This is a genomic window from Marinactinospora endophytica, from assembly GCF_054780875.1.
On the sequence record NZ_BAAGVM010000001.1, the window covers coordinates 57078 to 113532 of the forward strand.

Below are 56455 nucleotides of genomic sequence, written 5' to 3' on the forward strand. Positions count from 1 at the left end.
CCGCGGCCCGGCTGCGAGTACCCCGCCCTCCCGCTAGCCTGGGAGTCTGCTTTTGACTGTGGCGGCGGCTCCCGGGGCCGCCGGATGAGACGAGGAGTGGCCGTGCTGCTGCGGATGTCGACCCTGTTCCTGCGCACCCTGCGCGAGGACCCGGCGGACGCCGAGGTGCCCAGCCACAAACTGCTCGTCCGCGGTGGCTATGTCCGCCGTGCCGCGCCCGGCGTGTACTCCTGGCTGCCGCTCGGCAAGATCGTGCTGGAGAACGTGGCCGGCGTGGTGCGCGAGGAGATGAACCGTATCGGGGGACAGGAGGTCCTGCTCCCCGCGCTGCTGCCCCGCGAGTACTACGAGGCCACCAACCGCTGGGTCGAGTACGGCGACAACCTGTTCCGTCTGGTCGACCGCAAGGGCGCCGACTACCTGCTCGGGCCGACCCACGAGGAGCTGTTCACGCTCCTGGTGAAGGGCGAGTACTCCTCCTACAAGGACTTCCCGGTCATCCTCTACCAGATCCAGGAGAAGTTCCGGGACGAGGCGCGTCCCCGGGCCGGGATCCTGCGCGGCCGGGAGTTCCACATGAAGGACTCCTACTCCTTCGACATCGACGATGAGGGGCTGCGCCGCTCCTACGAGCTGCACCGCGAGGCCTACATCCGGATCTTCGACCGGCTGGGCCTGCGCTACGCCATCGTGTCGGCCACCTCGGGGGCCATGGGCGGCTCGGCGTCGGAGGAGTTCCTGGCCGAGACCCCCACCGGCGAGGACACCTTCGTCCGCAGCACCGGCTCGGACTACGCGGCCAACGTCGAGGCCGTGCGCACCCCCGTCCCCGCCAGCCTGCCGATCGAGGGCCAGCCCGAGGCGCGGGTGCACCACACGCCGAACACCCCCACCATCGAGTCGCTGGTGGACTTCCTCAACGGGGCCGGCCTGGGCCGGACCTTCACCGCGGCCGACACCCTCAAGAACGTGCTGGTCAAGATCCGCCGTCCCGGCGAGACCGAGTGGGAGATCCTCGGCATTGGCCTGCCCGGCGACCGCGAGGTGGACACCAAGCGCTTGGAGGCCGCGGTCGAGCCGGCCGAGGTCGCGCTCCTCGACGAGGCCGACTTCGCGGCCAACCCCTTCCTGGTCAAGGGCTACATCGGCCCGCGCGCGCTCCTCGACAACAAGGTGCGCTACCTCGTCGACCCCCGGGTCGTTCCGGGCACGCGCTGGGTCACCGGTGCCGACCGTCCCGACCACCACGTCGTCGACCTGGTGTGCGGCCGCGACTTCACCCCCGATGGCACGATCGAGGCCGCCGAGGTGCGCGAGGGCGACCCCTCCCCCGACGGCGAGGGCACGCTCTACGCCGCGCGTGGCATCGAGATCGGCCACATCTTCCAGCTCGGCCGCAAGTACGCCGACGCCTTCGAGGTCGACGCGCTCGGCCCCGACGGCAAGCCGAAGCGGATCACCATGGGCTCCTACGGCATCGGGGTCTCGCGCGTGGTCGCGGCGATCGTCGAGCAGTCCCACGACGACAAGGGCATCCTGTGGCCCCGCGAGGTGGCGCCGGCCGACGTGCACGTCGTCGGCACCGGCAAGGGCGAGCAGATCGAGGTCGCCCTGCGCCTGGCCGGGGAGCTGGAGGCCAGGGGCGTCCGGGTCATCGTCGACGACCGCAAGGGGGTGTCCCCCGGGGTGAAGTTCACCGACGCCGAACTGCTGGGCGTTCCCACCGCGGTCATCGTCGGCAAGGGGCTGGCCTCCGGTGTGGTGGAGCTGCGCGACCGCGCCACCGGCGAACGCGAGGAGGTGCCGGTCGACACCGTGGTCGACCGGGTCGCGGCCATCGTCGCCGAGGGGTAGCCGACGCCGAGCGGACACGACGGCCGCCGCGGGCTTCCCGCGGCGGCCGTCGGCGTCGGGTCAGGCTCCGGGCGCTCCGCCGGGAAAGCCGGGGAAGGCCGCGAGCTGGGCGCCCCAGACCAGCGAGCGCACGGTGGCGGACTGCAGGGAGCGGGCCGCCAGGTCGCGCAGCCGCTGGTCGGGGACCGCGCTCAGTTCGAGGTAGGCCTGCGCGGTCGTCTCCTCCAAGCGGACCGCGAAGGCGGTGAGCGCCCCCGTGTCGTCCTGTTCGGGGAGGGCGTAGGCGGATTCGGCGGCCACCGGTTCGGCGTCGCGTTCGACCAGTTCGGCGCGGAGCCGGTCGCGCAGGCCGCGGTGCGCGTCGAGGTCGACGTGGGCGCGTGCCCGCGTCTCCCTGGAGCGGGCTCCGATGAATCCATAACCGTGGATGGCGGCGTACTCGGCGCGCAGCGCGGCCTGCAACGCCGCGATCGCGGCGTCCTCCTCCGGGGTGGGCGAAGCGCTCATCGGACCTCCATCGCCAGCAGGTGGGCGTGACCGGCCTCGCACGCGCCGACGGAGCTTAAGAGCTGGGCCAGGCTGGAGTCGGCCAGCCCGGCGGCCTGGCGGGCGCGTGCCGCGGCCGCGGCCTCCTCGGCCACCCGCAGGACGGCGGGGTCCGTCGCCTCGTCCTCGCTGACGGGGGCTGAGGAGGCGGTGACCTCGTTCTCCTCGTTCTCCTCGGCGCTGCGCTGGGGAAGCCGTGAACGCAGCTCCGCCAAGTGCTCCTCGTGGTCGGCCAGGAGCCGCTCCAGCAGTCCGCCCGGCCCGGTCCCCGCGGAGATCGCGGCGCGGTAGCGCGCCACCATCGTCTCCTTCTCGGAGACGACCCGGCGCAGCAGGTACTCGTCGGGCGAGACCGAGCTGGGATACCAGCGGGCGCCTTGACAGCCTCCCAGCGTGATCGCGGCCAGTCCCGCGAGCGCGCCGGCGATGACCGTGCGGCGGCCGACCGATTCAGGGCGCAACCGTGCCTCCTCAGCGTGCGAGATGACGACGACAGGGACGCTATCCACGGCCTGGGACCACGGAGACGGGGTACGGGGAAAGGGGCCGCGACCCCCATCTTTCCACGGGGAGGCGGGTCCTCGGCGCGTCCGCGCGGACCACCGGACACGCTCGCCCGGGCGGCCCCACCGCCGTGAGGCGTCGCGACCGGGCCTGGGGATCGGTGGAGAGTGGATACCCTTGGGTGCAAACCGCCGTCGTGCCGGACGCGCGGACGAAACTATGTGCAGAGCTGGACCGCCCCGTCGCCGTGAGGAAGCGGGCGGAATTCGCCGAGGAGGACCGCTGATGGGCGCGCAGGATCGCCAGGACCGTCTCGTTCGGTTGCTGGAACCGGTCCTGGCAGAGGCCGGATTGGATCTGGAGGCGGTCGAGGTCACCCCGGCGGGCAGGCGGCGCCTGCTGCGCGTCGTGGTCGACTCCGATGACGGTGTCGACCTCGACTCCATCGGAGAGGTGAGCCAGGAGGTGGCCACCGCGCTCGACGCCTCCGACCTGATGGGCAAGGCGCCCTATGTGCTCGAAGTGTCCTCCCCCGGTGTGGACCGGCCCCTCACCGAACCTCGCCACTGGCGACGCGCGCGGGGACGCCTGGTGCACGCCCCCCTCGTGGGCGGCGGAGAGGTCCGTGGACGGGTGAAGCACACCGACGACTCCGGCGTCACCTTCGACGTCGAGGGCCGGGATCAGGTCCACGCCTACACTGAGCTGGGGCGCGGCAAGATCCAGGTGGAATTCCGTCGCGACACCGACGGCGACGCGGCGGACTAGAGGGGGAGCCCCGTGGATATCGATATGAGTGTCCTGCGCAGTCTGGAGCGCGAGAAGGACATCTCGGTGGACCTCGTCGTCAAGGCGATCGAGGACGCGCTGCTGATCGCCTACCACCGCCAAGAGGGGACCGAGACGAAGGCGCGCGTCGAGCTCGACCGTTCCACCGGACACGTCACCGTGTGGGCCACCGAGACCGACGAAGAGGGCGAGCCCGTCCGCGAGTACGACGCGACTCCGTCGGGGTTCGGGCGCATCGCCACCTCGACCGCCAAGCAGGTCATCCTGCAACGTCTGCGCGACGCCGAGGACGAGCTGACGCTCGGCGAGTTCGCCGGCCGTGAGTTCGAGGTCGTCTCGGGCATCATCCAGCAGGGCAAGGACCCGCGTAACGTCCTGGTCGACCTCGGTCGGATCGAGGCGATCCTGCCGCCCCAGGAGCAGGTTCCGGGCGAGTCCTACAACCACGGTGACCGCCTGCGCGCCTACGTCGTCCAGGTGCGCAAGGGGCACCGCGGTCCCTCGGTCACCCTGTCGCGCACCCACCCCAACCTGGTGCGCAAGCTGTTCCAGCTCGAGGTGCCCGAGATCGCCGACGGAACGGTCGAGATCGCGGCGATCGCCCGCGAGGCGGGCCACCGCACCAAGATGGCGGTGAAGTCCAACAAGCCCGGCGTCAACGCCAAGGGCGCCTGCATCGGCCCGTTGGGCAGCCGCGTGCGCAACGTCATGGCCGAGCTGCACGGCGAGAAGATCGACATCGTCGACTACTCCGACGATCCCGCGGTGTTCGTGGGCAACGCGCTGTCGCCGGCCCGGGTCGACCATGTCGAGATCCTCGATCCCGCGGCCCGGGTCGCCCGCGTCATCGTGCCCGACTACCAGCAGTCGCTCGCGATCGGCAAGGAGGGGCAGAACGCCCGTCTCGCCGCTCGTCTCACCGGTTGGCGGATCGACATCCGCTCCGACGCCGAGCTCGCCGAGCAGGAGCGCGCCGCCGACTCCGCCGAGCCGGCCGGTGACGAGTAGCGGCTCCGGGACCGCCCCGACCCCCGAACGGACGTGCGTGGGCTGCCGGACGCGCGCGTCCAAGGGAGAGCTGCTGAGGCTGGTGCTCGACGGCGATATGGTGCGCCCCGACCCCCGGGGAAACCGGCCGGGGAGGGGCGCCTACATCCACTTTGACCTGCGATGTTTGCAGGCGGCGGAACGGCGCCGGGCGTGGTCGAGGGCGTTTCGCGAGAGTCGCCGGGTCGATGCCTCGCCCGTCGCGGACCACCTCGCCGCGCTCGGGCGCGTTTGAGTCTGCGGCGGTTCCGGATACAGTTGGAATGATCTCGCCGTCGCCCTGGTTGTACGCTTCGGGCGGTCGGCGGGTCTTGCCATGTCGGCAAGTCCGGCGTAACTGTTCCATTGTTGTGTAGCGAAGAGTCGAAAGCGGGTCGAGATTGCGATGAGCGCTCGATGAGTACGCAGCGATGAGTACGTCCAGCTAGCCACGGTCCGGCACAAGCCCATGTCCCGGACCGAAGTAGAGGAGAGTAGTGGCGAAGGTCCGGGTATATGAGCTCGCTAAGGAGTTCGGTGTAGAGAGCAAGGTCGTTCTGGCCAAGCTCAACGAGATGGGCGAGTTCGTCCGTTCGGCGTCATCGACGATAGAGGCGCCCGTCGTCCGTCGGCTCAAGGAAGCCTTCAACGGTCCCGCGGAGAAGAAGGGCGGCGACCGCCGTCCGCGTCCCTCGGAACCCCGCCCGCGCCCGCGGGCCGAATCCCAGTCCTCCTCCCCGGCGCCGTCCGGGGAGTCCAATGGCGCTGCCCCGCGTCCGGGCCCGCGCCCCGGCCCCAAGCCGGCCGCGCGCTCGGGCCCGTCCATGGGCGGCGCGCCCAAGCCCGGCCCTAAGCCGGGTCCGCGTCCGGGGGCCGGTGCCCCCGCTCCCAAGCCGGGCCCGCAGGGCCAGTCCGGCCCGAAGCCCGGCGGCAACCGCCCCGAGCGCGGCGAGCGTGGCGAGCGTCCGGAGCGCGCCGAGCGTTCCGGTCGTCCCGAGTCCGGCAAGGGCCCGCGTCCGGGTCCGCGCCCGGCGGGTCCGCGTCCGGGGAACAACCCCTTCGCGTCGACCGCCACGGGCATGGGCGCGCCCAAGCCCGCCCCCCGTCCGGGACCGCGTCCCGGGCCCCAGGGCGGCCAGGGCGCCCCGCGTCCTGGTGGCGGCTCCGACCGCGCCCCGCGTCCGGGGGGAGCTCCGGGTGCCGGCGGTCCGCCGCGCCCCCAGGCTCCGCGTCCGCAGGCGCCGCGCCCCGGTGCTCCCGGTGCGGGCGGTCCGCGCCCCAGCCCGGCCAGCATGGGACCGCGGCCCGGTGGCCCGCGTCCCAGCCCCATGAACATGCCCTCGTCGCGTCCGACCCCGCCCGGTGGTGCCGGCGGCGGTCGTGGCGGAGCCGGCGGGCGTAGCGGCGGCCGTCCCGGTGGCGGTCGCGGCGGCCCCGTGGGCGCCGGTCCGCGTACGGGTGGCGGTGGCGGTGGCGCCGGTGGCGGCGGCCCGCGTCCGGGTGGCTTCGGCGGCCGTCCCGGTGGCGGCGGTCGCGGTCGCGGTGGCGGCACGGCCGGTGCGTTCGGTCGGCCCGGTGGCCGTCCGGGGCGTGCCCGCAAGTCCAAGAAGCAGCGGCGTCAAGAGTTCAACGACATGCAGGCGCCGTCCTTCGGCGGCGTCAAGATCCCGAGCGGCAACGGTCAGACGATCCGGCTGTCGCGCGGTGCGTCGCTGTCGGACTTCGGTGACAAGATCGACGTCAACCCGGCGTCGCTGGTCCAGGTCATGATGCACCTGGGCGAGATGGTCACCGCCACGCAGTCGCTGCCCGACGAGACCCTGCAGCTGCTGGGCGAGGAGCTCAAGTACAACGTCGAGGTCGTCAGCCCCGAGGACGAGGACCGCGAGCTGCTCGAGTCGTTCTCCATCGAGTTCGGTGAGAACGAGGGCGGCGAGGAGAGCCTGCGGCCGCGTCCGCCGGTGGTCACCGTCATGGGTCACGTCGACCACGGTAAGACCCGCCTGCTCGACGCCATCCGCAACACCAACGTGGTCAGCGGCGAGGCCGGCGGCATCACCCAGCACATCGGTGCCTATCAGGTGGCCACCGAGGTCGACGGTGAAGAGCGCAAGATCACCTTCATCGACACCCCGGGTCACGAGGCGTTCACCGCCATGCGTGCCCGTGGTGCGCAGGCGACCGACATCGCGGTCCTCGTGGTCGCGGCCGACGACGGCGTGAAGCCGCAGACGGCCGAGGCCATCGACCACGCGAAGGCGGCCGACGTGCCGATCGTGGTCGCGGTCAACAAGATCGACGTCGAGGGCGCCGACCCGCAGAAGGTGCGGGCCCAGCTCACCGAGTACGGTCTGGTGGCCGAGGAGTACGGCGGCGACGTTCAGTTCGTCGACATCTCCGCCAAGCAGGGGACCAACATCGACGGTCTGCTCGAGGCGGTCGTGCTGACCTCGGACGCGGCGCTGGACCTGCGGGCCAACCCTTACCAGGACGCCCAGGGCCTGGCCATCGAGGCGTTCCTCGACCGCGGCCGCGGTTCCACGGCGACGGTGCTGGTCCAGCGCGGCACGCTGCGCGTGGGCGACTCCATCGTCTGTGGCGACGCCTACGGGCGTGTCCGGGCGATGCTGGACGAGAACGGCGAGAACGTCGAGGAAGCCGAGCCGTCGCGGCCGGTCCAGGTGCTGGGTCTGACCAACGTTCCCAGCGCCGGCGACAGCTTCCTGGTCGTCAAGGACGACCGGGTCGCCCGTCAGATCGCCCAGCAGCGTGAGGCGCGCGAGCGCTTCGCCCAGCAGGCGCGGGCCAGCCGCCGGGTCACCATGCAGAACTGGCAGGACGCGCTCAAGGAGGGCGAGCGCAGCGAGCTCTCGCTGCTCCTCAAGGGCGACATGTCCGGTTCGGTGGAGGCGCTGGAGGAGTCGCTGCTCAAGATCGACGCCGGAGGCGACGAGGTCGGCATCCGTATCGTCGGCCGTGGTGTCGGTGCGATCACGCAGAACGACATCAACCTGGCCGCGACCTCGGACGCGATCATCATCGGCTTCAACGTTCGGCCCGAGGGCAAGAACAGCGAGCTCGCCGACCGCATGGGCGTCGAGATCCGCTACTACTCGGTCATCTACCAGGCGATCGAGGAGGTCGAAGCCGCGGTCAAGGGCCTGCTCAAGCCCATCTACGAGGAGGTCCAGCTCGGCTCCGCGGAGATCCGCGAGGTCTTCAAGGTGCCGCGGATCGGCAACATCGCCGGTTCGATCGTGCGCGACGGCATCATCCGCCGCAACGCCAAGGCCCGCCTCATCCGCGACGGGGTCGTCATCTCCGACAACCTCACCGTCGAGTCGCTGCGCCGCTTCAAGGACGACGCGACCGAGGTCCGCGAGGGCTACGAGTGTGGTATCGGTGTCGGCTACAACGACATCCGCATCGGGGACGTCATCGAGACGTTCGAGATGCAGGAGAAGCCGCGCGACTGATACGCGCCCTTGGTCCGGGGCCCGGCACTCGCCGGGCCCCGGTCCGCGTTTCTTTCCGGCCCCGCGGGGTCGGTCCGACAAATCGAGAAAACCCGGGGTGAACCGCTTGTACGTCGGTGCGCTGAGCCTGGACATCCTGCTGGGCGATGTCCGTTCCCTGAAGCAGAAACGCTCGGTGGTGCGGCCGATCGTGGCCGAGCTCCAGCGCAAGTTCGCGGTCTCCGTCGCCGAGACCGGCAACCAGGACCTGCACCGTCGTACCCAGATCGGCGTCGCGGTCGTGTCCTCCACGGCGGCGCACTGCGTCGAGGTGATGGACTCGTGCGAACGTCTGGTCGCGGGACACCCTGAGATCGAGCTGCTCTCCGCCCGGCAGCGGCTCTTCAATCACGAGGAAGAATAGACACCATGGTTGACGCCGCACGCGCGCGTAAGCTCGCCGACCGGATCCAGCGGATCGTGGCGGAGATGCTGGAGCGGCGCATCAAGGACCCGCGTCTGGGGTTCGTGACCGTCACCGACGCGCGTCTCACCAACGACCTGCGCGAGGCGACGGTCTACTACACGGTGTTCGGCACCGACGAGGAGAAGGCCGGTACCGCCGCGGCGCTGGAGAGCGCCAAGGGAGTGATCCGCTCCGAGGTGGGGCGCCAGACCGGACTGCGCCACACACCGAGCCTCGCCTTCGAGCGGGACGAGGTCCAGCAGAACGCCTACCACATCGAGGAGCTGCTGGCCAAGGCCCGCCAGGCCGACGCCGAGGTGGCCCGTTCCGCGGCGACCGCCCAGCCCGCCGGCGAGGCCGACCCCTACCGGGTGCCCCGCGAACGCGACGACGAGGACGACGAATAGGCCGGCACGGGCCGAGGACGAGGAAGCGGTCTCACCACCATGACCACCAACGGCGTCGTCATCGTCGACAAGCCGGCCGGTTGGACGTCGCATGACGTTGTCGCGCGCGTCCGGCGGCTCGCCAGGACACGCAGGGTCGGCCACGCCGGCACGCTCGACCCCATGGCCACCGGGGTGCTCGTGCTCGGCATCGACAAGGGCACCAAACTGCTGGGGCACCTGGCGTTGACGGAGAAGGTCTACGAGGCGACCCTCCGGCTGGGCGAGTCCACCACCACCGACGACGCCGAGGGGGAGCCGGTCGCCCGTGCCTCCACCGAGGGGGTGGAGGAGGCGGCGATCCGGGCCGGGGCCGCCGCGCTGACCGGCACCATCCAGCAGGTCCCTCCCCAGGTCAGCGCCATCAAGGTGAACGGCCAGCGCGCCTACAAGAAGGCGCGCGCGGGCGAGTCGGTGGAGCTGAGGGCACGCCCGGTCACGGTGTCGGAGTTCGCGATCGGCGAGGTCCGGCGTGTGGACGGGTACGTCGACGTGGACGCGCGGGTGACCTGCTCCAGCGGCACCTACATCCGCGCGCTGGCCCGCGACCTCGGCGTGGCGCTGGGAGTCGGGGGACACCTGACCGCGCTGCGCCGCACCAGGGTGGGGCCCTACGACCTCGCCCTGGCGCGCACCCTGGAACAGCTTGAGACGGAGTTCAGCGCGATCCCGTTGGCCGACGCGGTGGCCGCGGCCTTCCCCGTCAGGGTCCTCGACCACGATGAGGTGCGCAGGATCAGCCACGGGAACCGGATCGCCCCGGGCAACCTGGGGCCGGGACCGATCGGGCTGTTCGCCCCGGACGGCAGCGTGCTGGCGCTCGCCGAGGAACGTCCCGGCTACAGCAAGCCGATCGTGGTGTTCTCCGCGGCCTGACCGGCCGCGCTGACCGGACGTCCCGACGGACCGCGAGGTCCCGGCGGGCGAGGAGGAGTCCCGCGACGCGGGGTTGAGGGGAGCTGTGTGACGTGCGGTGCTGGCGCGGTGTGGAGGAGATTCCCCGCGACTGGGGGCGCTCCGTCGTGGCCATCGGCGTCTTCGACGGGGTCCACCGCGGGCACCAGGAGGTGCTGGCCCGGGCCGCGGAGCTGGCGCGCAAGCGGGACCTGCCGTTGGTCGTCGTGACCTTCGACGCCGCCGGCTGCGCAGGGGCCGCGCGTCCCGCCGTCCTGACCGGTCCGCGGCACAAGACCGAACTGCTGGAGCGGTTCGGTGCCTCCGCCGTCTGCGTGCCGCCGTCGGTCCCCGAGCCGGACGACCTGTCCGACGAGGGGGACGCCTCGCGGTTCGTCGCTCGGCTGGGCGCCGACACCGTCGTGACCGGGCCGGGTGTGGGCGAATGGGCGCGGGGCGGTGTTGAGGCCCTGCGAGCGCTGGGGGATCGGCGCGGTTTCGCGGTCGAGGAGGTTCCCGTCCTCACCGACGAGGGCGCCCCCGTCACCTCGGAGCGTGTTCGCGGGGCCGTCGCCGAGGGGGCGGTCGAGGAGGCGCGGCGGCTGCTGGGCCGTCCGCACCGCGTCGAGGGGATCGTGGTCCACGGCGCGGCCCGCGGCCGTGAACTGCTGGGCTTCCCCACCGCCAACCTCGACTCCCCGGTGGGAAGCGCCGTCCCGGCCGACGGGGTCTACGCTGGACGGTTGCTGCGGCTGTCCCCCGCTTCGGGGCAGGAGGCGGGCTGGCCGGCCGCCGTCTCGGTGGGCACCAACCCGACGTTCGAGGGCGGGGAACGCACCGTCGAGGCCTACGCGCTGGACCGCGACGACCTCGACCTCTACGGCGAGGAGATGGCGGTCGAGTTCACCCACCGGATCCGCCCCACCCTGCGTTTCGACGGGATCGACGAGCTCATCGCGGCGATGGAGCGCGACGTGGAGCGCACGCGGGAGCTCCTGGCGGGGGAGTGACGCCGATGGTTCGGGGCACCCGTGCCGGGGTGTAACCTGGTCCGAGCGCCGGTGCGTGCACCGGCTCGTGCCCGCGCCCGATGCCAGGCGGCCTCACGGCCCCGCGGGGCGCGTTCGATCCTGAAATTCCGGTGACTGTGGGTTCGCGTGGTCACCGGTCCCGCGCCCGCCGCGGGTGCATGCCCAAACCAGCGGACCAGAACCTTGAGAAGGAGCGTCGTGTCGATCGACACCGCCAAGAAGAACGAGATCATCGCCGAGTACGCCACCAAGGACGGCGACACCGGCTCCCCTGAGGTCCAGGTCGCGCTGCTGACGCACCGGATCACCGAGCTGACCGAGCACCTGAAGACGCACAAGCACGACCACCACAGCCGCCGCGGTCTGCTGCTGATGGTCGGTCGCCGTCGTCGCCTCCTCAAGTACATCGCGAAGAAGGACATCACGCGCTACCGTCAGCTCATCGAGCGCCTCGGTCTGCGCCGCTAGGCGAGCCTTCAGAGAGGGAGTGGCCCCGGCCGCTCCCTTTCTTAGTAGTGTGGTGTTACCACTGGGCAGTGCTGGGTACATCGCTGGCTGCACTGTTCGAACAACTGAATCACCGGTCTTCCCGCGCCCCGACCCTCGGCTGCCGCGTCGAGGCCGGTCCTCGGTAGTGGTCCTCGGCCCGTCATGGGCGTGCCGGGGGCTTCGATCGATGGCCGGCCGTCGCTGACCATCGGATGTCTCGCAGGCGGCGCCTGCCAGGCCGAACAGGTTGAGGACGACTCGACGACGTATGACTCTCCGGGGCACGGACGCGGGATCTTGAGCAATACCCGAATCACCGTGTAGGAGGACGCCCATGGAGGGCGCGTATTCCGCCGAAGCCGTTATCGACAACGGCCGCTTCGGCACCCGTACCATCCGCTTCGAGACGGGCCGGCTGGCCCGTCAGGCCGCCGGCTCCGCCGTGGCCTATCTCGACGAGGAGACCGTGGTCCTGTCGGCCACGACCGCCTCGAAGCGGCCCAAGGAGAACCTCGACTTCTTCCCGTTGACGGTCGACGTCGAGGAGCGCATGTACGCCGCCGGGCGTATCCCCGGATCGTTCTTCCGGCGCGAGGGGCGGCCCTCGGAGGACGCCATCCTCACCTGCCGTCTCATCGACCGTCCGCTGCGTCCCTCCTTCAAGCAGGGGCTGCGCAACGAGATCCAGATCGTCGAGACCGTCCTGGCGCTGCACCCCGAGCACCTCTACGACGTGATCGCCATCAACGCCGCGTCGATGTCGACCCAGCTCGCCGGCCTGCCCTTCTCGGGCCCGATCGGCGGCGTGCGCGTGGCCCTGATCGACGGCCAGTGGGTGGCCTTCCCGACCCACGAGGAGCTGGGCGGCGCGACGTTCGACATGGTGGTCGCCGGCCGTGTGCTGGAGGACGGCGACGTCGCGATCATGATGGTCGAGGCCGAGTCCACGACCAGCACGCTCAAGCTGGTCGCCGAGGGCGCGGTCGGCCCCAACGAGCAGACCGTCGCCGAGGGGCTCGAAGCGGCCAAGCCGTTCATCAAGGTCCTGTGCCGGGCCCAGCAGGCGCTGGCCGAGCAGACCGCCAAGGAGACCGCCGAGTTCCCGATCTTCCTCGACTACGAGGACGACGCCTACGCCGCGGTCGCCAACGCCGTCAGCGACGAGCTGGCGCAGGCGCTCACCATCGCCGACAAGCAGGACCGCGAGGCCGAGCTCGACCGGGTCAAGGCGCTGGCCGCCGAGAAGCTGGCCGAGGACTTCGAGGGCCGCGAGAAGGAGATCGGCGCGGCGTTCAAGGCCCTGACCAAGAAGCTGGTGCGCGAGCGGATCATCCGCGACAAGAAGCGCATCGACGGTCGCGGGGTCAAGGACATCCGCCAGCTCACCGCCGAGGTCGGCGTGCTGCCGCGGGTCCACGGCTCGGCGCTGTTCGAGCGGGGCGAGACCCAGATCCTGGGCGTCACCACGCTGAACATGCTGCGCATGGAGCAGATGGTCGACACGCTCAACCCCGAGCGGACCAAGCGCTACATGCACAACTACAACTTCCCGCCCTACTCCACCGGCGAGACCGGGCGGGTCGGCTCCCCCAAGCGCCGCGAGATCGGGCACGGCGCGCTCGCCGAGCGGGCGCTCCTGCCGGTCCTGCCCTCGCGCGAGGAGTTCCCCTACGCGATCCGCCAGGTCTCGGAGGCCCTCGGCTCCAACGGGTCGACCTCCATGGGCTCGGTCTGCGCCTCGACGATGTCGCTGATGTCGGCGGGCGTGCCGCTCAAGGAGATGGTCGCTGGTATCGCCATGGGACTCATCAGCGAGGGCGGCGAGTACGTCACGCTGACCGACATCCTCGGTGCCGAGGACGCCTACGGCGACATGGACTTCAAGGTCGCCGGTACCCGTGACCTGATCACCGCGCTCCAGCTCGACACCAAGCTCGACGGCATCCCGGCCGAGGTGCTGGCCGCCGCGCTCCAGCAGGCGCGTGGCGCCCGCCTGGCCATCCTCGACGTCATGCAGGAGGCCATCGAGCGTCCGGCCGAGATGAGCCCGAACGCGCCGCGCATCCTCACCGTCAAGGTGCCCGTCGACAAGATCGGCGAGGTCATCGGCCCCAAGGGCAAGATGATCAACTCGATCCAGGACGAGACCGGCGCCGAGATCACCATCGAGGACGACGGCACCATCTACATCGGCGCCGTCGACGGCCCCTCCGCCGAGGCCGCGCGCGACACGATCAACAGCATCGCCAACCCGACCATGCCGGAGGTCGGCGACCGCTACCTGGGCACCGTCGTCAAGACGACCGCCTTCGGGGCGTTCGTGTCGCTGCTGCCGGGCAAGGACGGCCTGCTGCACATCTCGCAGATCCGTAAGCTGCACGGTGGCAAGCGGATCGAGAACATCGACGATGTGATCAGCATCGGCGAGAAGATCCAGGTCGAGATCCGCGAGATCGACGACCGTGGCAAGCTCTCGCTGGTCCCCGTCGAGGTCGTCGAGGCCGAGGCGGCCGCCGCGTCCACGGACGCCGCCGCCGAGGACAAGCCCGAGAAGGCCGACAGCGACGAGCCCGCGGCCGAGCGTCAGCCCACGGAGCGGCGTCGACGCCGCACCCGTGGCAGCGGCCGTGGTGAGAACACCTGATCATCGCCGTGTAGGGCGGGTGGGCGCACCTTCGGGTGCGCCCTTTCCCGTTTTCCCGGGGTCTGCCCGGTCCCATCCCTCCGAGACGAAGAAGGAAGCATGAACCCTGTCCCCATCGCCGCCGAGCAGGAACCCGGTAGCACGGTCACGCTGCTGGAGGGCCGGGACGGCACGGGCGCGGTCCGTCGGACGGTCCTGCCGGGCGGATTGCGCGTGGTCACCGAGGCCATGCCGGGCGTGCGCTCGGCGGCCTTCGGTGTCTGGGTGGGCGTGGGCTCGCGGGACGAGGACACCGCGCACGCCGGCTCGACGCACTTCCTGGAGCACCTGCTGTTCAAGGGCACGCGCAAGCGTGACGCCTTGGGGATCTCCTCGTTGATGGACGCGGTCGGCGCCGACCACAACGCCTTCACCACCAAGGAGTGCACCTGCTACTACGCCAAGGTGCTCGACTCCGACCTCCCCTTGGCCATCGACGTCATCAGCGACATGGTGATCGGGTCGGTGCTGGACCCCAAGGAGGTCGAGGCTGAACGCGACGTGATCCTGGAGGAGATCGCGATGGTCGACGATGAGCCGGGTGAGCTCGTCGAGGACCTGTTCGCGGCCCAGTTGTTCGGTGCCGCTCCACTGGGGCGGCCCATCCTGGGCACGGTCGAGACGATCACGGCGCTGTCCCGTGACCGCATCGTCGAGCACTACCGCGACCGCTACCGCCCCCACGAGCTGATCGTGGCCGCGGCCGGCAACCTCGACCACGACACGGTCGTCGCGCTGGTACGTGAGGCGTTCGCGCCGGTGCTGGCGGAGGCGGAGGACGTCCGCCCGGTGGGCCCCCGGCTGAGCGGTCCGGGGGCGCCGGCCCACCCCGGGACCACGCTGTTGTCCCGTGACACCGAGCAGGCGCAGGTGATGCTGGGGGGAACCGCGCTGGCACGCACGGACCCGCGCCGCCACGCGCTCGGCGTCCTCAGTTCCGCCCTCGGGGGCGGCATGTCCTCGCGTCTCTTCCAGGAGGTTCGGGAGAAGCGGGGACTGGCCTACTCGGTCTACAGCTACACCTCGGGCTATGCCGACACCGGGACGTTCTCGGTCTCGGTGGGCTGCCTGCCGGGCAAGATCGACGAGGTGCTGGCGGTGTGCCGCGACGAGCTGGCCTCGGTGGCCGAGTCGGGTCTCGGCGATGAGGAGATCCAGCGGGCCAAGGGGCAGCTGCGGGGGTCGTTCGTGCTCGGCTACGAGGGGTCCTATTCCCGGATGAGCCGGATCGCGCGGCACGAGCTGGGGCATCCCCGCCTCCCGTCGATGGACGAGGAGCTCGCGGCGATCGCCGCGGTCACCCCCGATGAGGTCCGCGCCGTCGCCGCCGACGTGCTCACGCGCCCGCAGGCGCTCGCGATCATCGGTCCCTACGCCGAGGACCGCGAGTTCTAACCGTTTCGGCCGCGGCCGTATCCGGCCGGCCCGATCCGGTGGTCCCCGGCGGGGACGTTTCACCGTCCCCGCCGGGGTTGTCGTTCCACTCCCGGGTGAGTGAGGTTTTGCGCGGCCTGTCGTGCCCGTTGGGACGGGCACGACAGCGGCGATGAGCCGGTAAATACGTTCTCTCGTGTTTTTCCCGCCATCCTCTTCTTATCGCTATTTCTGCCTTTTTTCGTAAAATTCGCGTCGTGTCATACGGCGCGTAGTTCCAAGGCGTGATTCCTTTTTGTTGGCCACTACCTTCACTAACCTGGTGGTCCGGCATTCTGTGAGGTGACGTCATGGTTCTCCGTTCGGGTCCGACGGCAGGTCAGGGCGTGTCCCGGATCGCCGCGGACGGATCGGAATTCACGGTCGAGGGGGCCGCTCCGCTGGGGAGTCTCTCCTGGAGCGGTATCACCCGGATATCCGGTGACGCCTTCCACCGGCAGTATTCGATCGCCCCCGCCGGCCGGCACGAGGTCATCCCCCGCAAACTGCTGCCCGGTGCGCGTGAGGAGGTCCGTCATCATCGCGGCCACGACCTCCTGCTCTACAACGGCGAGGCGCAATCCTGCCTGGTGTGGGCTGGCCCCCACCATGACGCCGTCTCCTGGTTCGCCGGTCCGGCGCCGTCCGGCGACGCCCTGGAACGTGTCATCGGGGTGGTGGAGTTCGTCGACGCCCCCGGGGGCGCCTCGGTGCGGCCGGTGGCCGGCGACTCGTTCCGCCAATTCGGCACCGTCGCGATCGGACGTTGTGACGAGGCGGTGCTCATGGTCCGCAGCGCTCGTGACGCGCTCCCCGACCTTCCGGAATGGCAGGGGCTGACCCGAGACGACGTGGAGATCTGGCGGATGCCGGTCGACGACGGGGCCGGCGACTCCGCGCCACGCGAGGACTCCCCGTTCGGCTGGCGCTACATGATCGCCGGGGAGAGCGCCCTCCTGGAGGTCATCTTCGTCGGTCCCTCGGGGGACGTCCCCAAGATGGCCGAATCCGATGTCGGTTCCGTCCTGGAGAACATCCAGGCGCGTTGGACGTGACCCGTGATCGCCGAACAAGGGGGAGCGCGTGACACTCTCGTTTCCGGCGGCGCTGGCCGCCGCGGCCATGCTCGTCGCCGTTTTCGCCGTTGCGGTGTCCACCGCCGTCTACATCCGGCTCCGTCAGCTCTCGGCGATCGTCTTCGCCGGTCAGCGCGCCCGGCCCCCTCGCTACCCGGTCCGTCTGCGGCCGGGCCCCGGGGACGGGGCGGCGCTCGTCGCGCTTTTGGACGGCACCTGTCCGTTGTGCCGGGAGGTCTGGGAGGCGGTCGCGGCGGCCTGCGAGGAGGGACGTAGCGCCAACGTCCGGATCGTGTTCGTGTTCGCCGACGCCGAGGCCGCCGGGCGCTACCCGGACGCCTCCTTCGCCGAGACCATGGCCGGCGCCGACCTGTGGAGCGAGGTCTACGAGGGCTACACCCCGGTGCTCGCGCTGGTCGACCATGAGGGCGCGCTCCTGGACCGCCGCTACGTCCGGCCCGGTGCGCCGCCGCCCGAGACGGTCGCCACGCTGCTCACCCGCGCGCACCGGCTGTCCACCGCCCTGTCGAAGGAGTGACCAGCATGGACATCACCCGGATTCCCTCGGCGGTCGAGGCGCCGCCGGACGGCAGACCCAGCCCGCTGGTGCGGCGGGTCCGCGCCGCGGCCCCGGCTCGGCGCACGGTGTTCAAAGGCGTTCTGACCGGTCTGGTCCTGGCCGCGCTGGCGCCTTTGGACTGGGCCTACACCCGGGCGCGCGCCTGGGCCGCCGGCCCCACCAGCGAACATCCCGACTGTGACGGGTTCGCCGGGCCGATGGGGTACGAGGAGGACCCCAGCAACTGGTGGAGCGGGGCGGCGGTGTGCATGGGCGGCTGGCGGCGCGGCACCTATCCCTGCTCGGGGGGCTTCCACTTCGAGGGGAGCCGTTCCTCGCGCGGGGAGAACTACCAGGCCTACCGCGTCGGCACCAGCTGCGGCGGGCGCAACGCCTGGCGGTGGGTCACCGCGGGCAAGGAGTACCGCTGCTCCGACGCCCACACCGAGGTCACCTGGGAGGACGGCGACCGCTACGAGGACCTGACGATCGCGGTGTGCGAGCTGTGAGCGTGACGCCGGCGAGACGGCCGCGACCGTGGGCGCGGGCGTCGAGCGACCCCAGGACCCTGACCGCCGTGGGGTGCGTGATCGCGCTCGCGTTGACGCCGGCCGGTGCGGGAGGCGGAGCGGTCGGTGTCATGATCGCCGTCTCCTGCGCCTCCTGGGCCGCCGGCTTCTCCGGTTCCGGTTCCACTTGAAGCCACAACTCGGCGTTTCTGCTGAGCGCGCCGGTCTGGCGCGGTGGACGGAGCCTCGCGGCCTTCGGGGCCGGTCTCGTCGTGGGCGCGGGGCTGGTCGGGGCCGTGGCGGGGGTCGTCGGCGGGCTGGTGCAGGCACTGGCGCCGCCCGCGCCCCGGATGGTGCTGCTGGGCCTGCTGGCGCTGGCCGTCGCAGTGCGCGAACTGGGCATCGCGCGCTTCCCGATCCCCGAGAACCGGCGCCTGGTGCCCGAGGAGGTCCAGCATCGGGGCCCCCTGTGGGGAGCGGCGCAGTTCGGGTTCGAGATGGGCACGGGCGTGCGCACCTACTCCCCGACCGCGCTGCCGCACCTGATGTTGGCCGCGCTCGTCCTCGCGGTCCCGTTCGGCGCGGTCCCCGCGGCGGCGCTCGGATTCGCGGCCGGACGGTGGACGATGGCGGTCGCGGCACTCCGGTACGGGCCGGCGGGGGAGTGGACCGCGACCTGGGACGCCCACCGCAGGTGGCTGGTGCCGATGCTCACGGTCGCCACGCTGCTGTCGCTGTCCGTGGCCCTGACGCCGATCCGCTGGTGAGACCGCACGTCCGGTACGGTAACCCCGTGATCAAGGTAGGAGTGTTCGGCGCCCAGGGGCGCATGGGGTCAGAAGTGGTCAAGGCGGTCGAGGCGGCCGAGGACACCGAGCTGGTGGCCGGGGTCGGCGCGGCCGATGAGCGCGACAGGGTGCTCGGCGCCGATGTCGTCGTCGACTTCACCCATCCCGACGTCGTCATGGACAATCTGCGCTGGCTGATCTCCCATGGCATCCACGCCGTGGTGGGGACGAGCGGGTTCGACGAGGCCAGGGTCGCGCAGGTGAGGGAGCTGTTGGCCGAGGCGCCCGGTGTCAACGTGCTCATCGCCCCGAACTTCGGTGTCGCGGCGGTGCTGATGATGAGCTTCGCGGAGAAGGCGGCCCCCTACTTCGACTCGGTCGAGATCATCGAGCTGCACCACCCGAACAAGGCCGACGCTCCCAGCGGTACCGCCTACCGCACGGCCGAGCTCGTCGCCGCGGCGCGTGAGCGGGCCGGATCGGCCCCGATGCCCGACGCCACCACCTCCGAGCTGGACGGCGCTCGGGGGGCCGAGGTCGGCGGGGTGCGCGTACACGCCCTGCGCATCACCGGGATGATCGCCCACCAGGAGGTCGTCCTCGGTACGCACGGCGAGACGTTGACGATCCGGCACGACTCGATGAACCGGGAGTCGTTCATGCCGGGCGTGCTGCTGGGGGTGCGCCGTGTCGCCGACCTTCCCCAGCGGGTCACGGTCGGTCTGGAGCCGCTGCTCGGCCTGTCCTGAACCGGCATCCTCCCCACTCGACGCACGGCCCCGGCACCGCCGGGGCCGTTACTTTTGACGCTTAAAGCGAAAAATGTCCGAATATGCTATCTCTCCTCCGTCAGAGGTGGGATGAATTCGCGCCGACCTCTCGATATCCCGTCCGCGCGCCTGGCCACCTGACACCATCTTCTTGATCGGTACCGCTTTAACACAGGCGTAACCGGCCGAGCCGGCTCACGCCTTATAACAGCGGGTACCGCTGGGCGGCGTGCCCATCGCACGTCGCGGGGAGGATCTATGTTTCTGACTCCGTCGGACACGGAGAAGCTCTTGTTGAGCGTGGCCGGCATGGTCGCCCGCGATCGGCTCGAACGCGGCGTCCACCTCAACCATCCCGAAGCCATCGCGTTGCTGTCCTGCTGGGTCCTGGAGAGGGCCCGCGAGGGGGCCACCGTCGAACAGCTCATGGAGGAGGGTGTCCAGGTACTGCGCGCCGACCAGGTCATGGCCGGCGTGCCGGAGATGATCGACCACGTCCAGGTCGAGGCCACGTTCCCCGACGGGCGCAAGCTCGTCACCCTCAGCCACCCCATCCGCGCCGTGGCGGGAAGCGACCCGGGCGACCAGGAGGCGGAGACCGTCGTACCGGGCGCGATCCGGGTCCGCGACGGTTCCGTCGAACTCAACGCCGGCCGTGAGAAGCGTGTCGTCGTCGTGTTCAACGAGGGCGACCGGCCGGTACAGATCGGCTCCCACATCCACCTCGCCGACGTCAATCCGGCCGTCAGCTTCCTCGTCCCCAACGACGAGGGGGGCCAGGACCCCGTCTCGGTCGAGGGGTTCCGCCTGGACATCCCCGCGGGCACCTCGATCCGTTTCCAGCCGGGGGACGCCAAACGGCTGGGCATCGTGGCGCTGGGCGGGACCGGGGCCGTCCCGGGGATCCGGCCGGGCAAACCGGGACAGAGCGCGGGCAACGACGAGGCGGAGGACCAGGGTGAGTGAGATCGGGCGCGGCGAGTACGCCGCCCTCTACGGACCGTCCACCGGCGACCAGATCCGGCTCGGCGACACCGACCTGTGGATCGAGATCGAGCACGACCACTGCTTCGGCGGTGACGAGACCGTCTTCGGCGGGGGCAAGTCCATCCGCGAGTCGATGCTGCAGAGCACCCGGACCAACGAACAGGGGGCACTGGACCTCGTCATCACCAACGTGGTCGTCCTCGACCACTGGGGCATCGTCCGAGCCGACGTCGGCGTGCGCAACGGGCGCATCACCGCCATCGGCAAGGCCGGCAACCCCGACATCGCCGACGGCGTCCACCCCGACCTGGTGATCGGCCCCGGCACCGAGGTCCTCGCCGGCGAGGGGCGCATCCTCACCGCCGGCGCCATCGACACCCACGTCCACCTGCTCAACGCCGACATGCTCTACGAGGGGCTGGCCACCGGCACCACGACGGTCGTCGGCGGCGGCACCGGCCCCGCCGAGGGGAGCAAGGCCACCACGGTCACCCCCGGACCCTGGAACCTCGCGCTCGCGCACCGCGCGCTCGACGAGATCCCCGTCAACGCGCTGCTGCTGGGCAAGGGCAACACCGTCGGCGCCGCCGCGCTACGCGAACAGGCCCTGGCCGGCGCGGCCGGCTACAAGGTCCACGAGGACTGGGGCGCCACCCCGGCGGCCATCGACGCCGCCCTGCGCGCGGCCGAGGAGTTCGGCCTCCAGGTCGCCCTGCACGCCGACAGCCTCAACGAGGCCGGTTACGTGCAGGACACGATCGCCGCGATCGCCGGCCGGGGCATCCACGTCTTCCACTCCGAGGGCGCCGGCGGCGGACACGCACCCGACGTGATCGTGCTGGCCGGCGAACCCAACGTGATCCCCGGCTCGACCAACCCGACGCTGCCCTTCACGGTCAACACCGTCGCCGAGCACCACGACATGCTCATGGTCTGCCACCACCTCAACCCCGACGTCGAGGCCGACGTCCAGTTCGCCGACTCCCGCATCCGCGACACCACCATGGCGGCCGAGGACATCCTCCAGGACATGGGCGCCATGTCGGTCACCTCCTCCGACGCCCAGGCCATGGGCCGCATCGGCGAGGTGATCTGCCGTACCTGGCAGGTGGCGCACGTGATGAAGAACCGCCACGGGGTCGACTCGTCCCTGCCGGCCGACAACGAGCGCGCCCGGCGCTACGTCGCCAAGTACACGATCTGCCCGGCGGTCGCCCACGGCATCGACTCCGAGGTCGGGTCGGTCGAACCGGGCAAGCTCGCCGACCTGGTGCTGTGGGACCGCGCCTTCTTCGGCAGCCGCCCGGCCGCCGTGGTCAAGTCCGGAGCGGTGGTCTACGCCCCGCAGGGCGACCCCAACGCCACCATCCCCACGGCCCAGCCGATGCTGCTGCGCCGGGGGCTGGCCGCGGCCACCTCCTCGGCGGCCCACCTCGGGGTCAGCTTCGTCTCCCAGGCGGCCCTCGACGACAGCCTCGCCGAGCGGCTCGGGCTGCGTCGCCGTCTCGCCGCGGTCCGGCCCACCCGCGAGGTCACCAAGGCCGACCTGCCCAACAACACCGCGCTGCCCAGCATCGAGGTGGATCCGGAGACCTTCCGGGTCACCATCGACGGTTACACCGTCGACCCCCAGGGACGCGACCATCCGGTCGCCGAGCTGCCGCTCACCCAGCGCTACAGCCTGTTCTAGGACATGGGGAGAGGAGACGACGTGGGCGAGGGCACGGGGGAACTCGGAGCGCTGCTGCTGGCCGACGCGCGCCTGCCCACCGGGGGGCACGCCCATTCGGCGACCCTGGAGGCGGCCCTCGCCGCCGGGCTGCCCGGCGAACGGATCCCCGACTACCTGAGCGCCCGGTTGCGGACCGTGGCGCGCACCGAGGCCGCCGCGGCGGTGCTCGCCCTGCGCGCCGGCCTGGACGAACCGGTCGACTACACCACCGTCCAGGCCGCCCTCGCCGCGCGCACGCCCAGCCACGCCCTGCGTGAGGCGTCGGCCGCGCTCGGCCGCGGCCTGGCGCGGCTCGCCCGGCGGGTACGCGGCGACCACCCCGCCGTGGTCGGCCTGTCCACGGCGGCCCAGGCCGTCCCCGGCCTCCGGCCGATGCGCCCCGTCGTGATCGGCGCGCTCGGCGCCGCCTTGGGCATGACCGAGGCCCAGGCGGCGCGGGCGGTGCTCTACGACGACGTGCAGACCGTCACCGCCGCCGCGCTGAAGCTCCACCCCGGAGATCCGCTGACCACGGCCCAGTGGCTCCTCGACGCCGCTCCCGACATCGAGGCGAGCGTGCGCGCCGCCGTGGCCACCGAGGGCCCCGACGACCTTCCGGCTCGCTCGGCACCGCTGATCGACCAGTGGGCCGGCGAGCACACCTACGCGACAAGGAGACTCTTCGTTGCCTGAGACCGCATCCCCCGCCACCCGACAGACGCTGCGCCTTGGCGTGGCCGGCCCGGTGGGGACGGGAAAGAGCTCGCTCATCGCGACCCTGTGCCGCGAACTGGCCGGTGAGCTGGCCATGGCCGTCGTCACCAACGACATCTACACCGACGAGGACGCCCGCTTCCTGCGTTCGGCCGGGGTCCTCGACGCCGAGCGCATCCGGGCCGTCGAGACGGGGGCCTGCCCGCACACCGCCATCCGGGACGACATCACGGCCAACCTCGACGCCGTGGAGGACCTGGAGGAGGAGTTCGCCCCGCTGGACCTGGTGCTGGTGGAGAGCGGCGGGGACAACCTCACCGCCACCTTCAGCCCCGCGCTCATCGACGCCCAGATCTTCTGCCTGGACGTCGCCGGAGGTGGGGACGTCGCCCGCAAGGGAGGGCCGGGTATCGGCCGCGCCGACCTGCTCGTCGTCAACAAGTCCGACCTCGCCCCCCACGTGGGGGTCGACGTCGACCTGATGGTCGCCGACGCGGAGAAGGCCCGCGAGGGCCGTCCGGTGCTGGCGCTGTCCCGCCACGACGCTGCCTCGGTGGCGCGACTGTGCGCCTGGGTACGCGAGATCCTGGCCGCCCACCGCGGGGGTGACCACGTGCCGCAGGACCCGGGTCCGATGGCGCCGCACAGCCACGGCCCGGACGACCACGGGCACGGCCACGGGCACGCCCTCCACGCCCACTGATGGGAGCGCTGACAGCGCCGTGTCCGGAGGTCCTGGTGTCCCTCGGCGCCGAGCCCTCCGGAGGGGGGCTCGCGCCGTCCCGGCCCACGACGATCGAGGTGGCCCGGTTCGGCGGCCGGACGCTCCCGGTCGCGTTGGAGGCCGGGACCTTCCTCCTGCCCCGGGTCATGCGTCGTCCCGGGCCCGCGCTGCGCGTCGCGCTCGCGGCGATCCGCGCCTCGCTGTGCGCCGGCGACGACCTGCGGCTGCGCGTCCACGTCGGGCCCGGCGCGCACCTGGAACTGGTCGATCCCAACGGGACGGTCGCCTACAACGCGCGCGGCGGCCGGGCCGCCTGGAGGGCCGAGGTGACCCTGGCCGAGGGGGCGCGGATGTCCTGGAGGGAGCCGTCCTTCATCGTCTCCGACGGCGCGGACGTGCTGCGCGAGATCGACGTGCGCCTGGCGCCGGGGGCCGAGCTGCTGTGGCACGAGACGCTGGTACTCGGCCGGTCGGGGGAGCGCGGGGGCGCGCTGCGCTCCCTCACCCGTGTGCGGGGGGAGGGGGCCGACCTCCTCGTCGAGGAGCTCGACCTGCGTGACCCCCGACTGCGCGAACTGCCGGGGATGCTCGGCGGCGCGCGGGTCCTCGGCCAGGTCGGACTGTTCGGGCGCACCCCCGAGGGGCCCCATGGCCCCGGACGGATGGACCTGGCCGGTCCCGGGGCGATCACCCGTGCCCTCGCCCGGCAGACCTACCTGGTGGACGAGGCGCTCACGCCGGTCTGGCACGCCTGGGGCGGCCACGCCTGAGCCGGCCGCCCGGCGACGCCGGCTCAGGCCAGGGCCAGCCCCACGGTGTACAAGACGCCGAAGGCGAGCTGGGCCCGGCCGGTCTCGCCCAGGCCGAGGACGAGATCGCGTCCCTGCTGCCCGGACAGGACACGGCGGCAGGGCGCGATCACCAACGGCGCCGCCAGCAACACCAACGCCGCCCACGGCGCGGCCACGGCCGTGACGAGGGCGAGGACGAAGGCGCCCACCACGCAGGCCAGGTACAACCGCCGGGTACCGGCGTCGCCGAGCACCACGGCCAGGGTGCGCTTACCCGTCGCGGTGTCGGTGGGGATGTCCCGCAGGTTGTTGATGACCAGCACCGAGCACGACAACAGCCCGATGGGCACCGAGGCCACCCAGCCCTGCCAGGGGACCGAGCCGACCTGGACGAACACCGTTCCCACCACGGCCACCAGGCCGAAGAAGACGAACACCGAGACCTCGCCGAGCGCCCGGTAGCCGTAGGGGGTGCGCCCGCCGGTGTAGAACCAGGCCGCGACGATCGCGGCGGCGCCCACCAGCAGGAGCCACCAGGACGAGGTGGCGACGAGGACCAGACCGGTGACCGCGGCGACCGCGAAACAGGCCCAGGCGGCGGTGAAGACCCGTCTAGGGGCGGCGAGCCCGGTCGCGGTCAACCGGACCGGCCCCACCCGGTCGGTGTCGGTCCCCCGGATCCCGTCGCTGTAGTCGTTGGCGTAGTTCACCCCGATCTGCAGGGCGAGGGCGACGACCATGGCCAGCGCGGCCTTCCACCACACCGCCGCGCCGGACCCCAGCGCGACGCCGGTGCCCACCGCCACGGGGACGATCGAATTGGGCAACGTCCGCGGGCGCGCGCCCGCAACCCACTCGCTGACGGTGGCCACGCAGGAGACCTTCTTTCACCTCGCCGGCCGGCGCGATCGCATCACGGCGCCTGGTCCGTTTCCTCACGTTCGTCACAACCGTATCCCCGCTCGGAAGGCAACCAGGTCAGCCTCCGATGGCGGCCCGCAACCTGATCATCGGCACGGCGGCGCCCAGGTCCAGCTCGCGGCGCGCGCCATCGGGACGCCACCCCGCGGCCTCGGCGAAGGAACGCAGCGGGTCCCCTTCCCGCAGCACCCACAGGTGGACCACGCCGAAACCGTCGTCCAGCAGGTAGTCCACCGCGGCGTTGAGCATCCTGCTGCCGTGCCCGCGTCCGATCAGGCGCGGATGGACGTGCAGCGCGTAGAGTTCGGCGTCGGTGCGGGGCCACAGGTCGGGGTCGCCGGCCGGCCCGAAGGCCGTGAACCCGGCCACCCTCCCCTCGTCCGTCGCCACCAGGAGACGGTGGCGCGGTGTCGGCGGGTGCTCGACCGCCTCGCGCCAGCGCTCCCGGAAGCGTCCACCCGCCTCCTCCCCGGTCATCTCGCTCAGCACGGCCGGGGGAAACGCCTCACGGTAGGCGTCGCGCCACGACGCCACCTGCGCTTCCACGATCTCGTCGATGTCCTCGCTCCGGGCGGAGCGCACAAAACGCTGTGTCGTCACGGGGACGCCCTCATCCGTTGTCCGGTGGCCGGTGGGTCGGCACGCATCGTCCCAGGTATCCCCGTCCCCCGCCACATCACGGCGTGCCCGTCCCGGGAGCGCCGGGGCGGGCCGTCCCGAACCACCCGCCCCTGAAACGGGTCGGGTCTTCCCCGGACTTTTCCCCCATCCTCGGGAGGGGGCGTAGGACGGGGACGCGCGGGCATGGCAGCATCGTGGGAGTGAGCGTCATCATTCGGATCATCGTCAACGCGATCGCGCTGTGGGCCGCGGTCCTCCTCGTCGACGGCGTCGATATCGAGACCACCACCACGGCCGGCGCGATCGGCGTCTACCTCGTGGTCGGCGTGATCTTCGGTCTGGTCAACGCCGTGATCAAACCCATCGTCAAGACCGTCGGGTGTGCCTTCTACGTCCTCACGCTGGGCCTGATCGCCCTGGTCGTCAACGCCCTGCTGCTCCTGTTGACGGCATGGATCGCGGGCCTGCTCGGGGTTCCCTTCACCGTCAGCGGGTTCTGGCCGGCCTTCTTCGGCGCCATCATCATCGCCGTCGTCAGCTGGCTGCTGAGCCTCTTCGTGGGCGGCCGCGACGACTGACCCGCGCGTCAGGGCGGACGACGCCCGGGCCGCCCCTGACCGGGGCGCTTGGCGTCGTTCGCCCGCTATTCGCGGTACCGTTTGCTGCATGGTAGGCAGCACTACGCCGAACGCGCCCTTCGGTCAGATGGTGACCGCGATGGTCACGCCCATGCACGAGAACGGCGACGTCGACTACGACGGCGCCGCGCGTCTCGCCACGTACCTGGTCGATGAGCAGCGCAACGACGGCCTCGTCGTCAGCGGTACCACCGGGGAGTCCCCGACCACGACCGACGACGAGAAAGACCGGCTGCTGCGTGCCGTGCTCGAAGCGGTCGGCGACCGCGCCACCGTCATCGCCGGTGTCGGCACCAACGACACCCGGCACAGCATCGAACTCGCCAAGGCGGCCGAGCGCGCCGGCGCGCACGGTCTGCTGACAGTCACCCCCTATTACAACAAGCCGCCCCAGGAGGGGCTGCTGCGCCACTTCACCGCGATCGCCGACTCCACCGGTCTGCCGGTCATGCTCTACGACATCCCCGGACGCACCGGGGTGCCGATCGCCTCGGAGACGCTGGTCCGACTGGCCGAACATCCGCGCATCCTCGCCAACAAGGACGCCAAGGACGATCTCGGCGCCAGCTCCTGGGTGATGGAACGCACCGGATTGGCCTATTACTCGGGCAGCGACATGCTCAACCTGCCGATGCTGTCGATCGGCGCGGTCGGTTTCGTCAGCGTCGTCGGCCACATCGTGGGTAACGATCTCCACGAGATGATCGACGCCTACCACTCCGGTGACGTCTCCCGGGCGCTGGCGATCCACCGCCGGCTCACGCCCGTCTACACGGGCATCTTCCGCACCCAGGGAGTCATCACCACCAAGGCGGTGCTCAACATGTTCGGCCTGCCAGGAGGGGCGGTGCGCACGCCGCTCGCCGACGCCTCGCCCGAGCTCCAGACGCTTCTGCGTGAGGACCTCGCGGCGGCGGGGGTCAAGGGGCCGATCGGTCTCGCGCCGCACCAGGCCGTGCCGGCGAGCGCGGTGGGAGTGGAACGGTTGACGGAAGGATCCGCATGAGTCACCCGCATCCCGAACTGGGCCCGCCGCCGCCGCTGCCCGACCGCACGCTGAGGATCGTCCCCCTCGGCGGGTTGGGCGAGATCGGCCGCAACATGACGGTGTTCGAGTACGGCGGCAAGCTGCTGATCGTCGACTGCGGCGTGCTCTTCCCCGAGGAGGAGCAGCCCGGCATCGATCTCATCCTGCCGGACTTCGACTACATCCGCGACCGTCTCGACGACGTCGAGGCGCTGGTCCTCACCCACGGCCACGAGGACCACATCGGCGCGGTGCCCTTCCTGCTGCGGGAACGCCCCGACATCCCGTTGGTGGGGTCGCGGCTGACCCTGGCGCTGCTGTCGGCCAAGCTCGGTGAGCACCGCATCAAGCCGGAGCTGGTCCAGGTCAGCGAGGGGGAGCGGCGCTCCTTCGGGCAGTTCGACTGCGAGTTCTTCTCGGTCAACCACTCGATCCCCGACGCGCTGGCGGTCGGGATCCGCACGCCGGGCGGCTCCCTGCTGCACACCGGCGACTTCAAGATGGACCAGCTCCCGCTGGACGGCCGTCTCACCGACCTCGCCGGCTTCGCGCGTTTCGGCGCCGAGGGGGTCGACCTGCTGCTGTCGGACTCCACCAACGCCGAGGTGCCGGGGTTCGTCACGAGCGAGCGCGACATCGCCGGCGTCATCGACAACGTCTTCGCCAAGGCCGACAAGCGCATCATCGTCGCCTGCTTCGCCTCCCACATCCACCGGGTGCAGCAGGTGCTGGACGCGGCGCACGCGCACGGCCGCAAGGTCGCCTTCGTCGGCCGCTCGATGGTCCGCAACATGAACATCGCGCGCGACCTCGGCTACCTCTCCGTCCCGGGGGGCCTGCTCGTCGACGTCAAGGAGCTCGACGACCTGCCGCCGAACGAGGCGGTGCTCGTCTCCACCGGCTCCCAGGGGGAGCCGATGTCGGCGCTGACCCGGATGGCCAACCGCGATCACCAGATCCGCATCGAGAAGGACGACACGGTCGTGCTCGCCTCCTCGCTCATCCCGGGCAACGAGAACTCCGTCAACCGGGTCATCAACGGCCTGACCCGCTGGGGGGCCAAGGTCGTGCACAAGGGCAACGCGCTCGTGCACGTCTCGGGGCACTCCTCGGCCGGCGAGCTGCTCTACGTGCTCAACATGGTCCGTCCGCGCAACTTCATGCCGGTGCACGGCGAGTGGCGGCACCTGCGCGCCCACGCGCAGCTGGCGATGCTCACCGGCGTGCCCGAGAAGCAGGTGGTCATCGCCGAGGACGGCGTGGTCGTCGACCTGCACAAGGGGCGCGCCCGTATCGTCGGGGCGGTCCCGGCGGGCTACGTCTACGTGGACGGCACGTCGGTCGGCGACGTCACCGAGTCGGCGCTGAAGGACCGGCGCATCCTCGGTGAGGAGGGGTTCATCTCGGTGATCGTCGCCGTGGACTCCCAGTCGGGCAAGATCATCGGCGAGCCCGAGATCCACACCCGCGGTTCGGGGATCGACGTCGACGCCTATGACGAGGTCATCCCCAAGATCCAGGACGCGCTCGAACAGGCGGCCGCGGACGGCATCACCGATCCGGCGCAACTGCGCCAGCTGGTGCGCAGGGGCATCGGCCGTTGGGTCAACGAGACCTACCGTCGTCGCCCGATGATCGTCCCGGTCGTCGTCGAGATCTGACCGACCACCTCCGCCGGCCACGTCCCGGGACGGGCCGGCGGTCGTCTCCGAGGGCCCGACACCCCGTCGGCGGAGCGTGAAGCGGCCGGGTCTTCCTTAGTAGGCTGCGCAGCATGGTCACCCGCGCGCCCAAGACCCCTCGGCGTTCCGGCGGCGGAACGTCCCGCAACGGCGGGTCGGGAGGCAAGCCTCCCGCCCGGCGCCCGGCCGCCTCCCGGGCCAAGGCCCGCACGCCTTCGGCGACGTCCTCGGAAGGCCCCATCGCCCTGCTGTTCGCCCTGGTGGGCCGCTTCCTCCTGATGATCTGGAAGGTGCTGGCCCACACGGCGGGGGGGATCGCGCGGGCGGCCGGGCGCAGCGCACGCGACCTCGACCCCGACCTGCGCCGTGACGGCTTGGGGCTGGTCCTCCTGGCGGTCGGCCTGCTCGTCGCCGCGGCCGTGTGGTGGGAGACCGAGGGGCCGCTGCTGGAGTTCACCCGCATGGTGGTGCTCGGCGCCTTCGGGACCTTCTCGCCGGTCCTGCCACTGCTGGTCCTGCCGTTCGCCTGGCGGCTCATGCGCACGCCCGGTGACGGCCCCACCGACGCGGGACGGCTCTTCATCGGCTCCACGGCGCTCGTCGCGGGGTTGCTCGGCCTGGTCCACATCGTTCATGGGGTGCCCTGGCCCTCCGACGGCCAGGAGGCGATCCAGCGGGCCGGCGGGTTGATCGGTTTCGCGGCGTCCGGACCGCTCAGCGAGCTGCTCACCCCGTGGGTGACGGGGGTGCTGCTGTTCCTCCTCATGCTGTTCGGCCTGCTGGTGGTCACGGCCACACCGGTTCACCGCGTTCCCGAACGTCTGCGTCAGGCGTTCGGGGTCCTCGTCGCGCGGGAGGAGACTCCGGCGCCGCCCGCCCCGAAGCGTTCGGGGGGCGGGAACCGGCCCAAGCGCAAGCGTTCCCCCGCCACGGCGGCCCCCTCCGACGAGACCGCGCCCCTCACCGGGCCGGCGGAGAGCGTGGCCGGAGCCAACGAGCGCCCCTACGACACCCCCGTCGTCGAGACCGCGCCGCAGCGTCCCGCGCCCCCGCCGCCTCCTGAGCCGACGCCCGCGCCGCGCAGCGTGGAACAGCTGGCCCTGCCGTCGCGGGTGGTCGACGGCGACTACGAGCTGCCGCCACCGCGTCTGCTCAAGCCGGGAACCCCGCCCAAGCCGCGGACCAAGGCCAACGACGCCGTCGTCGAGGCGCTGACCGGCGTCATGGAGCAGTTCAACGTCGACGCCGAGATCACCGGGTTCACCCGTGGGCCGACGGTCACCCGCTACGAGATCGAGCTCGGCCCCGCGGTGAAGGTCGAGAAGGTGACCGCGCTGACGAAGAACATCTCGTTGGCGGTCAAGAGCGCCGACGTGCGCATCCTCTCGCCGATCCCCGGCAAGTCCGCGATCGGCGTCGAGATCCCCAACACCGACAAGGACATCGTCAGCCTCGGCGACATCATGAGCTCCGCCGCCGCGACCTCCGACGACCACCCCATGCTGGTGGGGTTGGGCAAGGACGTCGAAGGGGCGGACGTGGTCGCCAACCTGGCGAAGATGCCGCACGTGCTCGTCGCCGGCGCCACCGGCGCGGGCAAGTCGACCTGCATCAACGGGCTCATCACCTCGATCATGATGCGCGCGACGCCCGACGAGGTGCGTCTCATCCTGATCGACCCCAAGCGCGTCGAGCTCACGATGTACGAGGGGATCCCCCATCTCATCACCCCGATCATCACCAGCCCCAAGAAGGCCGCCGAGGCCCTGCAGTGGGTCGTGGGGGAGATGGACCGCCGCTACGACGACCTGGCCGCGTCGGGGTACCGCCACGTCGACGACTTCAACGCCGCGGTGCGGGCGGGGGAGCTGACCGCCCCGCCGGGGAGCGAACGGGTGTACGAGCCCTATCCCTATCTGCTGGTCATCGTCGACGAGCTCGCCGACCTCATGATGGTCGCACCACGCGACGTCGAGGACGCGATCGTGCGCATCACCCAGCTGGCCCGGGCCGCGGGGATCCACCTGGTGCTGGCCACCCAGCGCCCCAGCGTCGACGTCGTCACCGGTCTGATCAAGGCCAACGTGCCCTCCCGGCTGGCCTTCGCCACCTCCAGCCTGTCCGACAGCCGGGTCATCCTGGACCAGCCGGGCGCGGAGAAGCTGGTGGGCAAGGGCGACGCCCTGTTCCTGCCCATGGGGTCGAGCAAGCCCATCCGCCTGCAGAACGCGTGGGTCTCGGAGAAGGAGATCCGCGGGGTCGTCGAGCACTGCAAGAAGCAGGCCCAGCCCAGCTACCGCGAGGACGTCGGCGTCGCCGAGGCGAAGAAGAAGGAGATCGACGAGGAGGTCGGCGACGACCTGGACCTGCTCGTGCAGGCCATCGAACTCGTCGTCACCACGCAGTTCGGATCCACCTCGATGCTGCAACGCAAGCTGCGTGTCGGCTTCGCGAAGGCGGGCCGGCTCATGGACCTCATGGAGAGCCGCGGCGTCGTCGGGCCGAGCGAGGGGTCCAAGGCGCGGGAGGTCCTGGTCAAACCCGAGGAACTGGAGGAGACCCTGGCCGGGCTGCGCGTGTAGGCCGCCACGGGAACCGGGCTTTTCGGGGGAAGCGCGCGGTTCCGTACGTCATGACCGTTTTTTGAACTCGTGTGGTGGCGTGTCCAGTATCGACGGATGTCGCCTGAAGGGCACAGTGAGGGATGGACGGCCGGCGCTGTGTGCTGGCCAGGGTCGGGACGGGGAGCACGGCGCCGTTCCCGCGGGCGGCCGGGCTCCAGTGGACTGACGGGTGGACACACCCGGATCGGGGGAGCGGGTATGACGACGATCGGCCAGACGCTCGCGGGCGTCCGCGAACAGGCCGGGCGCTCGGTTGCCGAACTGAGCGAACGCACCTTCATCACCGAACCGGTCATCGAGGCGATCGAACGCGATGACTTCGCCGCGTGTGGAGGGGACTTCTATGCGCGTGGCCATATTCGTGCTATCTGTCGCGTTTTGGGGATCGATCCGGAACCTCTGATCGAGCGCTTCAACCAGGAGCACGCCGAACGCGCCCCACAGCCCAGGACCGCCGACGAACTGTTCGTGGCCAGCGCCCCCGATGCGGTCCGCGGCCCCGCGCGCCGCCGGTGGCCGGTCATGGTGGCCGCGGTCATCACCGGCATGGGCCTGCTCGCGGTGGCCAACGCCTGGCCCAGGTCCGACGACCCCACGGCCGCCCACATCATCGCCGTCGAGCCGTCGGGGGCTCCGGAACGGCTCACCGAGGCCAAGGAACGCCCCGACGACCGGCCGCGCCGCGTCAACGACGGGGTCGTGGTCCGCGCCACCGCCCAGGAACGCACCTGGATCGGCGTGACCACCGCGGACGGCCGCGAACTGTTCGCCGGATTCCTGGAGCAGGGCGAGAGCCGGGAGTGGGCTGACGCGAAGGAACTTCGCGTGCACGTCGGCGACGCCGGGGCGGTCAGCGTCGAGGCCAACGGAGAGGCGGCCGAGGTGCCCGGCCCGCCCGGACAGGTGATGCAGCTCACCTTCGGCCCGGAGGGGAGGACGGGAGCCGTCGTCTTGGACCCGTCCCAACCGTGGCGCTCCCAGCAGCCCCAGCCCCAGACCCCGGACCAGCCCTCCACGCCGCCACAGCGCCAGCAGCCCGGTGTGGGCGGGGAAGGGGAACAGGGCGAAGGGCTCCCCGCGCAACCCCACACGGGCGGACCCGCCGGCGGGGAGGACACCGGAAACCGGGACGTCCCCGAAGAGGAGGCGGCGGCACCGCGGCCCCCGTCGGCGGGATGAGGACACCTCGACAGGGGAGGGCGAGACCGTCGAGGCGGTCCCCGAGGGCCTGACATCCCTCGGGGACGACCTACCCTGGAGACAGCGGCAGAGTGCCGCGCTCGTGATCTCCCGTAACCTTGGAAGCTATGTCATCGCGCCGTACTGTTTCGCTCGTCACCCTGGGGTGTGCGCGAAATGAGGTTGACTCCGAAGAACTCGCCGGACGTCTGGCGTCCAGTGGATGGGAGCTGGTCGATCCCGGCGACGGCGAGAGTGTCGACGTCGTCGTCGTGAACACCTGCGGCTTCATCGAGGCCGCGAAACAGGACTCCATCGAGGCACTGCTCAACGCTGCCGAGGACGGCACCAAGGTGGTCGCCGCGGGGTGCATGGCCGAACGCTACGGCTCGGAGCTGGCCGAGGCCCTTCCCGAAGCCCAGGTGATCGGATTCGACGACTACGCCGAGATCGGTGACCGACTCGACGACGTGCTCGCCGGCCGCTCGCTCGTCCCCCACAGCCCGCGCGACCGGCGCACGCTGCTGCCGATCTCGCCGGTGGAGCGTTCCGCCGCCCAGGGCGTGCACGTCCCCGGACACGCGAGCATCGAACCGCTTCCCGAGGGCGTCGCGCCGGCCTCGGGTCCCTACATCCCCCGGCGCAGGCTCACCGGCGGACCGGTGGCCAACCTCAAGATCGCCTCCGGCTGCGACCGCCGCTGTACGTTCTGCGCGATCCCGGCCTTCCGCGGCGCCTACGTCTCGCGTCAGCCCGACGACGTGGTGCGCGAGGCCGAGTGGCTGGCCGGACAGGGCGTCCGTGAACTGTTCCTGGTGAGCGAGAACTCCACCTCCTACGGCAAGGACCTCAAGGACCTGCGCGCGCTGGAGAAGCTGCTGCCGCGCCTGGCCGCCGTTTCGGGTATCGAACGCGTGCGGGTGAGCTACCTCCAGCCGGCGGAGGTCCGCCCGGGCCTGATCGACGTGCTCACCTCGACCCCCGGTGTCGTTCCCTACTTCGACCTGTCCTTCCAGCACGCCAGTGGGACGCTGCTGCGCCGCATGCGCCGCTTCGGCGACCGCGAGCGCTTCTTGGACCTGCTGCGCACCGTGCGCGAGAAGGCGCCACAGGCCGGTGCCCGGTCCAACTTCATCGTGGGCTTCCCCGGCGAGACCGAGGAGGAGTTCGCCGACCTGGTGGCCTTCCTGGAGGAGGCCCGCCTCGACGCGATCGGCGTCTTCGGCTACTCCGACGAGGACGGGACCGAGGCGGCGGGACACGAGGGCAAGCTCCCCGAGGACGTCATCGCCGAGCGCGTGGACCGGCTCAACCGGCTGGCCGAGGAGCTCATGGCGCAGCGCGCCGAGGAGCGCGTCGGCTCCACCGTCGAGGTGCTCGTCGAGACGGACCTCGGTGACGGCGTCTACGAGGGGCGCGCCGAACACCAGGCGCCCGAGGTGGACGGCAGCACGATCCTGCACGCCGCGACGGACCTGAAGGTCGGGGACATCGTCCGCGCCCGCGTCGTCGAGGCGATGGGCGCGGACCTGGTCGCCGAGGCGCGTACCGACGGAGCGGAGCCGCGATGAACGGCGCTTCGGATCCCGCGGCGGTTCCCTCCGACAACGTGCCGGTGTGGAACATCGCGAACATCCTGACCGTGAGCCGGCTCCTGATGGTGCCGTTGTTCGTGGTCTTCATGTTCCTGGACCACCCGCTCTGGCGCTTCGCGGCGTTCGCGATCTTCGTCCTCGCGGCGATCACCGACAAGATCGACGGCGACATCGCGCGTAAGCGCAACCTCGTCACCGACTTCGGCAAGGTGGCCGATCCGATCGCGGACAAGGCCCTCACCGGTGCCGCGCTCGTCGTGCTGTCGATGCTGGGGGACCTGTGGTGGTGGGTCACGATCGTGATCCTGCTCCGCGAGTGGGGGGTCACCGCGCTGCGTTTCGCGGTGATCAAGCACGGCGTCATCCCGGCCAGCCGCGGCGGCAAGCTCAAGACGGTGCTCCAGATCGTCGCGATCGCCGTCTACCTGTTCCCGTTGCCCGACGTGCTGCACTTCGTGGCGCACGTGATCATGGCCGCGGCGTTCGCCGTGACGGTGGTCACCGGTGTCGACTACGTCGTGCAGGCGCTGCGGATGCGTCGCGTCGCCAAGGCGCGTGCGGGAGGCGGAGCCGGGTGAGCGACCTGGCGGAACGGGCGCAGGCGCTGCTGCGTGAGCGCTCGGCGACCGTGGCCGCCGCCGAGTCGCTGACCGGTGGGCTGATCGGGGCGGCGCTCACCGACGTCCCCGGGGCGTCGGCGGTGTTCCGCGGGGCGGTGGTCTCCTACGCCACGGAGGTCAAGGCCGATGTCCTGGGCGTCTCAGCCGCGCTCCTGGAGGACCACGGCGCGGTGCACCCCGATGTGGCCCTGGCGATGGCGGAGGGGGTACGTGAACTCCTCACGGCCACATACGGCCTTTCGGTGACCGGGGTGGCCGGACCCGAACCCCAGGACGGCAGGGCGGTGGGAACCGTCTTCGTCGGGGTCGCGGGTCCCGGAGGACTGCGCCAGGTGACGGAACTCCGGCTGAGCGGTGACCGCGAGGCCATCCGGCGCGATACCGTTGACCAGGCACTTCTCCTGCTCTGCTCCAGCGTGGCGCAAACCACGCCGAAATAGCGGCCCCCGAGCCGTTCAAGCCCGTCCCTGGGGGGAACAAACCCTCACCAAGATCGTGTTACCCCTCCAGCGAACAGAAAGCTATGAGGTGCGACGATCTGGCTCGGGGCAGGTACGGTGTTTTTCATGAAGGTCGCTACCGGTGGGAGGGAGCGCGAATGATGGTCCTGCTTCGTCACCTACTTGGTGACGTGCTACGGCAGCTTCGGCAGCGGCAGGGCCGCACCCTCCGCGAGGTGTCGGCCGATGCCCGGGTCTCGCTGGGCTACTTGTCGGAGGTCGAGCGGGGGCAGAAGGAGGCCTCCTCCGAACTGCTCGCGTCGATCTGCGGGGCGCTGGGGGTCCCCCTCTCCCAGGTTCTACGCGAAGTTTCCGACCAGTTGGCGCTCGCCGAGCTCCAGGAAGCGGCTCTCCTCAGCGGGTCGGTCTCCTCCGAATCCGTTCCGGGACCCAGCCGTCTGGGCATCGATTCGGTACCCGACCGCGTTCCCGATGTCGTCGACATGGTGGGCGTGTAATCGCCCATCCTGCTCCCGTCACCGCCGGCCGCGACGGCGCGGCCGGCCTCCCGTTCTCCAGGCCCCGTCTCCCTAGGGAGGCGGGGCCTGACCCGTGTCCGGGTCGGGTGTTTCCCCTGAGGCTTCGAGGGCAGTGCTACGGATGCCGCAACGAATCGCAAAAGGGGAGGAACTACCATGGCCAAGATCCACGGTCCGCTCAGTGACGAGGCGCGTAAGATCACGGGCGAGGCACTCCAGCGCTCGGTCGTCGACCTGATCGACCTGTCCTTGCTCGCCAAGCAGGCGCACTGGAACGTGGTGGGGCGAACCTTCCGGTCGATTCACCTCCAGCTGGACGAGCTGGTCGAGGCGGCCCGCAACCACACCGACGTGCTGGCCGAACGCGCCATCGCCATCGGCGTCAACCCCGACGGACGTTCCACGAGGGTCGCCGCCGACACCGCCATCAAGCAGCCCGAACCCGGCTACATCAAGGACGACGAGGTCATCGCGTTGATCGTCGAGGTCCTCGGCGGCGTGGTGAAGCGTTTCCGCGACCACATCGCGGCCACGGAGGAGCCCGACCCGGTCACCCAGGACCTGCTCATCGCGGCGGCGCAGGACCTGGAGCAGCAGCACTGGATGTTCGAAGCGATGCGCTGACGCACCGTTCGCGGCCGAGGACGACGACGCCGGCAGGACGCCTTCACGGCGGTCCGGCCGGCGTCGTGGCGTTCGCGTCCCCTCAGCTGGCCCAGGCTTCAGGGTCCTCGGCCAGGACACGGACCGACTCGGGCAGCTTGTTGCCCGCCACGTGGTCCAGGGTCACGGTCTCCAGGATGGCGCGTTCGCTGGCGCGCAACGCGATCCACACCTGCTGGAGGCTGCGCGCAGCGCCGTCGTAGTCGACGTGCTCGGGGCGCTCGCCCCGCACGTTGGCCAATGGGCCGTCCACCGCGCGGATGATGTCGGCCAGCGAGATCTCGGTCGCGGGGCGGGCCAGCCAGTAGCCGCCGACGGGACCGCGCTGGCTGCGCACCAGGCCGGCACGGCGTAGCTGGGTGAGGATGTTCTCCAGGAATTTTCCGGGGATGGCCTGCGCGCGCGCGAGTTGTTCGGCCGTAACCGGGCCGCCACTGGCGGCAGCGAGTTCGGCCGCGGCGCGCAACGCGTAGTCGACCCGGGCAGAAAGGCGCATGCTGCGATTATGCCGTGAAACAAAGGGACTTCGGGTCAATCGGACGGCCGCGTTGCGGATCGGCGTCGGTGACGAGACGCATTTCCAGTTCTCCTACCGGGATTTCGGTGTGACGGCGCGCCCGCAGGGCGGTCAATATCACGGCCCCGCTCCGCTGGCGCGCCGGAAGGGAGCGGGGCGTGGTGCCCCGCTCTCAGCGTATCGATGCCACGGTGGCCGAGCCGAGGAGTTCGGCGGCGCTGAGGCAGTTGACCCGGGCGGCGCCGTAGGTGCTGACGTGGGCGCGGCACTGCGGACGCCAGACCGGAAGGCCCATCTCGACCACGACGGTGTCGGGCCGTGCGGCGCACAACTCGGTGAGCAGGGCACGGGTACGCGGGTAGCGGTGCGCGTCGCGCACCACGACGACGAGGTCGCGCCCTGTCGCGCGGGAAAGGATCTCGTCGGCGCGCACGGCCGAGGCGTCGATCCGCTCGGTCCCGGAGAACCACGGGGCCAGCCCCCACGGCACCTCGCCCACGGCCATCCCGGCCGGCGCGTCCACCTCGATCACCACCGGGTCGCTCAGGCGGCCGAGCTCGCCCTCGACCCGCACCGCGCGGCGGGCGGCCGCCAGGCCGATCTCCTCGTCGCCGGGGACCGTTCCCTGGGAGCGCGTCCAGGCCCGCGCGGCGGCGGTACGCGCGGCGGCGTCCTCCAGCCGCTCGGCGGGCAGCCGGCCTTCGCGCACCGCCTCGACGATCGCCGCGCGGATGGCGGCGACCTGGTCGGCGTAGACATAGCGGCCCAGGCACAGCAGGTCGCAGCCGGCGGACAGGGCCCGCACCGCGGCCTCGGGGATGCCGATGTCCCCGCTGACCCCGCGCATGTCCAGCGCGTCGGTGATGATCATGCCGTCAAAGCCCAGCTCGGTTCGGAGCAGACCGTTGACCAGGGAGGGGGTCAGGGTGGCCGGTCCGTGCTGGCCCAGCCGGGGCAGCTGGATGTGGGCGGTCAAGACGCTGCGCACGCCCGCCTGGATCGCCGCGCGAAACGGCAGCAGCTCCCGCCGGTGCAGGAGGTCGGTGTCGGCGTCGACCACCGGAAGCTCGTGGTGGGAGTCCTGGTGGGTGGCCCCGTGGCCGGGAAAGTGCTTGGCGCACGCCGCCACGCCCCCCTCCTGCAGACCGGTGACGGCCGCCGCGGCGTTGCGGGCGACCAGTTCGGCGTCGGCGCCGAAGGAACGGGTACCGATGACCGGATTGTCGGCGACCGTGTTCACGTCCACCGAGGGGGCCAGGTCCAACGTGAACCCGAGCGCGCGCAGCCGGGCGCCGAGCGTCCGGTGGACCGAGCGGGTGAGCTCGGGATCGTCCACCGCGCCCAACGCCGCGTTGCCCGGATAGTCGCTCCCCGCGGCCTGGCCGATCCGGGTGACGTCACCCCCCTCCTCGTCGAGCGCGATCAGCGGGTCGTCGGCCGCCTCGGAGAGCCGCCGGTTGAGTTCGGTCACCTGTTCGGGTCCGGAGATGTTGTTGTGGAACAGGCAGACCCCGGCGATACCGTCCGCCAGCCCGTCCAGCGTCCAGCGCGGTGCGTGCTCCGCCTCGAAGGGCACGAGCAACGTGGCGTTGGCGAGACGTTCCAGGCTCCGGTCTGCGGACATCGCGGACTCCGTTCAGTGTGGTGGCGCGCTCGGGGCGCCGGGGGCGTGCGGGAACACGCCGACGAAAACGCGGACGAGAAGGGACGTGGAAGGGCGCCGTGCGCCGGGAGAGAGCGGCACACGGCGCCGTGCGGCCGGGCTGGGAGGGGGTCAGCCCTTGACCGCGCCCATGGTGAGGCCGGAGACCATGCGGCGTTGGACGAACAGGAAGAAGATCATCACCGGGATCGTCAACAGCGTCGAAGCCGCCATGATCGACCCCCACTCGGTGCCGTAACGGCCGAAGTAGTAGGACAGCGTCAACGGCAGCGTGTAGTAGTCGGTGGAGCGGCCGAGGAAGGTCAGCGCCACGATGAACTCGTTCCACGCGGTGATGAACGCGAAGATGCTCGCGGCGACCAGGCCGGGGGCGACCAGCGGCATGAGGATGCGCCAGAAGATCGTCCAGTTGCCGGCACCGTCGATGGCCGCGGCCTCTTCCAGCTCTTTGGGCACCGCGGCGACGAATCCCCGCAGCATCATGATGGTGATCGGCAGGGACACCGCGGTGTAGACGATGAGGATGCCGGTCAGGTTGCCGAGCATCTGCACCCCGGTGGCGTCCTGGAGCTGCCGGAAGTTGATGAAGATGGAGATGATCATCGCCTCCATCGGCACCATCTGGATGACCAGCAGCACCATGATGAACGCGGTGCGCAGCCGGAACCTGAACCGGGCCACCGCGATCGCGGCGAGCAGCGACAGCACCGCCCCCATGAGCACCGAGGCCAGCGTCACCGTCAGGCTGTTGGCGAAGAAACGCCAGAAGCTGACCCCGGGGATCAGCTCGCCGTTGATCACCCGGTCGAAGTGCTCCAGGGTGGGCGTTCCCGGCAGCAGCGACGGCGTGCCCGAGAAGATCTCGCTCACGGGCTTGAAGGCGGTCGCCACCATCCAGTAGACGGGGAAGACCGAGAACAGGAACACCGCCGCGCCGGCCAGGTAGAGCCCGGCCATGCGCAGCCGTTTGGACAGCAGCGGGCCTCGGGCGCGGCTTCGCCGGTGCGCGGGGGTCCCCTTCGTGGGGGCGGTGACGGCGCTCATCGGGTCTCTCCCTGGCGGATCATGATGCGCAGGTAGTAGGCGGTGACGATGAGGATCATGACCGTCATGACCACCGCGATCGCCGAGCCCATGCCGTAGTTGGGCGGGCTGGCGTTGAAGCCCTGCTGGTAGATGTAGTACGAGAGGAGGTAGACGTCCTTGTTCTGGAAGCTGTTCGCCAGCACGTAGAGCTGGGTGAACACGCGCAGGTCCCAGATGATCTGCAGGACGAGGATCAACGAGAACAGCGGCCGGAGCATCGGCAGGGTGATGTTCCAGAAGGACCGCCAGCCGCCGGCCCCGTCCATCCGGGCCGCCTCGTAGAGCTCGTTGGGGATGCTCTTGAGACCGGCGAGGACCGAGACCGCCACGAACGGGAACGACTGCCACACGATGACCGTGATCAGCACGCTGAACAGCGACAGGGGTTCGAGGAACCAGTTGTAATCGGTCCACCCCGAGCCGACCAGCCAGTCCGGCAGCGACTCGAGCACGTGGTTGACCAGGCCGCGGCCCGGCAGGAACAGCCAGCGGAAGACCAGCGAGGCGCTCATCGCGGGGGTCGCCCAGGCGAGCATCATGCCGACCGCGACGACGGTGGAGAACCACTGGGGAAGCTTGTGCAGCAGGATGCCCACCAGCGTGCCCAGCACCATCGTGATACCGACCATCAGCACGCAGACCAGGACGGTGTTGCGCAGGATGCTCCAGAAGCCGGGGTCGCTCAGCAGCCGGATGTAGTGCTCGAAGTCGTTCCACTCGGGGTCCGGGCCGGCCGGGCTGAGGTGGCGGATGGTGTAACCGTGCAGGGAGTTCCACACCATCTGCGCGATCGGCCACAACAGGATGACGGCGAGGAAGATCAGCGCCGGTGCGATCAGCGCGTAGGGCGGGGTCTTCTTGAGGATGGTGCGCAGGAGGGAGTGGTCGGCGCGGCCGGCCTTCGGGTCCCGGCCGGGACCGGGGGCGGGATCGGCCGGCGTGGTCACCTCGGCGGTTTGTGCCATGGCTGCGTTTCTCTATCGGCTCGGGACCCACGAGGGGCCGGCGGCGCGCTGCTCCCGCCGGCCCCGTGGGTCCGGTTGACGGTAGGCGGGACCGAGGGTCAGTCCACCGGCTCGTTGAGGGTGTTGGTGAGGGCCTCGTTGGCCTCCTCCAAGACCTTGTCCGGGTCCTCGCCCTGGACGATCTCCAGGACCGCGGCGGGCAGGATCTTCTGGTTGAGGTCCGCGTCGTTCCACTTGGGGGTGGCGGGGAAGAACTTGGTGTTCTTCATCTGCTCCGCGGCGGCGGCCCGGGCGGGGTCGTCGGTGTAGGCCGGGTCGTCCAGCAGCTCGGGGTAGGCGGGGAAGAAGCCGCCCGCGTCGGCGTACTTCTTCCCGAACTCCTTGCCGCCCATCAGCTTGAGGAGTTCGGCCGCGTGGTCGGGGTTCTCCGACAGGGCGAACACGCTCAGGGCGGAGCCGCCGGCGAACGCCGGCGCGTTGCCCTCGGCGCCGGGCAGCGGGGCGGAGGCGATGTTCTCCAGGACCGACTTGTCCTCGGCCTGCTCCTCCATGGAGCCCAGCGCCCAGCCGCCGTCGATGTACATGCCGAGCTTGCTGTTGGCCATGTCGGCCAGCGGGACCAGCTCGTTCTCGCCGACGTAGGCCTTGGGGGAGACCCCGTCGTCGCCGCTCAGACCGGCGTAGAACTCGATGGCCTCCTTGGTCTCGGGGCTGGTGAGCCGCCCCTGCCAGGAGTCGCCCTCCTGAACCGCGATCTCACCGCCGTTGCTCCAGATGAAGCTGGCGATGCCGTTGGTGAAGTCGGTCGGCGCGGCGAAGCCGGGGACGTCCTTCTCCTTCTCGATCGCCTCGGCGACCTCGACCACCTCGTCCCAGGTGGTCGGCGGCTCCATGCCGATCTCGCGCAGCCAGTCGGCGCGGTAGTACAGCGTCCGCACGCCCGAGAACCACGGCACGCCGTACTGGACGCCGTCGTAGCGGCCGTACTCCAGCGCGCCCTGGTCGAGGTCGGCGGCCTCGTCCCAGCTCTCGACGTAGGAACCGATGTCGGCCAGCGCGCCCTGGGCGGCCCAGTTGGAGACCTGGTCGTTGCCGACCTCCAGGACGTCGGGGGCGTCGCCGCCCGCCATCGCGTTGTTGATGGACTCCTGGGCGTCGGGCCAGGGGATGAACTCGACGTTGACCGCGGTGTCGGGGTAGGTCTCCTGGTACTTGGCCTCGACCTCGTCGAAGTAGGAGACGAGTGCGTCCTGAGAGGTGCCCATGACCCACACGGTCAGCTCCTCGGGGGCGCTGGCCGGGTCGGCCCCGCCGGCGGAGCCGCTTCCCTCGTCACCTCCGCCGCCACACGCGGCTGCCAGCAGCAGGGCCGTGGAGGCCGCTGCGACCTTCGCGAATCTCACTTCGTTGTGCTCCTTCCAGGAGTCGCCACGCGTGCGGCGTGCGTCGAAGATGACGCCCCCGAAACATCTCAGTCGGCTACGAACGCTGTGCGGGCTTCGTCGTCGGTGCGGGGTGTGCTTGAGTAAGCACTGTGTCTTCGGGCCGCCCGGCCTGGTGGGGCCGAGCCTCCGCGGACGGGGTGGTGTGAGCGGGGCCACCCGGTTCCGGTTGGCGGTTAAACTAACAGGAAACTTTCCTAATAAATAGAGACAGGGGTGTCACGGTTATGTCTCGACGTCCGGGGACTCCTCGGCTGCTCCGGCAGTTGAACGATCGCGCCGCCCTGGAGTTACTGCTGTCGTCGGGGCCGTTGACGCGAACCCAGCTCGGTGAGGCGACGGGCCTGTCCAAGGTGACCGCCTCCCAACTGCTCGCCCGGTTGGAGGAACGCGAACTCGTCCACGTCGTCGGAACCCAGGCCGGGGGGCGGGGGCCCAACGCGGCGCTGTACGCCGTGGTCCCCTCCAGCGCCTACGTGGCCGCCCTGGATGTCGGCCCCGACCGGGTCACCGCGGCCATCGCCGACATCACCGGTCAGATCGTCACGGAGGTCTCGGTCGACCCCACGGCATCCGACGATCCGGTGGCGGTCGTGCACACCACCGTCATGAAGCTCGTGGAAGGCGCCGGCGTGCGGCTGGAACTCCTGCGCGCCTGCGTCATCGGCACGCCCGGCGTCGTGGACCCGCGCACCGGCGACGTCCGCTTCTCCTTCGACCTGCACTCCTGGCACGAGGGCGTGCTGGAGTCACTACGCACCGACCTGCGGCGCTCGGTCACCATCGAGAACGACGTCAACCTCGCCGCCCTCGCCGAGCACGCCGAGGGGGTCGCCCGCGGGGTCTCCGACTTCGTGTTGATGTGGGTCGGCAGCGGCGGCGGTGTGGGCATGGCCATCATGCTCGGCGACCGGATCCACCGGGGACGCTCCGGCGGAGCCGGTGAGATCGGCTACCTCCCCGTCCCGGGGGCGCCGCTGCCCGACGACGTCGGCCTGCCCGGGGGCTACCAGTCGCTGCGCACCGCCTATGGCAAGCCGTCGCTGGCGCACGGCTTCCAGGCGCTCGTGGGCGCCCAGGAGATCCTCGCGCTCGCCTCGTCCCACGGCTTCCCGGGAGACGACGTCGCCGCGGTGCTGCACGCGGCACGCGCCCACCGCGAGCGCGGGGACGCCTTCCTCGACGAGCTCGCCCAGCGCATCGCGCGCGGAGTGGCATCGGTGTGCGTCGTCCTCGACCCCGGGCTGGTGGTCCTCGGCGGCGCGGTCTCCCGCGCGGGCGGGACCGACCTGGCCCACCGCGTGGCCAGGGCGACCGAGCGGATCGGGCCGAACGCGCCGGAGGTCAGCGTCAGCCGGGTCGAGGGCAACCCCGTCCTGCGTGGCGCGGTCCTCGCCGCGCTGCGTTCCGCCCGGGAGGAGGTCTTCGCCTCCACCGTGGAGGGGTGAGCCGGGGGAGGGTCAGCCGGCCCAGTCGAAGCGCACCCCGGTCAGGTCCTCGCAGACGCGCCACAACCGTGCCGCCGTCTGCTCGTCCTCGGCCGCGGGGGAACGGCCTCCGGGCACCGGGGCGCCTCGCAGCCCCATGAACGAGGCCGGACCGACATAGGCGTCCCCGGGCAGGTCCGGGTCGGTGGCCGCGCGGAGGACGGGCAGCGCACCCTGCTCGTCGCTCTGCCCCACCAGGGCCATCCCCGCGGTCATCGCCCGGGCGAGCAGGCGCCGCCCGGCCATTCGGGGACCTGCGGCGGCCAGCCCGGTCGCGGTCAGACCGGGGTGCGCGGCGAGGGAGCGCAACGGCCGTCCGGCGGCCCGCGCCCTGCGCTGGAGTTCGCCGCTGAACAACAGGTTGGCCAGCTTCGACTGGGCGTAGGCGCGCCACGGCCGGTAGTCGCCCCGCCCCTGGAGGTCCCCGAAGTCGATCCGCCCGCGTGCGTGCAGCATGCTGCTCACGGTCACCACCCGTGGCTCGGCGGACGCCAGCAGCCAGGGCAGCAGCACACCGGTCAGCGCGAAGTGCCCGAGGTGGTTCGTCCCGAACTGCATCTCGAACCCGTCCGCGGTGCTGCGCCGGGGCAGGGCCATGACCCCCGCGTTGTTCACCAGCAGGTCCACCCGTTCCTCGGGCAGCCGCGCCGGAAACTCGCGTACCGATCCCAGGTCGGCCAGGTCCAGGGGGAGCACGGTGGCGTCGGCGCCGGGTACCTGGGCGCGCAACCGCTCCAGCGCGGCTGCGCCGCGCTCCCGGTCGCGGCAGGCCAGTACGGTGCGGGCGCCACGCCGGGCCAGCTCGCGCGCCGTGACATGGCCGATTCCCCTGTTCGCGCCGGTCACCACGGCCACCCGCCCGCTCAGGTCGGGGATGTCGCTCAGGGCCCAGGGGACAGGACGCATCGGGACCTCCGGGGACGGCGCGGGAGAGGGGCGGCGATGCCGAACCTAGTCCGTCGCCTCCCCACCCGTGTGACCGCCCCGTTGAGGCGCGGTGAACGCTACGTGCCCGGGCCCGTCCTCAGACGAGCGGGCGTCGCATCGCGATCCGCGGCGCGACCACGATGCCCGCGGCCTCCTCGACACGCCACTGCGCGCGCAGCTGCGGGCCCCACCGGGACTCGGGAAGCTCCTCGAAGCCGCGCCGGGCGTACCAGGGGGCGTTCCAGGCGACATCGCGGAAGGTCGTCAGGGTGACGGCGGCCAGCCCACGCTCCCGGGCGTCGGCGCACACCGCCTCCACCAGCGCCGAGCCGGTCCCACGACGGCCCAGGTCCGGATGGACCGCGAGCTGGGCCAGGTGCGCCTGGCCGTCGAGCTCGGTGACGACCGCGAACCCGGCCGCGGGACGGCCGGCGACGAACACCCGTCCCGCCGTCACCAGCGTCTCGCCCGGATCGTCGGGAGGCAGCTCGATCCCCGCCGTGGCGAACAGGGCGTCGGCGGCGAGGGAGATCTCGCGCAGTCGCGCGGCGTCGGAGGGGAGGGCCGGTCGGATCGAGGTGCCGGGGACCGGGGAGAGGGGTTCGCTCACATCGGTGGATGGTCTCATCCGGACACGGATGGGTCCACCGGTTTTCGCACGTCCAGGCGGGGACGGCTCTTCTCCTCGCCCTGGCGCGCGGGTGACATCGGTGTCGGCGGCACCGATACTGGAGGGGATGAGACTCTCCCAATTCTGGCAGCGAATGAACGAGCAGTTCGGCGAGAACTACGCCGAGAGCCTGGCCCGCGACCACGTGATCGAGGAGCTGGGCTCCCGTACCGTCCACCAGGCGCTCGCCGACGGGGTCGCGGCCAAGCAGGTCTGGCGCGCCGTGTGCGAGGCGTTCGACCTTCCCGCGGCCGTCCGCTGAGGAGGGGGCCCGAGGGGGGCGCCGACATGCCGAAGGAGGGCCGGCCCCCTCAAAATCGAACAGAAGTTCGGGTAGGCTGAACGGTGTAGCCGGCCCGGCGGTGACGCGATTCACGAGGAGACACGCGACGGCTACCGCTGGACGGCCGCGCCCACAGACCGGCGAGAACGCCGCGCGACGGCTGTCCACACCGTGGCGATCCGCGTCGCGAAATGTCATCGCGGCAGCGTAGCGTCACCTTCGACATGAAAAAGAAAGCACCGACCCAACAGGGGTTCCCCGTGGCAACTGCTGATCGAGAGAAGGCTCTCGAAACCGCGCTCGCGCAGATCGAGCGTCAATTCGGCAAGGGCTCCATCATGCGCCTCGGCGATGACGACCGCCCGCCCATCGAGTCGATCCCCACCGGCGCGATCTCGCTGGACATCGCGCTGGGGATCGGTGGCCTCCCGCGGGGCCGGATCATCGAGATCTACGGTCCCGAATCCTCGGGTAAGACCACGGTCGCCCTGCACGCGGTGGCCAACGCCCAGCGCATGGGAGGCATCGCGGCGTTCGTCGACGCCGAGCACGCCCTGGACCCCGAGTACGCCAAGAAGCTCGGCGTCAACACCGACGACCTCCTGCTGTCCCAGCCCGACACGGGCGAGCAGGCCCTGGAGATCGTCGACATGCTGATCCGCTCCGGCGCGATCTCCATCATCGTCATCGACTCGGTGGCCGCGCTCGTGCCCCGGGCCGAGATCGAGGGCGAGATGGGCGACAGCCACGTCGGCCTCCAGGCCCGCCTGATGTCGCAGGCGCTGCGCAAGATCACCAGCGCGCTGCACCAGACCGGCACCACCGCGATCTTCATCAACCAGCTTCGCGAGAAGGTCGGCGTCATGTTCGGTTCGCCCGAGACCACCACCGGTGGACGGGCGCTGAAGTTCTACTCCTCGGTCCGCCTGGACGTGCGCCGCATCGAGACCCTGAAGGACGGCACCGAGGCGGTCGCCAACCGCACCCGTGTCAAGGTGGTCAAGAACAAGGTGGCCCCGCCCTTCAAGCAGGCCGAGTTCGACATCCTCTACGGGGTGGGCATCAGCCGCGAGGGCGGGCTGATCGACCTCGGTGTCGAACAGGGCATCGTCCGCAAGTCCGGCGCCTGGTACACCTACGAGGGCACCCAGCTCGGCCAGGGCAAGGAGAACGCCCGCACCTTCCTGCGCGAAAACGCCGACCTCGCCAACGAGATCGAGAAGAAGATCAAGGAGAAGCTGGGCGTGCGGACCGCCGGCGACGACACCGCCACCAGCGAGGCCGCGCCCGAGCCGGACCCGGCCAAGGCCGCGACCGCCCCCGCCGCACCGACCAAGCGGGCCGCCAAGAAGGCGGCTCCGACGGCGGATGTCTGATCCGCTTGCCCCCCTGTTCGACGCGCACGAGATTCCTCCGGCCGGCCCCCGGCCGGAGGAAGATCCCACGGCGAAGGCACGCGGCGTCTGTCTGCGGCTGCTGACCTCGGCGCCGCGTACCCGCGCCCAGCTCGAACAGGCGCTCCAGCGCAGGAACATCCCCGACGAGGTCATCGAGACCGTGCTCGACGGGCTCGGCGAGGCCGGGCTGATCGACGACGTCGCCTTCGCCGAGGCCTGGGTCGACTCCCGCCACGCAGGGCGGGGACTCGCCCGGCGCGCGCTCGCCTCCGAACTACGCCGGCGTGGCGTCGCCGAGGAGACGGTGCGCGACGCCGTGGACGAACTGAGCGCCGAGCGGGAGGAGGAGACCGCCCGGAGGCTGGTCCGCCGCAAACTCGCCGCCACCGCGGGCCGTGACGACACCACGCGGATCCGCCGGGTCATGGGCATGCTCGCCCGCAAGGGATACTCCGCGGGGCTGGCCTACCGTCTGGTGCGCGAGGAGCTTGAGGCCGAGGGCGTCGAGGTCGACCTTCCCGACCCGGGGCCCGACCTCGACTGAACGGGCCGATGCCACGGACGGGTACCGTCTCGCCGGTTTCCTTGCCTCAGCGGGTCGCCCGGCCCTAACCTCGCGGCAGTGAGGAATTAACTCCGTGTACGGCGGGTAGCCATATCCACAGTGGATGAGGCGCGCGCCGTCGCGTACGGACAAGTGGCCCAGGTGGCCGGCGAAGCGCACCCGAAGGCCGCCCGGGGAGCCGACAGCGACAGCCGGCGACCATGGGCAGGGTTGGGGGTAGGGCCATGGGCGGGGCGACCGGCCTGCTGACGGCGGGCTTCGTGGTCGCCCTCGCCGTGCTCGGGGTCATGGCGGTGATCCTCGTCCGATCGGTGACCTCGGCCCGGGACGAGCGCGCCCGGGTGATCCGCGCCGAACTCGACGAGGCCCGCGAACAGGCCAGACGAATCCGCTCCGAGGCCGAGGCCGAGGCCCGTGACCGCGTCCGCGAGGCCGAGGAGCGCGCGGCCCGCACCCGTGCCCAGACCGACGAGGAGCACACGGCGGCCCGTGGCCGCATCGACGAGCACCGCGCCGAATTGGAGGCGCGCGAGTCCCGGTTGTCCGAACGGGAACGCCGCCTCGACGAGGAGCTGCGCCGGCTCGCCGACGCCCGGCGTGAGGTCGACCGGCGTTCCGCGCTCCTCGACCGGCGAGAGCGCGAACTCTCCCGGCTCGACGAGGAACGGCTGGTGGTGCTTGAGGCCGCGGCCGGGCTGACCGCCGAGGAGGCGCGTGCCGAGATCGTCGCCGAGATCGAGAATCAGGCCAAACGCGAGGCCGCGCTCCTGGTACGCGACATCGAGAAGGAGGCCCGCAAGAACGGCGAGGCGCGCGCTCGCAAGATCATCACCCTGGCCATCCAGCGGTTGGCCACCGAACAGACCACCGAGTCGGTCGTCTCGGTCGTGCACCTGCCCAGCGACGACATGAAGGGCAGGGTCATCGGCCGCGAGGGACGCAATATCCGCGCCTTCGAAACGGTCACCGGCGTCAACCTGATCATCGACGACACCCCCGAGGCCGTCCTCCTGTCCTGTTTCGACCCGGTACGCCGGGAGATCGCCCGGCTCACCCTGGAGAAGCTGGTCCTCGACGGTCGCATCCACCCCCACCGCATCGAGGAGGTCTACGAGGCCAGCCGGGCCGAGGTCGACCAGCTGTGCGTGCGGGCCGGCGAGGACGCGCTCGTCGACGTGGGCGTCACCGACATGCATCCCGAACTGGTCACCCTGCTCGGCCAGCTCCGTTACCGCACCTCCTACGGCCAAAACGTGCTCAAGCACCTCGTCGAGTCCGCCCACCTGGCCGGCATGATGGCCGCCGAGCTGGGCTTGGACGTCCGGCTCCTCAAACGGTGCGCCCTGCTGCACGACATCGGAAAAGCGCTCACCCACGAGGTCGAGGGCAGTCACGCGCTGATCGGCGCGGAGATCGCCCGTCGCTACGGCGAGTCCGACGACGTGGTGCACGCCATCGAAGCCCACCACAACGAGGTCGAGGTCCGCACCGTCGAGGCGGTCCTCACCCAGGCCGCCGACGCCATCAGCGGGGGCCGTCCCGGCGCCCGGCGCGAATCGCTGGAGGCCTATGTCGAGCGTCTCCAACGGCTGGAGGAGATCGCCCGGGCCAACGAGGGCGTCGAGAAGGTCTTCGCGATGCAGGCCGGCCGCGAGGTGAGGGTCATGGTCAAACCCGAGGCGGTCGACGACGTGCAGGCCCAGGTGATCGCGCGCGACATCGCCAAACGGGTCGAGGAGGAGCTGACCTACCCCGGGCAGATCCGGGTGACCGTCATCCGCGAGTCCCGGGCGACCGAGACGGCCCGTTGAGCGGGGCCGGCCCCGGCCCCGCCCTCGGTCATGTCTCCAGGGTGACCTCGGGGATCCCCGGCGGAACGAAACCGAACACCCGCCCGTAGAACGCCAGCTCCGTCTCCAGCGACCGGGCGACGTTGCCGGCCTCGCGGAACCCGTGCGACTCGCCCGCGAACTCCACGAGGAGGTGCGCGACCCCGCGTTCGGCCAGCGACGCGGCGAACGCGCGGGCCTGTGCGGGCGGCACCACCGGGTCCTCGCTTCCCTGGAGCAGCAGCACCGGTACGTCGACCTCGTCGGCGCGGGTGATCGGCGAGCGCTCACGGTACAGCTCGGCGCTCTCCGGCAACGGCCCGATCAGCCCGTCGAGGTAGCGCGATTCGAAGTCGTGCGTCTCCTCGACCAGCCGGGACAGGTCGGTGACCCCGAAGTAGGAGGTGCCGCAGGCGAAGGTGTCACCGGTCAGGGCCAGCAGCGCGGTCAGCCCTCCGGAGCTGGGGCCGCGGATGGCCAGCCGCCGAGGATCGGCCATGCCGCGTTCGACCAGGGCCTGTGCCGCGGCGACGGCGTCCTCCACGTCGACGACACCCCACTGTCGGTGCAGCCGTTCGCGGTAGGCGCGTCCGTATCCGGCGGATCCGCCGTAGTTGACGTCGAGGATGCCGATCCCACGGCTGGTGAAGTACGCCTTCGTCGCGTCCATGCTGCTGTCGGCCAGACCGGTCGGCCCGCCGTGGACCCACACCACGTAGGGGGCGGGCCCGTCCCCGGACACGTCGGGGTGCGCGGGCGGATACACGACCGCGTGTACGCGACGACCGTGAGGGCCGGACAGGGTCTCGGCGCGCGGGGTCGGCAGGAACTCGGGGGAGGGAGGCGCGTCCGACCCGCTGCGCACCGTCTCGGTCTCACCGGTCGCGGGATCCAACCGGACCACGGCCCACGGTGTCCGTGGGGATCCGGCCACCCCGACCACCGTCGTCCCGTCACAGGCCACCGAACGCCAGCTGGTCAGCTCGCCGGCCACGGGGTGCAGGGAGCCGGACGCGGGATCGAGGAGGGCCGCGCCGAGGTCGGCGTGACCGTGGAGGACGAGCAGCCGGCCGTCGTCGAGCACGCAGAACGGCGTCACCCCCAACTGCCAGGGGGGTGGGGCGAACTCCCGCTCGGCCGGGTGCAGCGCCTGGACGAGACCGTCCAGGTCCACCTGGTAGAGGTTCCACCAGCCCGACCGGTCACAGACGTAGTACAGATGGGTGTCGTCGCGCCACCGCGGGGCGAGCACCGACTCGGTGGGGCCGCCCTTGAGGGTGCGGATCCCCTCGACCCGGCCGTCCCCGTCGAACATCCCGACCCGCAGCTCGGTGCCGTCCCAGGGCATGCGCGGGTGGTCCCAGCAGAGCCAGGCCAGGTGACGGCCGTCGGGCGAGGCCACGGGCGCGGCGAAGAAGTCCGATCCGGTGACCAGCACGCGCACGGCCGCGGGGTCCTCGGCGGCCCGTCCGCAGAGCGGGACCGAGACGAGGCAGCGGGACACGGAGCCGTCGGCGGCGTGACTCTCCCGAACGCACAGGACCTGTTCGCCGTCGGGGGCCAGGGACAGGTCGGCGTAGCGCAGCGATCCGGGCCGCTCGGGTTCGGGTGTGAGCGGACGGGGGTGGCGCGCGTCGCGCTCCAGCAGGTACAGGCGCTGGTCGGAGAACTCGGCGAAGACGACGCCGTACCGGGTACCGGCCTGGCCGTCTCGACTTGGGACCGGCAGGTGGGAACGGCCGCCGTACTCGTGGACGCGGGTCCGGGCGTTCCAGGGGCGGGGCAGCAGTTCGGTGAGGGAGCCGTCGCCGCCCTGGCGCATCACCGTGGTCCGCCCGTCCTCGTCCGGGCGGGACTCCTCCCACCAGATCTCCCCACCGGCGGCGGAGGGGAAGTTCAGGCCACGTTCGCCTCGCGCGACGTCCTTCGCGGTGAGTGGGGACGGCCAGGTCCCGTACGGCATCGACTGATCGCTCAATGCGGCCCCCGCTTCGTGGGTCTCGTCGGATCGGCACGACCCTAGTGGACGAGGGGTCGACACGTGAGGCGAAGAACGCTGGAAAAGGCGCGTCCCCGGTCCGAGGAACGGACCGGGGACGCGCGGCAGGAGACAGAGGGGACCTCAGGGCTCCTTGGAGACGCCGCCGGCCGAGGGGCCGGGCTCGGCGACGGACACCGCGGGAACGGGGCCATCGCCCGGTTCGGCGGTGACGCCGGCCGGCCGGCCGCGCCGGGAGTTGCGTCGTTCCAGCATGATCGCCACGCGGCTCAACGCGACATTGATGATGATGTAGATGACCGCGCAGATGATGGCGGCCGGGATGACGTTGCTGTACCTGGTCGCGATCAGCGTGAAGCTGCGCAGCAGCTCGGGGAAGGCCACGATGTAACCGAGCGCCGAGTCCTTGAGCAGGACCACCAGCTGGGCCACGATCGCGGGCATCATCGAGCTGACGGCCTGCGGGATCAGGATGAGCCACATGGTCTTGGTGCGGTTCATGCCGATCGAGTAGGCGGCCTCGCTCTGCCCCTTGGGCACGGCGTTGATACCGGCCCGGAAGACCTCGGCCAGCACCGACCCGTTGTACAGGGTCAGGCCCGTTACCACCGCGGCCAGCGCGCTCACCTGGAAGGTACCGGGTGTCATGGGGGGCATCCCGAAGACCGGCAGCAACTGGTTGATCGCGATGGGCAGCGCCATGGTGAAGAAGATCAGCATGAGCAGCGGGATGCCGCGGAAGAACTCCACGACCGCCCCCGCGGGGATGCGGATCCAGGCGTGCTCCGACAACCGGCCGATGCCGAACACCAGGCCGAAGACCAGGGCCAGCACCGCCGCGAACAGCGCCGCGGTCAGGGTGTTCTGCAGACCCGGGATGACGTAGTCGGTCCACGTGGCGGGGTCGAGGAACGGCGCCCACTTGGCCTGCGTCCACTGCCCGTCGGGGTTGGGGGCCCAGGCCTGCGCGCTGAACAACGAGGGCGCGCCCTCGCCCAGGGTCCGGTTGAAACCGAGGTAGAGCACCGCCAGGCCGGCCAGGCCGGCCAGGAGGGTCAGCGCGCTGTAGACGCCGTACCGCGCCCGGGCCTTGGGGCCCGGAACGTCGAACAGGACGTTGTTCGTGCTCATCGGACCACCGCCACTCGCTTGCTCAGCCAGCCGAAGAGGTATCCCATCGGCAGGGTCAGGATCAAGAACCCGACCGCGAAGCCGAAGAAGGTCGGCAGGACCGGTGCGATGCCCTGGTCGAACATCAGCTTCATCTGTCGGGAGGCCTCCTGTACGCCGAGCCCGGCGACCGAGGCCACGGTCGTGTTCTTGGTGAGGGCGATGAGCACGCTACCCAGCGGTCCCACGACGGTGCGCAGCGCCTGTGGGATCACGATCAGGCGCAGGTTCTGGGTGAAGGTCAGGCCGAGCGAACGCGCGGCCTCGACCTGGCCCACCGGAATGGTGTTGATGCCCGCGCGCAGGGACTCGGAGACGAAGCAGGAGGTGTAGGCGGACAGGCCGATCACCGCCCACCAGAAGACGTCCCACATGACCTGGTCGGACAGGTGGAGTCCCAGTGCGCTGTTGAGCCCCAGGCCGCAGAAGAGCAGCACCAGGGTGAGTGGAGTGTTGCGGATCCCCTCGACGTAGGCCGTGGAGATGCCCCGTAGCAGTGGGACGGGGGAGACCCGCATCGCGGTCAGGATGACGCCCAGGATGAAAGAGAACAGGGCGCTCAGCAGGGTGAGCCGGACGGTCCAGGAGAAACCGTCGACGACTTTGTCGATGTTGCTGAAAAAGGCTTCCATGGGTCCAAGCCAGTCGCATGCCCGGACGGCGGAACAGCGGCCCGCCGCCCGGGCACTGGATCAAGGGGTGGCTTTAGGCGCAGCCTTCGATCTCCGGCTGCGTCTCCTCGTACTCGAAACCGGTCTCACCGAAGTTGGACTCGAGGAACTCCACGGCCTTGCCCTCGTCCCACATCTTGGTGATGGCCTGGTTGACCTGCTCGCAACGGTCGGTGCTGCCCTTGGGCAGGCCGACACCGTAACGCTCCTCGCCGAAGGGGTTGTTGACGAGGCGGAAGGCGTCGGGCTGCTGGGAGGCGAAGCCGGCCAGGATGGTGTTGTCGGTGGTCACCGCGTCGACGGTGCCGTCGGTGAGGAGCTGGATGCACTCGGAGTAGTTGCCGGCCTCACGAAGCTGGGCGTCGATGCCCATGTCGTCGACGATGTTGTTGGCCGAACGGGAGCCGGAGGCCGAGCACAGCGTCTTGCCCGCGAGGTCCTCGGGGCCCTGGATGTCCTCGTTGTCGGCGCTGACGAGGATGTCCTGCTGGGCGACGTAGTAGGGGCCGCCGAAGTCGACGACCTGCTTGCGCTCGTCGGTGATGGAGTAGGTCGCGATGATCATGTCCACCGTGCCCTGCTGGAGGAAGGTCTCGCGGTTGGCCGAGGCGGCCTCGGTCCACTCGATCTGCTCCGGCGTGTAGCCCAGCTCACCGGCGATGTAGGTGGCCACGTCCACGTCGAAGCCGACGGGCGCGTTCCCCTCCTGCATGCCCAGGCCCGGCTGGTCGTACTTGACGCCGATGGTGATGGTGTCGCCGCCGCCCTCGCCGCCGCCTTCGCCGCCGCCCTCGCCACCGCCGACCTCGGCGGTCCCGCAGGCCGTGAGCGCCAGGACCATGGCGGCGGTTCCGGCCAGGGCCGTGCTGATGCGACGAACTCGCATGTTCGGGTACCTCTTCCTTGTGTTCTGTGCGGGAACCGGTGGGGTGCCTAGTGGGTGAGGATCTTCGAGAGGAAGTCCTTGGCCCGTTCCGAGCGAGGGTTGGTGAAGAACTCGTCGGGGGTGTTCTCCTCGACGATCTGACCATCGGCCATGAAGACCACCCGGTTCGCGGCGCGGCGGGCGAATCCCATCTCGTGGGTGACCACCACCATCGTCATGCCCTCCTTGGCGAGGTCGGTCATGACGTCGAGGACCTCCTGGACCATTTCGGGGTCCAGAGCGGAGGTGGGCTCGTCGAAGAGGATCACCTTGGGGTTCATGGCCAGGGCGCGGGCGATCGCCACCCGCTGCTGCTGGCCTCCGGAGAGCTGGGCGGGGTACTTGTGCGCCTGGTTGGCGATGCGGACCCGCTCCAGCAGCTCCATCCCGCGGGCCTCGGCCTCGGCCTTGGACTTCTTCAAGACCTTGATCGGTCCGAGTGTCACGTTCTGCAGCACGGTCTTGTGCGCGAAGAGGTTGAACGACTGGAACACCATGCCGACGTCGCTGCGCAGCCGGGCCAGGCCCCGTCCTTCAGCAGGGAGCGGACTCCCGTCGATCGTGATGACTCCGCTGTCGATCGTCTCCAACCGGTTGATCGTGCGGCACAGGGTGGATTTGCCAGAACCGGACGGGCCGATGACGACCACCACCTCGCCGCGCTGGACGGAGAGATTGATGTCGCGAAGCACGTGGAGGTCGCCGAAGTGCTTGTCGACGTTCTCCAGGACGACGAGAGGAGTTGCCTTCATGAGCCGGAACCTAGCGGCCGGAGGGAGTGGTTGTCATCACCACAGACCCCCCGGAAGATGGGAGTAGCAGACTTGTTATGGGCCAATCTGTACAAATGTTATGAATCAGGACGTTTGGTTGGCCGGCTTGGTAGTTGATGGCCCTGGCAACTATGCTTTGCGGCCCTCCGAAAGCGGGGCGCCTGGACCGGTCGGCCCAGGTGCGAGCAGCGACTAGCCTGGGACCGTGAGCCAGAGTCGTACCTACGAAGTGCGCACCTACGGCTGCCAGATGAACGTCCACGACTCCGAGCGCCTGTCCGGTCTGCTGGAGGACGCGGGGTACAAGCGCGCAGCCGAGGACAGCACACCAGACGTCGTCGTGTTCAACACGTGCGCGGTCCGGGAGAACGCCGACAACCGCCTCTACGGCAACCTCGGGCACCTGCGCCCCGTCAAGGACTCCCATCCCGGCATGCAGATCGCCGTGGGCGGGTGCCTCGCGCAGAAGGACCGGGGCGAGATCGTCCGCCGGGCGCCGTGGGTGGACGTGGTGTTCGGGACCCACAACATCGGCTCCCTCCCGGCGCTGCTGGAACGATCCCGCGTGCAACGCGAGGCCCAGGTCGAGATCCAGGAGTCGCTGGAGACGTTCCCCTCCACGCTGCCGACCCGGCGCGAGTCCGTCTACGCCGCCTGGGTCTCCATCTCGGTGGGATGCAACAACACCTGCACCTTCTGCATCGTCCCCTCCCTGCGGGGCAAGGAGAAGGACCGCAGGCCCGGTGACATCCTCGCCGAGATCCGGGCGCTCGTCGCCGAAGGGGCGATCGAGGTCACCCTGCTCGGTCAGAACGTCAACGCCTACGGCTCGGAGTTCGGCGACCGGCAGGCGTTCTCCAAGCTCCTGCGGGCCTGTGGCGAGATCGAGGGACTGGAGCGGGTCCGCTTCACCTCCCCGCACCCGCGCGACTTCACCGACGACGTCATCGCGGCGATGGCCGAGACCCCCAACGTCATGCCCCAGCTCCACATGCCGTTGCAGTCCGGATCCAGCCGGGTGCTCAAGGCGATGCGCCGTTCCTACCGGCAGGAGCGTTTCCTCGGCATCGTGGAGAAGGTCCGCGCGGCGATGCCCGAGGCCGCCATCACCACCGACATCATCGTCGGCTTCCCTGGTGAGACCGAGGAGGACTTCGAGGAGACGCTCAAGGTCGTGCGCGAGGCGCGCTTCGCCCAGGCGTTCACCTTCCAGTACTCCAAGCGGCCCGGGACCCCGGCGGCCACGATGGAGGGTCAGCTGCCCAAGGAGGTCGTGCAGGAGCGCTACGAGCGGCTGGTCGAGCTCCAAGAC

At 70.8% G+C, this 56455-nt stretch carries 54 protein-coding genes (1 of these 54 running past the window's edge); 38 read left to right on the forward strand and 16 right to left on the reverse strand.

Annotated features, from left to right (window positions below; genetic code table 11):
* Positions 1–102: 102 nt before the first annotated feature.
* A complete protein-coding gene (locus tag ACYVHU_RS00250; RefSeq protein WP_200813503.1) occupies positions 103–1854 on the forward strand; it encodes a proline--tRNA ligase in 1752 nt (583 codons plus the stop codon).
* 60 nt (positions 1855–1914) lie between these two features.
* Here ACYVHU_RS00250 and ACYVHU_RS00255 read toward each other — a convergent pair whose 3' ends face one another.
* Positions 1915–2361: a DUF4439 domain-containing protein gene (locus tag ACYVHU_RS00255; protein ID WP_078760093.1), complete on the reverse strand. Its 447-nt coding sequence runs from the start codon at positions 2359–2361 to the stop codon at positions 1915–1917.
* Positions 2358–2861, reverse strand: a complete 504-nt coding sequence (locus ACYVHU_RS00260; protein WP_078760094.1) for a hypothetical protein — start codon at positions 2859–2861, stop codon at positions 2358–2360. The genes ACYVHU_RS00255 and ACYVHU_RS00260 overlap by 4 nt, the downstream gene beginning before the upstream one ends.
* 328 nt (positions 2862–3189) lie before the next feature.
* Between ACYVHU_RS00260 and rimP the strand changes: the two genes are divergently transcribed.
* From rimP to ACYVHU_RS00365, 21 genes are all read left to right on the forward strand, one after another.
* Complete coding sequence (rimP, locus tag ACYVHU_RS00265) at positions 3190–3672, forward strand: ribosome maturation factor RimP (RefSeq protein WP_078760095.1); 483 nt, start codon at positions 3190–3192, stop codon at positions 3670–3672.
* Positions 3673–3696: 24 nt separating this feature from the next.
* The gene (gene nusA, locus ACYVHU_RS00270) at positions 3697–4701 is read left to right on the forward strand and encodes a transcription termination factor NusA (RefSeq protein WP_078760096.1); all 1005 of its coding nucleotides are present in this window, start codon (positions 3697–3699) and stop codon (positions 4699–4701) included.
* A gap of 37 nt (positions 4702–4738) precedes the next feature.
* Positions 4739–4975: a YlxR family protein gene (locus ACYVHU_RS00275; RefSeq protein ID WP_268805077.1), complete on the forward strand. Its 237-nt coding sequence runs from the start codon at positions 4739–4741 to the stop codon at positions 4973–4975.
* A 241-nt stretch (positions 4976–5216) separates the two neighbouring features.
* Positions 5217–8195 (forward strand): translation initiation factor IF-2, encoded by a 2979-nt coding sequence (gene infB, locus ACYVHU_RS00280; protein WP_078760098.1) that lies wholly within the window; start codon positions 5217–5219, stop codon positions 8193–8195.
* A 106-nt stretch (positions 8196–8301) separates the two neighbouring features.
* Entirely contained in the window at positions 8302–8598 is a 297-nt protein-coding gene (locus ACYVHU_RS00285; RefSeq protein ID WP_078760511.1) for a DUF503 domain-containing protein, read from the forward strand.
* Between the two features lie 5 nt (positions 8599–8603).
* Positions 8604–9047: a 30S ribosome-binding factor RbfA gene (gene rbfA / locus ACYVHU_RS00290; protein WP_078760099.1), complete on the forward strand. Its 444-nt coding sequence runs from the start codon at positions 8604–8606 to the stop codon at positions 9045–9047.
* A 39-nt stretch (positions 9048–9086) separates the two neighbouring features.
* A complete protein-coding gene (gene truB, locus ACYVHU_RS00295) occupies positions 9087–9962 on the forward strand; it encodes a tRNA pseudouridine(55) synthase TruB (RefSeq protein WP_078760100.1) in 876 nt (291 codons plus the stop codon).
* Between the two features lie 92 nt (positions 9963–10054).
* Positions 10055–10990 (forward strand): bifunctional riboflavin kinase/FMN adenylyltransferase, encoded by a 936-nt coding sequence (gene ribF, locus ACYVHU_RS00300; RefSeq protein WP_078760101.1) that lies wholly within the window; start codon positions 10055–10057, stop codon positions 10988–10990.
* A gap of 219 nt (positions 10991–11209) precedes the next feature.
* Positions 11210–11479, forward strand: a complete 270-nt coding sequence (rpsO, locus tag ACYVHU_RS00305) for a 30S ribosomal protein S15 (RefSeq protein ID WP_078760102.1) — start codon at positions 11210–11212, stop codon at positions 11477–11479.
* 355 nt (positions 11480–11834) lie between these two features.
* Positions 11835–14144, forward strand: coding sequence for a polyribonucleotide nucleotidyltransferase (locus ACYVHU_RS00310; protein WP_078760103.1), 2310 nt, complete (start codon positions 11835–11837; stop codon positions 14142–14144).
* Positions 14145–14243: 99 nt separating this feature from the next.
* Positions 14244–15578, forward strand: coding sequence for a M16 family metallopeptidase (locus ACYVHU_RS00315; protein WP_078760104.1), 1335 nt, complete (start codon positions 14244–14246; stop codon positions 15576–15578).
* Positions 15579–15907: 329 nt separating this feature from the next.
* The gene (locus tag ACYVHU_RS00320; RefSeq protein WP_144290688.1) at positions 15908–16651 is read left to right on the forward strand and encodes a hypothetical protein; all 744 of its coding nucleotides are present in this window, start codon (positions 15908–15910) and stop codon (positions 16649–16651) included.
* 28 nt (positions 16652–16679) lie between these two features.
* On the forward strand, positions 16680–17210 hold the full coding sequence (locus tag ACYVHU_RS00325) for a hypothetical protein (protein WP_078760106.1): 531 nt from the start codon (positions 16680–16682) through the stop codon (positions 17208–17210).
* 5 nt (positions 17211–17215) lie between these two features.
* Positions 17216–17740 (forward strand): hypothetical protein, encoded by a 525-nt coding sequence (locus ACYVHU_RS00330; protein WP_078760107.1) that lies wholly within the window; start codon positions 17216–17218, stop codon positions 17738–17740.
* A 272-nt stretch (positions 17741–18012) separates the two neighbouring features.
* On the forward strand, positions 18013–18507 hold the full coding sequence (locus tag ACYVHU_RS00335; RefSeq protein WP_498947323.1) for a hypothetical protein: 495 nt from the start codon (positions 18013–18015) through the stop codon (positions 18505–18507).
* Positions 18508–18533: 26 nt separating this feature from the next.
* Positions 18534–19277, forward strand: a complete 744-nt coding sequence (dapB, locus tag ACYVHU_RS00340; protein ID WP_432936402.1) for a 4-hydroxy-tetrahydrodipicolinate reductase — start codon at positions 18534–18536, stop codon at positions 19275–19277.
* Positions 19278–19556: 279 nt separating this feature from the next.
* A complete protein-coding gene (locus ACYVHU_RS00345) occupies positions 19557–20264 on the forward strand; it encodes an urease subunit gamma (protein ID WP_078760110.1) in 708 nt (235 codons plus the stop codon).
* Positions 20257–21975, forward strand: coding sequence for an urease subunit alpha (locus ACYVHU_RS00350; protein ID WP_432936398.1), 1719 nt, complete (start codon positions 20257–20259; stop codon positions 21973–21975). The genes ACYVHU_RS00345 and ACYVHU_RS00350 overlap by 8 nt, the downstream gene beginning before the upstream one ends.
* Positions 21976–21978: 3 nt before the next feature.
* A complete protein-coding gene (locus ACYVHU_RS00355) occupies positions 21979–22689 on the forward strand; it encodes an urease accessory protein UreF (RefSeq protein WP_078760112.1) in 711 nt (236 codons plus the stop codon).
* Positions 22682–23413, forward strand: a complete 732-nt coding sequence (ureG, locus tag ACYVHU_RS00360) for an urease accessory protein UreG (protein ID WP_078760113.1) — start codon at positions 22682–22684, stop codon at positions 23411–23413. The genes ACYVHU_RS00355 and ureG overlap by 8 nt, the downstream gene beginning before the upstream one ends.
* Complete coding sequence (locus tag ACYVHU_RS00365) at positions 23413–24204, forward strand: urease accessory protein UreD (protein WP_498947324.1); 792 nt, start codon at positions 23413–23415, stop codon at positions 24202–24204. Before ureG ends, ACYVHU_RS00365 begins: the two co-directional genes overlap by 1 nt.
* Positions 24205–24227: 23 nt before the next feature.
* Here the strand turns inward: ACYVHU_RS00365 and ACYVHU_RS00370 are convergent, their stop codons facing one another.
* Together ACYVHU_RS00370 and ACYVHU_RS00375 are read right to left on the reverse strand one after the other, a co-directional pair.
* Positions 24228–25097 carry a 1,4-dihydroxy-2-naphthoate polyprenyltransferase gene (locus ACYVHU_RS00370; RefSeq protein WP_078760115.1) on the reverse strand — a complete coding sequence of 290 codons (870 nt, stop codon included), beginning with the start codon at positions 25095–25097 and terminating at the stop codon, positions 24228–24230.
* A gap of 106 nt (positions 25098–25203) precedes the next feature.
* The gene (locus ACYVHU_RS00375) at positions 25204–25746 is read right to left on the reverse strand and encodes a GNAT family N-acetyltransferase (protein WP_078760116.1); all 543 of its coding nucleotides are present in this window, start codon (positions 25744–25746) and stop codon (positions 25204–25206) included.
* 221 nt (positions 25747–25967) lie between these two features.
* Between ACYVHU_RS00375 and ACYVHU_RS00380 the strand changes: the two genes are divergently transcribed.
* The 10 genes from ACYVHU_RS00380 (at position 25968) to ACYVHU_RS00425 (ending at position 36735) form a co-directional block, all read left to right on the forward strand.
* Positions 25968–26345, forward strand: coding sequence for a phage holin family protein (locus tag ACYVHU_RS00380; RefSeq protein WP_078760117.1), 378 nt, complete (start codon positions 25968–25970; stop codon positions 26343–26345).
* A gap of 88 nt (positions 26346–26433) precedes the next feature.
* Positions 26434–27411, forward strand: a complete 978-nt coding sequence (dapA, locus tag ACYVHU_RS00385; protein WP_078760118.1) for a 4-hydroxy-tetrahydrodipicolinate synthase — start codon at positions 26434–26436, stop codon at positions 27409–27411.
* A complete protein-coding gene (locus tag ACYVHU_RS00390) occupies positions 27408–29093 on the forward strand; it encodes a ribonuclease J (protein WP_078760119.1) in 1686 nt (561 codons plus the stop codon). Before dapA ends, ACYVHU_RS00390 begins: the two co-directional genes overlap by 4 nt.
* Before the next feature lie 113 nt (positions 29094–29206).
* Positions 29207–31696 carry a DNA translocase FtsK gene (locus ACYVHU_RS00395; RefSeq protein ID WP_078760120.1) on the forward strand — a complete coding sequence of 830 codons (2490 nt, stop codon included), beginning with the start codon at positions 29207–29209 and terminating at the stop codon, positions 31694–31696.
* Between the two features lie 240 nt (positions 31697–31936).
* Positions 31937–32917 carry a helix-turn-helix domain-containing protein gene (locus ACYVHU_RS00400; RefSeq protein WP_159457208.1) on the forward strand — a complete coding sequence of 327 codons (981 nt, stop codon included), beginning with the start codon at positions 31937–31939 and terminating at the stop codon, positions 32915–32917.
* 128 nt (positions 32918–33045) lie between these two features.
* The gene (rimO, locus tag ACYVHU_RS00405) at positions 33046–34488 is read left to right on the forward strand and encodes a MiaB/RimO family radical SAM methylthiotransferase (RefSeq protein ID WP_498947325.1); all 1443 of its coding nucleotides are present in this window, start codon (positions 33046–33048) and stop codon (positions 34486–34488) included.
* Complete coding sequence (pgsA, locus tag ACYVHU_RS00410; protein ID WP_078760123.1) at positions 34485–35090, forward strand: CDP-diacylglycerol--glycerol-3-phosphate 3-phosphatidyltransferase; 606 nt, start codon at positions 34485–34487, stop codon at positions 35088–35090. The genes rimO and pgsA overlap by 4 nt, the downstream gene beginning before the upstream one ends.
* Entirely contained in the window at positions 35087–35572 is a 486-nt protein-coding gene (locus ACYVHU_RS00415) for a CinA family protein (RefSeq protein WP_078760124.1), read from the forward strand. The genes pgsA and ACYVHU_RS00415 overlap by 4 nt, the downstream gene beginning before the upstream one ends.
* A gap of 158 nt (positions 35573–35730) precedes the next feature.
* Positions 35731–36090 carry a helix-turn-helix domain-containing protein gene (locus ACYVHU_RS00420; RefSeq protein WP_078760125.1) on the forward strand — a complete coding sequence of 120 codons (360 nt, stop codon included), beginning with the start codon at positions 35731–35733 and terminating at the stop codon, positions 36088–36090.
* A 177-nt stretch (positions 36091–36267) separates the two neighbouring features.
* Positions 36268–36735 (forward strand): Dps family protein, encoded by a 468-nt coding sequence (locus ACYVHU_RS00425; RefSeq protein ID WP_078760126.1) that lies wholly within the window; start codon positions 36268–36270, stop codon positions 36733–36735.
* An 82-nt stretch (positions 36736–36817) separates the two neighbouring features.
* Here ACYVHU_RS00425 and ACYVHU_RS00430 read toward each other — a convergent pair whose 3' ends face one another.
* The 5 genes from ACYVHU_RS00430 to ACYVHU_RS00450 all read right to left on the reverse strand — a co-directional run bounded on the left by ACYVHU_RS00430 (position 36818) and on the right by ACYVHU_RS00450 (position 42408).
* On the reverse strand, positions 36818–37270 hold the full coding sequence (locus tag ACYVHU_RS00430) for an RrF2 family transcriptional regulator (protein ID WP_078760127.1): 453 nt from the start codon (positions 37268–37270) through the stop codon (positions 36818–36820).
* A 193-nt stretch (positions 37271–37463) separates the two neighbouring features.
* Entirely contained in the window at positions 37464–38915 is a 1452-nt protein-coding gene (locus ACYVHU_RS00435) for a glycoside hydrolase family 3 protein (protein ID WP_498947326.1), read from the reverse strand.
* 150 nt (positions 38916–39065) lie between these two features.
* Entirely contained in the window at positions 39066–39998 is a 933-nt protein-coding gene (locus tag ACYVHU_RS00440) for a carbohydrate ABC transporter permease (protein ID WP_078760129.1), read from the reverse strand.
* Entirely contained in the window at positions 39995–41005 is a 1011-nt protein-coding gene (locus ACYVHU_RS00445) for a carbohydrate ABC transporter permease (protein WP_078760130.1), read from the reverse strand. Before ACYVHU_RS00445 ends, ACYVHU_RS00440 begins: the two co-directional genes overlap by 4 nt.
* A 98-nt stretch (positions 41006–41103) precedes the next feature.
* Complete coding sequence (locus ACYVHU_RS00450; protein ID WP_432936378.1) at positions 41104–42408, reverse strand: extracellular solute-binding protein; 1305 nt, start codon at positions 42406–42408, stop codon at positions 41104–41106.
* A 266-nt stretch (positions 42409–42674) separates the two neighbouring features.
* Between ACYVHU_RS00450 and ACYVHU_RS00455 the strand changes: the two genes are divergently transcribed.
* Positions 42675–43895 (forward strand): ROK family transcriptional regulator, encoded by a 1221-nt coding sequence (locus ACYVHU_RS00455; protein ID WP_078760132.1) that lies wholly within the window; start codon positions 42675–42677, stop codon positions 43893–43895.
* Between the two features lie 12 nt (positions 43896–43907).
* Here the strand turns inward: ACYVHU_RS00455 and ACYVHU_RS00460 are convergent, their stop codons facing one another.
* Together ACYVHU_RS00460 and ACYVHU_RS00465 are read right to left on the reverse strand one after the other, a co-directional pair.
* On the reverse strand, positions 43908–44840 hold the full coding sequence (locus tag ACYVHU_RS00460) for an oxidoreductase (protein ID WP_078760133.1): 933 nt from the start codon (positions 44838–44840) through the stop codon (positions 43908–43910).
* 118 nt (positions 44841–44958) lie between these two features.
* Entirely contained in the window at positions 44959–45489 is a 531-nt protein-coding gene (locus ACYVHU_RS00465; RefSeq protein ID WP_078760134.1) for a GNAT family N-acetyltransferase, read from the reverse strand.
* A gap of 109 nt (positions 45490–45598) precedes the next feature.
* On the opposite strand from ACYVHU_RS00465, the gene ACYVHU_RS00470 reads away from it, so the two are divergent.
* The 4 genes from ACYVHU_RS00470 to rny all read left to right on the forward strand — a co-directional run bounded on the left by ACYVHU_RS00470 (position 45599) and on the right by rny (position 49587).
* Positions 45599–45793 (forward strand): DUF3046 domain-containing protein, encoded by a 195-nt coding sequence (locus ACYVHU_RS00470; RefSeq protein ID WP_078760135.1) that lies wholly within the window; start codon positions 45599–45601, stop codon positions 45791–45793.
* Between the two features lie 281 nt (positions 45794–46074).
* Complete coding sequence (gene recA / locus ACYVHU_RS00475; RefSeq protein WP_078760136.1) at positions 46075–47190, forward strand: recombinase RecA; 1116 nt, start codon at positions 46075–46077, stop codon at positions 47188–47190.
* The gene (gene recX / locus ACYVHU_RS00480) at positions 47183–47755 is read left to right on the forward strand and encodes a recombination regulator RecX (RefSeq protein ID WP_078760137.1); all 573 of its coding nucleotides are present in this window, start codon (positions 47183–47185) and stop codon (positions 47753–47755) included. Before recA ends, recX begins: the two co-directional genes overlap by 8 nt.
* A gap of 245 nt (positions 47756–48000) precedes the next feature.
* Positions 48001–49587, forward strand: coding sequence for a ribonuclease Y (gene rny / locus ACYVHU_RS00485; RefSeq protein ID WP_078760138.1), 1587 nt, complete (start codon positions 48001–48003; stop codon positions 49585–49587).
* A gap of 28 nt (positions 49588–49615) precedes the next feature.
* Here the strand turns inward: rny and ACYVHU_RS00490 are convergent, their stop codons facing one another.
* From ACYVHU_RS00490 to ACYVHU_RS00510, 5 genes are all read right to left on the reverse strand, one after another.
* Positions 49616–51568 carry a S9 family peptidase gene (locus ACYVHU_RS00490; RefSeq protein ID WP_498947327.1) on the reverse strand — a complete coding sequence of 651 codons (1953 nt, stop codon included), beginning with the start codon at positions 51566–51568 and terminating at the stop codon, positions 49616–49618.
* Positions 51569–51727: 159 nt separating this feature from the next.
* Positions 51728–52735: an amino acid ABC transporter permease gene (locus tag ACYVHU_RS00495; protein ID WP_078760140.1), complete on the reverse strand. Its 1008-nt coding sequence runs from the start codon at positions 52733–52735 to the stop codon at positions 51728–51730.
* Positions 52732–53406, reverse strand: coding sequence for an amino acid ABC transporter permease (locus ACYVHU_RS00500; protein WP_078760141.1), 675 nt, complete (start codon positions 53404–53406; stop codon positions 52732–52734). The genes ACYVHU_RS00495 and ACYVHU_RS00500 overlap by 4 nt, the downstream gene beginning before the upstream one ends.
* A gap of 73 nt (positions 53407–53479) precedes the next feature.
* A complete protein-coding gene (locus ACYVHU_RS00505; RefSeq protein WP_078760142.1) occupies positions 53480–54331 on the reverse strand; it encodes a glutamate ABC transporter substrate-binding protein in 852 nt (283 codons plus the stop codon).
* A 47-nt stretch (positions 54332–54378) separates the two neighbouring features.
* The gene (locus tag ACYVHU_RS00510) at positions 54379–55122 is read right to left on the reverse strand and encodes an amino acid ABC transporter ATP-binding protein (protein WP_078760143.1); all 744 of its coding nucleotides are present in this window, start codon (positions 55120–55122) and stop codon (positions 54379–54381) included.
* A gap of 250 nt (positions 55123–55372) precedes the next feature.
* Here ACYVHU_RS00510 and miaB point away from each other — a divergent pair, with 250 nt between their 5' ends.
* On the forward strand, positions 55373–56455 hold the 5' portion of the coding sequence (miaB, locus tag ACYVHU_RS00515; protein WP_432941517.1) for a tRNA (N6-isopentenyl adenosine(37)-C2)-methylthiotransferase MiaB. Its footprint extends 378 nt past the window's final position; 1083 of the gene's 1461 nt are visible here — the first part of the coding sequence; it begins with the start codon at positions 55373–55375; its stop codon lies beyond the right edge, outside the window.

Excerpts from the sequence above, each read along its gene's own strand:
- ACYVHU_RS00255 (WP_078760093.1), bottom strand. The coding sequence starts at position 2,361 with ATGAGCGCTTCGCCCACCCCGGAGGAGGACGCCGCGATCGCGGCGTTG.
- rimP (WP_078760095.1), top strand. The coding sequence starts at position 3,190 with ATGGGCGCGCAGGATCGCCAGGACCGTCTCGTTCGGTTGCTGGAACCG.
- nusA (WP_078760096.1), top strand. The coding sequence starts at position 3,697 with ATGAGTGTCCTGCGCAGTCTGGAGCGCGAGAAGGACATCTCGGTGGAC.
- rbfA (WP_078760099.1), top strand. The coding sequence starts at position 8,604 with ATGGTTGACGCCGCACGCGCGCGTAAGCTCGCCGACCGGATCCAGCGG.
- truB (WP_078760100.1), top strand. The coding sequence starts at position 9,087 with ATGACCACCAACGGCGTCGTCATCGTCGACAAGCCGGCCGGTTGGACG.
- ACYVHU_RS00310 (WP_078760103.1), top strand. The coding sequence starts at position 11,835 with ATGGAGGGCGCGTATTCCGCCGAAGCCGTTATCGACAACGGCCGCTTC.
- ACYVHU_RS00315 (WP_078760104.1), top strand. The coding sequence starts at position 14,244 with ATGAACCCTGTCCCCATCGCCGCCGAGCAGGAACCCGGTAGCACGGTC.
- ACYVHU_RS00320 (WP_144290688.1), top strand. The coding sequence starts at position 15,908 with ATGGTTCTCCGTTCGGGTCCGACGGCAGGTCAGGGCGTGTCCCGGATC.
- ACYVHU_RS00330 (WP_078760107.1), top strand. The coding sequence starts at position 17,216 with ATGGACATCACCCGGATTCCCTCGGCGGTCGAGGCGCCGCCGGACGGC.
- ACYVHU_RS00345 (WP_078760110.1), top strand. The coding sequence starts at position 19,557 with ATGTTTCTGACTCCGTCGGACACGGAGAAGCTCTTGTTGAGCGTGGCC.
- ACYVHU_RS00355 (WP_078760112.1), top strand. The coding sequence starts at position 21,979 with ATGGGGAGAGGAGACGACGTGGGCGAGGGCACGGGGGAACTCGGAGCG.
- ACYVHU_RS00365 (WP_498947324.1), top strand. The coding sequence starts at position 23,413 with ATGGGAGCGCTGACAGCGCCGTGTCCGGAGGTCCTGGTGTCCCTCGGC.
- dapA (WP_078760118.1), top strand. The coding sequence starts at position 26,434 with ATGGTAGGCAGCACTACGCCGAACGCGCCCTTCGGTCAGATGGTGACC.
- ACYVHU_RS00390 (WP_078760119.1), top strand. The coding sequence starts at position 27,408 with ATGAGTCACCCGCATCCCGAACTGGGCCCGCCGCCGCCGCTGCCCGAC.
- ACYVHU_RS00395 (WP_078760120.1), top strand. The coding sequence starts at position 29,207 with ATGGTCACCCGCGCGCCCAAGACCCCTCGGCGTTCCGGCGGCGGAACG.
- ACYVHU_RS00400 (WP_159457208.1), top strand. The coding sequence starts at position 31,937 with ATGACGACGATCGGCCAGACGCTCGCGGGCGTCCGCGAACAGGCCGGG.
- rimO (WP_498947325.1), top strand. The coding sequence starts at position 33,046 with ATGTCATCGCGCCGTACTGTTTCGCTCGTCACCCTGGGGTGTGCGCGA.
- pgsA (WP_078760123.1), top strand. The coding sequence starts at position 34,485 with ATGAACGGCGCTTCGGATCCCGCGGCGGTTCCCTCCGACAACGTGCCG.
- ACYVHU_RS00420 (WP_078760125.1), top strand. The coding sequence starts at position 35,731 with ATGATGGTCCTGCTTCGTCACCTACTTGGTGACGTGCTACGGCAGCTT.
- ACYVHU_RS00425 (WP_078760126.1), top strand. The coding sequence starts at position 36,268 with ATGGCCAAGATCCACGGTCCGCTCAGTGACGAGGCGCGTAAGATCACG.
- ACYVHU_RS00430 (WP_078760127.1), bottom strand. The coding sequence starts at position 37,270 with ATGCGCCTTTCTGCCCGGGTCGACTACGCGTTGCGCGCCGCGGCCGAA.
- ACYVHU_RS00435 (WP_498947326.1), bottom strand. The coding sequence starts at position 38,915 with ATGTCCGCAGACCGGAGCCTGGAACGTCTCGCCAACGCCACGTTGCTC.
- ACYVHU_RS00440 (WP_078760129.1), bottom strand. The coding sequence starts at position 39,998 with ATGAGCGCCGTCACCGCCCCCACGAAGGGGACCCCCGCGCACCGGCGA.
- ACYVHU_RS00445 (WP_078760130.1), bottom strand. The coding sequence starts at position 41,005 with ATGGCACAAACCGCCGAGGTGACCACGCCGGCCGATCCCGCCCCCGGT.
- ACYVHU_RS00455 (WP_078760132.1), top strand. The coding sequence starts at position 42,675 with ATGTCTCGACGTCCGGGGACTCCTCGGCTGCTCCGGCAGTTGAACGAT.
- ACYVHU_RS00460 (WP_078760133.1), bottom strand. The coding sequence starts at position 44,840 with ATGCGTCCTGTCCCCTGGGCCCTGAGCGACATCCCCGACCTGAGCGGG.
- ACYVHU_RS00465 (WP_078760134.1), bottom strand. The coding sequence starts at position 45,489 with ATGAGACCATCCACCGATGTGAGCGAACCCCTCTCCCCGGTCCCCGGC.
- ACYVHU_RS00470 (WP_078760135.1), top strand. The coding sequence starts at position 45,599 with ATGAGACTCTCCCAATTCTGGCAGCGAATGAACGAGCAGTTCGGCGAG.
- recX (WP_078760137.1), top strand. The coding sequence starts at position 47,183 with ATGTCTGATCCGCTTGCCCCCCTGTTCGACGCGCACGAGATTCCTCCG.
- rny (WP_078760138.1), top strand. The coding sequence starts at position 48,001 with ATGGGCGGGGCGACCGGCCTGCTGACGGCGGGCTTCGTGGTCGCCCTC.
- ACYVHU_RS00490 (WP_498947327.1), bottom strand. The coding sequence starts at position 51,568 with ATGCCGTACGGGACCTGGCCGTCCCCACTCACCGCGAAGGACGTCGCG.
- ACYVHU_RS00495 (WP_078760140.1), bottom strand. The coding sequence starts at position 52,735 with ATGAGCACGAACAACGTCCTGTTCGACGTTCCGGGCCCCAAGGCCCGG.
- ACYVHU_RS00500 (WP_078760141.1), bottom strand. The coding sequence starts at position 53,406 with ATGGAAGCCTTTTTCAGCAACATCGACAAAGTCGTCGACGGTTTCTCC.
- ACYVHU_RS00505 (WP_078760142.1), bottom strand. The coding sequence starts at position 54,331 with ATGCGAGTTCGTCGCATCAGCACGGCCCTGGCCGGAACCGCCGCCATG.
- ACYVHU_RS00510 (WP_078760143.1), bottom strand. The coding sequence starts at position 55,122 with ATGAAGGCAACTCCTCTCGTCGTCCTGGAGAACGTCGACAAGCACTTC.